58 protein-coding genes, 1 tRNA gene and 3 pseudogenes (2 of these 62 running past the window's edge) are annotated in these 55,494 nt (G+C 62.2%); 48 read left to right on the top strand and 14 right to left on the bottom strand.

The window, feature by feature from the left end:
- Window positions 1-134 carry the 5' portion of an Hpt domain-containing protein gene (locus BJ122_RS08885; protein ID WP_245407666.1) on the bottom strand. 193 nt of this gene lie to the left of the window's left edge, so 134 of the gene's 327 nt are visible here — the first part of the coding sequence; its start codon is at window positions 132-134; the stop codon falls past the left edge of the window.
- 566 nt (window positions 135-700) lie between these two features.
- Here BJ122_RS08885 and BJ122_RS08880 point away from each other — a divergent pair.
- Window positions 701-1,333: a response regulator transcription factor gene (locus BJ122_RS08880; RefSeq protein WP_110780706.1), complete on the top strand. Its 633-nt coding sequence runs from the start codon at window positions 701-703 to the stop codon at window positions 1,331-1,333.
- Window positions 1,334-1,502: 169 nt separating this feature from the next.
- Here the strand turns inward: BJ122_RS08880 and BJ122_RS08875 are convergent, their stop codons facing one another.
- Both BJ122_RS08875 and BJ122_RS08870 read right to left on the bottom strand, forming a co-directional pair.
- Window positions 1,503-2,285: an SDR family oxidoreductase gene (locus tag BJ122_RS08875; RefSeq protein WP_110780705.1), complete on the bottom strand. Its 783-nt coding sequence runs from the start codon at window positions 2,283-2,285 to the stop codon at window positions 1,503-1,505.
- Window positions 2,286-2,315: 30 nt separating this feature from the next.
- Complete coding sequence (locus BJ122_RS08870; protein WP_347337803.1) at window positions 2,316-2,993, bottom strand: CvpA family protein; 678 nt, start codon at window positions 2,991-2,993, stop codon at window positions 2,316-2,318.
- Window positions 2,994-3,005: 12 nt separating this feature from the next.
- On the opposite strand from BJ122_RS08870, the gene BJ122_RS08865 reads away from it, so the two are divergent.
- A complete protein-coding gene (locus tag BJ122_RS08865) occupies window positions 3,006-3,767 on the top strand; it encodes an SDR family oxidoreductase (protein ID WP_110780704.1) in 762 nt (253 codons plus the stop codon).
- 58 nt (window positions 3,768-3,825) lie between these two features.
- Here the strand turns inward: BJ122_RS08865 and BJ122_RS08860 are convergent, their stop codons facing one another.
- Both BJ122_RS08860 and BJ122_RS08855 read right to left on the bottom strand, forming a co-directional pair.
- On the bottom strand, window positions 3,826-5,433 hold the full coding sequence (locus tag BJ122_RS08860) for a GMC family oxidoreductase (RefSeq protein ID WP_110780703.1): 1,608 nt from the start codon (window positions 5,431-5,433) through the stop codon (window positions 3,826-3,828).
- Window positions 5,434-5,545: 112 nt separating this feature from the next.
- Complete coding sequence (locus BJ122_RS08855) at window positions 5,546-6,979, bottom strand: coniferyl aldehyde dehydrogenase (RefSeq protein ID WP_110780702.1); 1,434 nt, start codon at window positions 6,977-6,979, stop codon at window positions 5,546-5,548.
- A 303-nt stretch (window positions 6,980-7,282) separates the two neighbouring features.
- On the opposite strand from BJ122_RS08855, the gene BJ122_RS08850 reads away from it, so the two are divergent.
- Together BJ122_RS08850 and BJ122_RS19580 are read left to right on the top strand one after the other, a co-directional pair.
- A tRNA-Met gene (locus BJ122_RS08850) sits at window positions 7,283-7,359 on the top strand.
- Between the two features lie 16 nt (window positions 7,360-7,375).
- Window positions 7,376-7,708, top strand: a complete 333-nt coding sequence (locus tag BJ122_RS19580) for a hypothetical protein (RefSeq protein ID WP_245407665.1) — start codon at window positions 7,376-7,378, stop codon at window positions 7,706-7,708.
- A gap of 324 nt (window positions 7,709-8,032) precedes the next feature.
- Here BJ122_RS19580 and BJ122_RS19575 read toward each other — a convergent pair.
- Both BJ122_RS19575 and BJ122_RS08840 read right to left on the bottom strand, forming a co-directional pair.
- A pseudogene (locus BJ122_RS19575) lies at window positions 8,033-9,070 on the bottom strand (recombinase family protein); the annotation flags it as partial.
- A gap of 19 nt (window positions 9,071-9,089) precedes the next feature.
- Window positions 9,090-9,281 carry a hypothetical protein gene (locus tag BJ122_RS08840; RefSeq protein WP_110780725.1) on the bottom strand — a complete coding sequence of 64 codons (192 nt, stop codon included), beginning with the start codon at window positions 9,279-9,281 and terminating at the stop codon, window positions 9,090-9,092.
- Between the two features lie 302 nt (window positions 9,282-9,583).
- Between BJ122_RS08840 and BJ122_RS08835 the strand changes: the two genes are divergently transcribed.
- From BJ122_RS08835 to BJ122_RS19820, 3 genes and pseudogenes are all read left to right on the top strand, one after another.
- On the top strand, window positions 9,584-9,883 hold the full coding sequence (locus BJ122_RS08835) for a type II toxin-antitoxin system TacA family antitoxin (RefSeq protein WP_010335689.1): 300 nt from the start codon (window positions 9,584-9,586) through the stop codon (window positions 9,881-9,883).
- A 4-nt stretch (window positions 9,884-9,887) separates the two neighbouring features.
- Entirely contained in the window at window positions 9,888-10,397 is a 510-nt protein-coding gene (locus tag BJ122_RS08830) for a GNAT family N-acetyltransferase (protein WP_110780701.1), read from the top strand.
- 43 nt (window positions 10,398-10,440) lie between these two features.
- Window positions 10,441-10,654 (top strand): annotated as a pseudogene (locus BJ122_RS19820) (site-specific integrase); the annotation flags it as partial.
- An 18-nt stretch (window positions 10,655-10,672) separates the two neighbouring features.
- Here BJ122_RS19820 and BJ122_RS08825 read toward each other — a convergent pair.
- The 5 genes from BJ122_RS08825 to BJ122_RS08805 are packed head-to-tail and all read right to left on the bottom strand — an operon-like array spanning window position 10,673 to window position 16,528.
- A complete protein-coding gene (locus tag BJ122_RS08825) occupies window positions 10,673-11,566 on the bottom strand; it encodes a 3'-5' exonuclease (RefSeq protein ID WP_015740125.1) in 894 nt (297 codons plus the stop codon).
- The gene (locus BJ122_RS08820) at window positions 11,553-13,583 is read right to left on the bottom strand and encodes an ATP-binding protein (RefSeq protein WP_110780700.1); all 2,031 of its coding nucleotides are present in this window, start codon (window positions 13,581-13,583) and stop codon (window positions 11,553-11,555) included. Before BJ122_RS08820 ends, BJ122_RS08825 begins: the two co-directional genes overlap by 14 nt.
- The gene (locus BJ122_RS08815; RefSeq protein WP_075657496.1) at window positions 13,580-14,902 is read right to left on the bottom strand and encodes an SIR2 family protein; all 1,323 of its coding nucleotides are present in this window, start codon (window positions 14,900-14,902) and stop codon (window positions 13,580-13,582) included. Before BJ122_RS08815 ends, BJ122_RS08820 begins: the two co-directional genes overlap by 4 nt.
- 23 nt (window positions 14,903-14,925) lie before the next feature.
- Window positions 14,926-15,942, bottom strand: a complete 1,017-nt coding sequence (locus tag BJ122_RS08810) for a nucleotidyl transferase AbiEii/AbiGii toxin family protein (protein ID WP_110780699.1) — start codon at window positions 15,940-15,942, stop codon at window positions 14,926-14,928.
- Window positions 15,935-16,528 (bottom strand): DUF6088 family protein, encoded by a 594-nt coding sequence (locus BJ122_RS08805; protein ID WP_010335695.1) that lies wholly within the window; start codon window positions 16,526-16,528, stop codon window positions 15,935-15,937. The genes BJ122_RS08810 and BJ122_RS08805 overlap by 8 nt, the downstream gene beginning before the upstream one ends.
- A gap of 235 nt (window positions 16,529-16,763) precedes the next feature.
- On the opposite strand from BJ122_RS08805, the gene BJ122_RS08800 reads away from it, so the two are divergent.
- The 18 genes and pseudogenes from BJ122_RS08800 (at window position 16,764) to BJ122_RS08715 (ending at window position 35,443) form a co-directional block, all read left to right on the top strand.
- Complete coding sequence (locus BJ122_RS08800) at window positions 16,764-17,726, top strand: ArdC family protein (protein ID WP_110780698.1); 963 nt, start codon at window positions 16,764-16,766, stop codon at window positions 17,724-17,726.
- Window positions 17,723-18,119, top strand: a pseudogene (locus BJ122_RS08795) (DUF2958 domain-containing protein). Before BJ122_RS08800 ends, BJ122_RS08795 begins: the two are co-directional and overlap by 4 nt.
- A gap of 124 nt (window positions 18,120-18,243) precedes the next feature.
- Complete coding sequence (locus BJ122_RS08790; protein WP_110780697.1) at window positions 18,244-20,382, top strand: ParB/RepB/Spo0J family partition protein; 2,139 nt, start codon at window positions 18,244-18,246, stop codon at window positions 20,380-20,382.
- Between the two features lie 97 nt (window positions 20,383-20,479).
- Window positions 20,480-20,785: a hypothetical protein gene (locus tag BJ122_RS08785; protein ID WP_110780696.1), complete on the top strand. Its 306-nt coding sequence runs from the start codon at window positions 20,480-20,482 to the stop codon at window positions 20,783-20,785.
- A 423-nt stretch (window positions 20,786-21,208) separates the two neighbouring features.
- Window positions 21,209-21,373 (top strand): hypothetical protein, encoded by a 165-nt coding sequence (locus BJ122_RS08780; protein ID WP_015740132.1) that lies wholly within the window; start codon window positions 21,209-21,211, stop codon window positions 21,371-21,373.
- A 198-nt stretch (window positions 21,374-21,571) separates the two neighbouring features.
- Complete coding sequence (locus BJ122_RS08775; RefSeq protein WP_181418909.1) at window positions 21,572-22,120, top strand: hypothetical protein; 549 nt, start codon at window positions 21,572-21,574, stop codon at window positions 22,118-22,120.
- 65 nt (window positions 22,121-22,185) lie between these two features.
- Entirely contained in the window at window positions 22,186-22,602 is a 417-nt protein-coding gene (locus BJ122_RS08770; RefSeq protein ID WP_110780694.1) for a hypothetical protein, read from the top strand.
- Window positions 22,595-23,239, top strand: a complete 645-nt coding sequence (locus BJ122_RS08765) for an antitoxin of toxin-antitoxin stability system (RefSeq protein WP_110780693.1) — start codon at window positions 22,595-22,597, stop codon at window positions 23,237-23,239. The genes BJ122_RS08770 and BJ122_RS08765 overlap by 8 nt, the downstream gene beginning before the upstream one ends.
- Before the next feature lie 148 nt (window positions 23,240-23,387).
- Window positions 23,388-27,710, top strand: coding sequence for a strawberry notch-like NTP hydrolase domain-containing protein (locus BJ122_RS08760; protein ID WP_110780692.1), 4,323 nt, complete (start codon window positions 23,388-23,390; stop codon window positions 27,708-27,710).
- Complete coding sequence (locus tag BJ122_RS08755; RefSeq protein ID WP_110780691.1) at window positions 27,710-28,747, top strand: DUF7146 domain-containing protein; 1,038 nt, start codon at window positions 27,710-27,712, stop codon at window positions 28,745-28,747. Before BJ122_RS08760 ends, BJ122_RS08755 begins: the two co-directional genes overlap by 1 nt.
- A 307-nt stretch (window positions 28,748-29,054) precedes the next feature.
- A complete protein-coding gene (locus BJ122_RS08750) occupies window positions 29,055-29,981 on the top strand; it encodes a DUF2493 domain-containing protein (RefSeq protein ID WP_110780690.1) in 927 nt (308 codons plus the stop codon).
- A gap of 150 nt (window positions 29,982-30,131) precedes the next feature.
- Complete coding sequence (locus BJ122_RS08745) at window positions 30,132-30,572, top strand: hypothetical protein (protein WP_110780689.1); 441 nt, start codon at window positions 30,132-30,134, stop codon at window positions 30,570-30,572.
- A 566-nt stretch (window positions 30,573-31,138) separates the two neighbouring features.
- Window positions 31,139-31,465, top strand: a complete 327-nt coding sequence (locus BJ122_RS08740; RefSeq protein ID WP_009450558.1) for a DUF736 domain-containing protein — start codon at window positions 31,139-31,141, stop codon at window positions 31,463-31,465.
- Window positions 31,466-31,736: 271 nt separating this feature from the next.
- Window positions 31,737-32,063, top strand: coding sequence for an ArsR/SmtB family transcription factor (locus BJ122_RS08735; protein WP_110780688.1), 327 nt, complete (start codon window positions 31,737-31,739; stop codon window positions 32,061-32,063).
- A 19-nt stretch (window positions 32,064-32,082) separates the two neighbouring features.
- Window positions 32,083-32,511: an arsenate reductase (glutaredoxin) gene (arsC, locus tag BJ122_RS08730; protein WP_110780687.1), complete on the top strand. Its 429-nt coding sequence runs from the start codon at window positions 32,083-32,085 to the stop codon at window positions 32,509-32,511.
- 25 nt (window positions 32,512-32,536) lie between these two features.
- Window positions 32,537-33,607, top strand: a complete 1,071-nt coding sequence (gene arsB, locus BJ122_RS08725) for an ACR3 family arsenite efflux transporter (RefSeq protein ID WP_110780686.1) — start codon at window positions 32,537-32,539, stop codon at window positions 33,605-33,607.
- Between the two features lie 13 nt (window positions 33,608-33,620).
- On the top strand, window positions 33,621-34,379 hold the full coding sequence (gene arsH / locus BJ122_RS08720) for an arsenical resistance protein ArsH (RefSeq protein ID WP_110780724.1): 759 nt from the start codon (window positions 33,621-33,623) through the stop codon (window positions 34,377-34,379).
- Window positions 34,376-35,443, top strand: coding sequence for an ArsO family NAD(P)H-dependent flavin-containing monooxygenase (locus BJ122_RS08715; RefSeq protein ID WP_110780685.1), 1,068 nt, complete (start codon window positions 34,376-34,378; stop codon window positions 35,441-35,443). The genes arsH and BJ122_RS08715 overlap by 4 nt, the downstream gene beginning before the upstream one ends.
- Before the next feature lie 87 nt (window positions 35,444-35,530).
- On the opposite strand, the gene BJ122_RS08710 is transcribed toward BJ122_RS08715, so the two are convergent.
- Window positions 35,531-36,772, bottom strand: coding sequence for a type II toxin-antitoxin system HipA family toxin (locus BJ122_RS08710; protein WP_110780684.1), 1,242 nt, complete (start codon window positions 36,770-36,772; stop codon window positions 35,531-35,533).
- Window positions 36,750-37,070, bottom strand: a complete 321-nt coding sequence (locus BJ122_RS08705; protein ID WP_110780683.1) for a helix-turn-helix domain-containing protein — start codon at window positions 37,068-37,070, stop codon at window positions 36,750-36,752. The genes BJ122_RS08710 and BJ122_RS08705 overlap by 23 nt, the downstream gene beginning before the upstream one ends.
- Before the next feature lie 320 nt (window positions 37,071-37,390).
- Between BJ122_RS08705 and BJ122_RS08700 the strand changes: the two genes are divergently transcribed.
- From BJ122_RS08700 to trbF, 23 genes are all read left to right on the top strand, one after another.
- Complete coding sequence (locus BJ122_RS08700; RefSeq protein ID WP_110780682.1) at window positions 37,391-37,642, top strand: helix-turn-helix domain-containing protein; 252 nt, start codon at window positions 37,391-37,393, stop codon at window positions 37,640-37,642.
- Between the two features lie 78 nt (window positions 37,643-37,720).
- Window positions 37,721-37,993 carry a DNA -binding domain-containing protein gene (locus BJ122_RS08695; protein ID WP_110780723.1) on the top strand — a complete coding sequence of 91 codons (273 nt, stop codon included), beginning with the start codon at window positions 37,721-37,723 and terminating at the stop codon, window positions 37,991-37,993.
- Between the two features lie 43 nt (window positions 37,994-38,036).
- Window positions 38,037-38,453: a transcriptional regulator domain-containing protein gene (locus BJ122_RS19875; RefSeq protein ID WP_430694767.1), complete on the top strand. Its 417-nt coding sequence runs from the start codon at window positions 38,037-38,039 to the stop codon at window positions 38,451-38,453.
- Window positions 38,383-38,886, top strand: coding sequence for a DUF2285 domain-containing protein (locus BJ122_RS08685; protein WP_110780681.1), 504 nt, complete (start codon window positions 38,383-38,385; stop codon window positions 38,884-38,886). The genes BJ122_RS19875 and BJ122_RS08685 overlap by 71 nt, the downstream gene beginning before the upstream one ends.
- Before the next feature lie 135 nt (window positions 38,887-39,021).
- Window positions 39,022-39,303, top strand: coding sequence for a helix-turn-helix transcriptional regulator (locus BJ122_RS08680; protein WP_110780722.1), 282 nt, complete (start codon window positions 39,022-39,024; stop codon window positions 39,301-39,303).
- Window positions 39,304-39,322: 19 nt separating this feature from the next.
- A complete protein-coding gene (locus BJ122_RS08675) occupies window positions 39,323-40,468 on the top strand; it encodes a replication initiator protein A (RefSeq protein ID WP_110780680.1) in 1,146 nt (381 codons plus the stop codon).
- Entirely contained in the window at window positions 40,465-41,118 is a 654-nt protein-coding gene (gene parA, locus BJ122_RS08670) for a ParA family partition ATPase (protein WP_110780679.1), read from the top strand. Before BJ122_RS08675 ends, parA begins: the two co-directional genes overlap by 4 nt.
- On the top strand, window positions 41,115-41,369 hold the full coding sequence (locus BJ122_RS08665) for a hypothetical protein (RefSeq protein ID WP_110780678.1): 255 nt from the start codon (window positions 41,115-41,117) through the stop codon (window positions 41,367-41,369). The genes parA and BJ122_RS08665 overlap by 4 nt, the downstream gene beginning before the upstream one ends.
- Complete coding sequence (locus tag BJ122_RS08660) at window positions 41,366-41,884, top strand: DUF2840 domain-containing protein (RefSeq protein ID WP_110780677.1); 519 nt, start codon at window positions 41,366-41,368, stop codon at window positions 41,882-41,884. The genes BJ122_RS08665 and BJ122_RS08660 overlap by 4 nt, the downstream gene beginning before the upstream one ends.
- Window positions 41,881-42,426: a S26 family signal peptidase gene (locus tag BJ122_RS08655; RefSeq protein WP_181418908.1), complete on the top strand. Its 546-nt coding sequence runs from the start codon at window positions 41,881-41,883 to the stop codon at window positions 42,424-42,426. Before BJ122_RS08660 ends, BJ122_RS08655 begins: the two co-directional genes overlap by 4 nt.
- Before the next feature lie 35 nt (window positions 42,427-42,461).
- On the top strand, window positions 42,462-42,797 hold the full coding sequence (locus BJ122_RS08650) for a DUF736 domain-containing protein (protein WP_110780675.1): 336 nt from the start codon (window positions 42,462-42,464) through the stop codon (window positions 42,795-42,797).
- Window positions 42,798-42,801: 4 nt separating this feature from the next.
- Window positions 42,802-43,512 (top strand): lytic transglycosylase domain-containing protein, encoded by a 711-nt coding sequence (locus BJ122_RS08645; protein WP_110780674.1) that lies wholly within the window; start codon window positions 42,802-42,804, stop codon window positions 43,510-43,512.
- 313 nt (window positions 43,513-43,825) lie between these two features.
- On the top strand, window positions 43,826-45,895 hold the full coding sequence (locus BJ122_RS19815; RefSeq protein WP_110780673.1) for a relaxase/mobilization nuclease domain-containing protein: 2,070 nt from the start codon (window positions 43,826-43,828) through the stop codon (window positions 45,893-45,895).
- A 186-nt stretch (window positions 45,896-46,081) separates the two neighbouring features.
- Window positions 46,082-48,070, top strand: a complete 1,989-nt coding sequence (locus BJ122_RS08635; protein WP_110780672.1) for a conjugal transfer protein TraG — start codon at window positions 46,082-46,084, stop codon at window positions 48,068-48,070.
- Window positions 48,071-48,084: 14 nt separating this feature from the next.
- The gene (locus tag BJ122_RS08630; RefSeq protein ID WP_075657523.1) at window positions 48,085-48,546 is read left to right on the top strand and encodes a ribbon-helix-helix domain-containing protein; all 462 of its coding nucleotides are present in this window, start codon (window positions 48,085-48,087) and stop codon (window positions 48,544-48,546) included.
- Window positions 48,547-48,692: 146 nt separating this feature from the next.
- Window positions 48,693-49,685, top strand: a complete 993-nt coding sequence (gene trbB, locus BJ122_RS08625) for a P-type conjugative transfer ATPase TrbB (RefSeq protein WP_110780671.1) — start codon at window positions 48,693-48,695, stop codon at window positions 49,683-49,685.
- A complete protein-coding gene (locus tag BJ122_RS08620; protein WP_009450539.1) occupies window positions 49,682-50,014 on the top strand; it encodes a TrbC/VirB2 family type IV secretion system protein in 333 nt (110 codons plus the stop codon). The genes trbB and BJ122_RS08620 overlap by 4 nt, the downstream gene beginning before the upstream one ends.
- A complete protein-coding gene (locus tag BJ122_RS08615; RefSeq protein WP_110780670.1) occupies window positions 50,014-50,295 on the top strand; it encodes a VirB3 family type IV secretion system protein in 282 nt (93 codons plus the stop codon). Before BJ122_RS08620 ends, BJ122_RS08615 begins: the two co-directional genes overlap by 1 nt.
- 10 nt (window positions 50,296-50,305) lie before the next feature.
- The gene (trbE, locus tag BJ122_RS08610) at window positions 50,306-52,813 is read left to right on the top strand and encodes a conjugal transfer protein TrbE (RefSeq protein WP_110780669.1); all 2,508 of its coding nucleotides are present in this window, start codon (window positions 50,306-50,308) and stop codon (window positions 52,811-52,813) included.
- Entirely contained in the window at window positions 52,810-53,592 is a 783-nt protein-coding gene (gene trbJ / locus BJ122_RS08605; RefSeq protein WP_010336163.1) for a P-type conjugative transfer protein TrbJ, read from the top strand. The genes trbE and trbJ overlap by 4 nt, the downstream gene beginning before the upstream one ends.
- A 20-nt stretch (window positions 53,593-53,612) precedes the next feature.
- Window positions 53,613-53,900, top strand: a complete 288-nt coding sequence (gene trbK-alt / locus BJ122_RS08600; RefSeq protein WP_110780668.1) for a putative entry exclusion protein TrbK-alt — start codon at window positions 53,613-53,615, stop codon at window positions 53,898-53,900.
- A gap of 3 nt (window positions 53,901-53,903) precedes the next feature.
- Window positions 53,904-55,268 carry a P-type conjugative transfer protein TrbL gene (trbL, locus tag BJ122_RS08595; protein WP_110780667.1) on the top strand — a complete coding sequence of 455 codons (1,365 nt, stop codon included), beginning with the start codon at window positions 53,904-53,906 and terminating at the stop codon, window positions 55,266-55,268.
- A protein-coding gene (gene trbF / locus BJ122_RS08590; protein ID WP_020818572.1) for a conjugal transfer protein TrbF crosses the window boundary here: on the top strand, window positions 55,265-55,494 show its 5' portion. Its footprint extends 460 nt past the window's final position; the window shows 230 of its 690 coding nt (coding positions 1-230); the start codon lies at window positions 55,265-55,267; its stop codon lies beyond the right edge, outside the window. The genes trbL and trbF overlap by 4 nt, the downstream gene beginning before the upstream one ends.

The following is a 55,494-nucleotide window of genomic DNA, read 5'->3' as shown; positions in this document are numbered from 1 at the left end:
TGGGCCTCGCGCTGAATGGTGTCGCGCGCGCTGTCGAGCGCAGTGCTCTCGAACATTTTGAGCCTTGTTTCGGTGTCCCGGACAAAAACCTTGGCGATTTCCTCGACCGCTTCCGCGCCGATTTCGTCAGCCATTGCATCATAGGTAGCGCGCGGCACCGCGAGCGTCGTGCTCTGCGCGGCTGATACCGCGGGCGGCGGCGTGACGCTTGGCGCAGCGCTGACGGACGGGTCATCGTCAGCGGTGTTTTGCAGAAATCGCGTGAACAGCGATTTCAATGTGGAAGGTCGGGGAGACGATTCATTCATTCCGCTGTCTCGACGCTCGAGGTGTGGCAGCCGCGCCGACGCCGGCTGCTGCCGTTGCTGTGTGCTTCGCCCTTAGGGACGCAGGCTCGCCGCGCTCGATGTCCGAGTGCGTGCCGTTTGCTGAGCCTAGATTGGCGGTCTCCAAGCTCGATCAGAGGGTTGTCGAGCCGAGCAGATCAGATGCCGGATCATATCTAACACTTTCGATCAGTACTGCGTCTGTCATCCCCGGTTCATCTGTTCAAAACGGAACATACTGAGCGCTTTATTTTGAAGCGACAGTAAGTAGTTGTCCTGATTTCATGCTATCTTTAGGTTAAGACTATGACCCGTATGATTACGAGGCTTTTCTGGTTGCGCGACTCGGCTAATCTGATCACGGAGTAGAGATCATGGATGCAAATACACCAGCGCGCGAAATTTTCGTGGTCGATGACGACCCGGCGGTGCGGGAAACGCTGTCGATTGTGTTGTCGGCCGCAGGGTATCAATCGATCTGTTTTGCTGATGGTGATGCGTTGCTGGCAGTGGCGCGCACCCGCTGTCCGGCTTGCATTCTGCTTGATGTCCACATTCCCGGCCGCTCGGGTCTCGACATTCTCGAAGAGCTGCATGCCGAGCAATATCCGGCGCCGATCTTCATGATTTCGGGCAAGGGCGATATCGCGATGGCAGTCAATGCCATCAAGAATGGCGCGCTCGATTTCATCGAGAAGCCATTCCGTGGCTCAGAAATTGTGACGCGGGTCGAAGAAGCGATCGAAGCGTTTTCGCGGCGTCGTGCCGCGGGCTCGGCTCTCAAGGTGCCGACCTTGAATTTCCCTGGGCGTGAACCGCTGACCATGCGCGAACGCGAGGTGCTGGAGCTGTTTTCGGCGGGCAATACCAATAAGGAAGCCGGCCGGCAGCTCGGCATCAGCCCGCGCACCATCGAGTATCATCGCGCCAACATCATGAAGAAACTCGGTGCCAAGAACGCCACCGATCTGGTTCGGATCGTGATGTCGGCCATGCCCAAGACCTGATCTCCAACGACCTGATCTCCAACGACCTGATCTCCAACGACCTGAGCTCCAACGACCTGAGCTCCAACGACCTGAGCTCCAACGACCTGAGCGTCCCCATCCCGCTCGGGTTTAGGCGATCACGGCAAGCCGTGATCGCCTTTTTTTCTTGCCGACGCCAGCTTGGTGACTACAGCGTTCCTGGAAATGCCCCGCCATCCATCAGCAGGTTCTGGCCGGTGATGTAGCCGGCCTTGGCGCCGCACAGAAACGCGCAGGCCTGGCCGAACTCGGCTGGATCACCAAAGCGGCCGGCCGGGTTTTCTGCCATACGTGTGCGCAAGATCTGCTGCACCGGAACGCCCGCGGCCTTGGCCTGCGCCGCGGCGACGCTGCGCAGCCGGTCGGTGTCGAACGGGCCCGGTAGCAGCGCGTTGATGGTGACGTTGTGGCGCACGGTTTTGCGCGCCAGTCCGGCGACGAAGCCCGTCAGTCCGGTGCGCGCACCATTGGACAGGCCGAGCACGTCGATCGGCGCCTTCACCGCCGCCGAGGTGATGTTGACGATCCGGCCAAAGTGCCGTTCCACCATGCCATCGACCGTGGCTTTGATCAGCTCGATCGGCGTCAGCATGTTGGCATCGAGCGCCTTGATCCAATCGTCGCGGCCCCAATTGCGGAAATCGCCGGGCGGCGGCCCGCCGGCATTGTTGATCAGAATGTCCGGCGCGGGGCAGGCGGCGAGCGCCGCGGCGCGTCCTTCCGGCGTGGTGATGTCGCCGGCGACTTCGATGATCTCGACCTCGGGATAAAGCCGCCGCAGTTCCGCAGCGGCCTTGGCCAGCGCCTCGGCGCCGCGTGCTGTCATGGTGACGTGGACGCCTTCCGCAGCCAGTGCCGCGGCGCAGGCATGGCCCAACCCCTTGCTGGAAGCGCACACCAAAGCGCGCCGGCCTTTAATACCCAGATCCACGGTTTCCTCCTGACATTGACGGGCAAACTGTCAGGCTACATCAGGCCGCCGCGCTGTGCCTAGGCACGCGCGGCAAGCGGCGCGGGGGATGCGCTGCGTGCGCTTGAGCTGTTCGATATAGCTCGTGGCTTCCGGCGGCAGCTTTTTGAAGCCGAGCTGTCCGGCCTGGGACAACAGCGGACGCAGCTGCGAGCCCACCAGGAAAGACGGCGTCACCCGCGGCGGCAACAGCGTGTCGAACACCAGCACCATGGTGATCGCCACCAGCACGATCCGCACCGCGCCGAGCGCGGCGCCGCCGATCCGGTCGGCGACCCCGATCTGTTGGCCGGTGAGATCATCGATCGCCAGCCGCAGCAGGCCGCCGAACGCCATGCCGCACAGCACGAACACCACGATGAATAGCAGCGAGTTTTGCAGCGGCGGCAGGCCGGCGCCATGGTCGAGCCGCGGCGCGACAAAGGACGTGATCCACAGCGCCACCGGCATCGCGATCAGATAGCCGATAATGGTGGCGGCGCTGCGCAGCAGCCCCGATTTGAACCCGAACGCAATGCCGAGTGCCAGCGCCGCATAGACCACGGCATCAAAGCTGTTCATCGGCATGTTGCTCCCCTGGTCCGGTCGAAATTCGTCGGGCTTGATCTGCCCGGCTGTCGTGTCGTTTGCTTCGCCGATCAGGCGCGCTATCAGTGCGGCAATGATCATCGGGAGGCGCCCATGTCCGGGATATTCGACGTCCGTAAAGAAACCGTCCTGATCACCGGGGCGTCGCAGGGGCTCGGCAAGCAATTTGCCCACGTGTTGGCGTCGCACGGCGCGGCAGTGGTATTGGCGGCCCGTCAGATCGGTAAGCTGCAACAGCTTGAGGCTGAGATCATCGCCGCTGGCGGCCGCGCCGCCGCGGTTGCGATGGATGTCAGCGATCTGGCGTCGATCGCCCCGGCCATCGATGCCGCCGAGGCCAAGCTCGGCGCGATCACTGTGCTGATCAACAATGCCGGCATTGCGGCCGAGAAGCTGGCGCTCGAGCACAGCGCCGCCGATTGGGATGCGGTGCTGGGTGTCAATCTCAAGGGCGGCTATTTCGCCGCCACCGAAATGGCGCGGCGCATGGCGCAGCGCGGGCAGGGCGGCAATATCATCAACATCGCCTCGGTGCTCGGGCTCGGCGTAATGAAGGGGCTGTCGTCCTACGCGATTTCCAAGGCGGCAATGATCCAGGCCACCAAGGCGCTGGCCTTGGAATTTGCCGCGCACAACATCCGCGTCAACGCGCTGGCGCCAGGCTATATCGACACCGAGATCAACCATGATCTGTGGGCGACGCCGGCCGGCGAAAAACTGGCCAAGCGCATTCCGCAGCGCCGGGTCGGCCGCGAGGACGATCTCGATGGCGCGATCCTGCTGCTCGCTTCAAACGCCTCGCGCTACATGACCGGCAGCGTGATCACGGTCGACGGCGGCTTTACGCTGACATAGCGAAAGCTCGTCGCGCGCCGCTTGATCCGGCAACGCGCGTCCCACCTCTCCCGAGGCATCAATTCATGCGCAGCTCGTTGCGGATCATGTCGGCGGCTTTTTCGCCGATCATGATCGCCGGCGCATTGGTGTTGCCTCCGATCAGCGTCGGCATCACCGAGGCATCGACCACGCGCAGCCCGTTGATGCCATAGACTTTGAGCTTGGGATCGACCACCGCCATCTCGTCATTGACGCCCATCTTGCAGGTGCCGACCGGGTGATAGACGTGATCGACTCGGGCGCGCAGAATGGCGCGGATGTCGTCGTCGGTGTTCACATCGGCGGTGAACAGGTCCTTCTGTTGCAGCGCGCGTAGCGCCGGGGTTTCCATCAGCCGCCGCGTGGTCTTGAACGCCGCCACCATCGATTCCAGATCATCGGCTTCGCCGAGCAGATTGGGATCGATCAGCGGCGCGGCGGTGGGATCGGCGCTGCGCAGCGCAACGCTGCCCCGGCTCTTGGGTCGCAACAAACAGACATGGCAGGAGAAGCCCGTGGCGAGCCGCCGTTTGCGGCCGTGATCCTCGACCATCGCCGTGCCGAAATGCAGCTGGATGTCGGGAATGTCGAGATCGGGCCTTGTTTTGAGAAAACCGCCGCATTCGGCGAAATTGGTGGTGAGCTGGCCGCGGCCTTCGCGCCGATAGCTGCCGATCGACAGCAGCACGCGCATCAGCGCCGGCAGCGAGAAGCCGGTGAACCACGGCTTGTCGCTCTGATAGGCGAAGATGAAATCGGGATGGTCCTGCAGATTCTGGCCGACGCCGGGCAGATGGTGCAGCACCGGCAGGCCATGGGCGGCGAGCATGGTGGCTTCGCCGATGCCGGACAGCATCAAGAGTTGCGGGCTCTGAAATGCGCCGGCCGACAGGATTACTTCGCGCCGCGCGAATAACTTGCGCAGCTGATCGCCCTGGCGGAATTCCACGCCGATCGCGCGCTTGCCCTGAAACAGAATGCGGGTGGTGATGGCCTTGGTCTCGACCCGCAGATTGGCGCGCTTGCCCATCACCGGATGGATGTAGGCGCGCGCTGCGCTCCAGCGCTCGCCATTATGCTGGGTCACCTGATAGAGGCCGAGCCCCTCCTGCTCCTCGCCGTTAAAATCCTCGCGAATCCGGAACTGGGCTTCGCGCGCCGCCTGCAGATAGATGTCGTGCGACGGATTGTCGGTGCTGACATTGCTGACGTGCAGCGGCCCGCTCTGGCCGTGATACTCGCCATTGAACACCGCGTTGTTTTCGGAGCGTTTAAAGTAAGGCAGCACGTCGGCATAGGACCAGCCGGTGTTGCCGAGCGACGCCCAATGGTCATAGTCCCATTTGTGGCCGCGGATATAGATCATGGCATTGATCGCCGATGAACCGCCCAGCGTCTTGCCGCGCGGCTGATAGCTGATGCGGCCGTTGAGGCCGCGCTGCGGCACCGACTCGAAATGCCAATTGTTGAGCTTGCTCGGCACCATCAGCGACAGCGCATAGGGCGTTTTCACCAGCCAGCTATCGCCGCGGCCGCCGGCTTCCAGCAGCGCCACCGAGGTTGCAGGGTCTTCGGATAAACGGCCGGCCACCGCGCAGCCTGCCGAGCCGCCGCCGACCACGATGAAGTCGAACGTATCGCTCATGTTTCCTCCCCTGAGGACGCTCTTTTTTTGAATCGTTTTTTTGAATCGTTGTGGTGTTGTTGTTATTGGCCGCGGCGCGGCTGCGCCGTCGGCAGCATTGGCGCTGGCCCGATCAGGACAGCAAGCGCAGCAGCTTGGCGAGCCGCGCGATCTTAGCGCCATAGGGCGGATAGAGATCGGCAAGCCGGTTGTAGGGCGATCGGTAGAACACCGGCTTCAAGTGGCTGAACGTGTCAAAGCCCCATTGGCCGTGATAGGCGCCGATGCCCGACGCGCCGACCCCGCCCATCGGCTGGTTGATCTGCGCAAAATGCACCAGGCAATCATTGATGGTGACGCCGCCCGACACGGTGCGCGCCAGCACCTCGTCGCGCGCGGCGTCGTTGCTGCCGAACCAATACAGCGCCAGCGGCCGGTCGCGGCCATTGATGAAGGCGATTGGCTCGCTTGGGTCGTCATAGCCAAGCACCGGCAGCAGCGGCCCAAAAATCTCCTCCTGCATGATCTTCATGTCGGGGGTGACGCCAGTCAGCACCGTGGGCGGGAATTTGCGCACCGAGCGCCAGGCGGCATTGTCCGGCGTCGCCGATTGCAGCACGGAAGCGCCTTGCGCCTTGGCGTCGGCCAACAGCCCTTCGAGCCGCACATAATGCTTGTCGGCAATGATCGCGGTGTAATCCGGATTGCCCGGGTTCTCACCGAACATCGCGATCATGTGCCGCTGCACTCTGGCGGCAAAATCCTGGACCTTGTCGCGCGGCACCAGCGCATAATCGGGCGCGATGCAGGTCTGGCCGGCATTCATCAGCTTGGCATAGGCGATGCGCTGCGCCGCCACATCAAGGTCGGCAGAGCGATCGATGATGGTCGGCGATTTGCCGCCGAGCTCCAGCGTCACCGGGGTGAGATTGCGCCCGGCCGCTTCGGCGACAATGCGGCCGACCCGGGTCGAGCCGGTGAACACCAGATGATCGAATGGCAGCGCCGCGAAGGCGGGGGCAATATCGTCCTCGATCCCGGTCACCAAGAGTTCGGTCGGCTCGAATGTCGCCGCCACGGTCTCCTGCAGCAGCGCGGCAAAGCGCGGCGACAATTCGCTCGGCTTGATCATCACCAGATTGCCGGCGGCGATCGCGCCGATCGCCGGTGCCAGCGTCAGCTGCAGCGGATAATTCCAGGGCGCGATGATGCCGACCACGCCGAGCGGCTGCGGCAGCAGCCGGTTGCTTGCCGGCCAGAATTGCAGCTGGGTCGACACCGACTTGGGCGCCATCCAGTTTTTCAGATGCTTGCTGGTGTGCTTGAGCTCGCCGAGCAGAAACAGCGTTTCGGCGATCAGGGTCTCGATCGCGCAGCGATGGCCGAAATCGGCCGAGATCGCCGCGGCGAACCTTTGTTCATTGTCGCTGATCAGCGCGCGCAGCCGCGCCAGCCGGTCGAGCCGGGTGGCGAGCGGGGGCGGGGGCTGCTGCCGCGACGCCTCGACCATGCGATGGAACGAATCGTCGAGCGCCCTGCGCCCAAAACTGTGCACGGACTGGTCCATGGAGCCCTCGCGGCCTGCTTGTGTCTGCGTTTCCAGGGCCGATCGCATGCCGGCTTACGGACAATGTTCGCAGGAGTTGCAGCGCCGGGCAATGGAAACCGCGCCGGCCGCCGGGCCTTCGTCATATTTCTTGAAAAATTCCGCCCACGGGGCTTCCCAAACCCGCTCAGCATTGCTACACACCCCTCGCACCGCAGCCCCCGGGCGCGGATGTCCTCCCAGGAAGCCTCCAGATGGGAATGTCGCGCCAGTTTGGCGTGCCAAACTCGTTTTTGAGGTGTTGTGAGGATTGCACCGGTTTATCGCGGGATGGAGCAGCCCGGTAGCTCGTCAGGCTCATAACCTGAAGGTCGTAGGTTCAAATCCTACTCCCGCAACCATCTTTACCGGCGTCGATTGCAAGTTGTGATCGATGCCGGTCCCCGCAACCATCTTTACTTGCTCGGGCAACAAGTGAAGATTAGATCCAGCCCCCGCAACCATCTTTACTTGCAACCCCGTAGCGCCCGCTGCGGGGTTTTTGCTTTGCGTGGAAATCGTAAGGATTCCAGCAAGATCGCCTTGAACGTCGATCTCCACCTTGCCCTCAACAGGCGTCAGCACGATCTGATCCACCAACGAGCGAATTGTGTCGGCTGCCTCTACCCGCTTGCCCTCTTCTTCATCCTGAAGCGACTCGTAGAGCTGCTGGATGCGCTTGCGATATTGCAGCGCCATGCTCGGGTGTAGCAGGGGCGGCGGCTCCTCCGCTTCGGCGAGGAAGTGCTTCAGTTCCACCTTACGGGCTTCAAGCTGCTTCATGTCTTCCACGATCGCTTCAATCGGCCCGCCGGATTTAATTGCAGTCAGCAGCTTCGTCAGTTCCCGATCAATCTTCGCGATCTCGGCTTCGGCTGAGGCAATACCGGCGCGGCCTTCCATCCGCAGGCGGTTCATCTCTTGCGTGAATACCTCGCAGAAATGGGCAAACAGCTCAGGGTCAACGAGTCGGGTGCGCAGCGCATTCAGCACGCGCGATTCCAACTCGTCGCGGCGGATATTGACCCGGTTGTCGCAGGTGCCTTTGTTGCGAGCTGTCGAGCATCCGATCAGCGTTGCCGAGATCGCGGAGTACCCGCCACCACAGCATGAACATTTGGTTAGGCCCGAGAAGAGGTATTTGGGACGCCGCCGGTGATTGACGGTGCGGACATCTGTGTTGCCGTTATCGTCGCGGGTGAGCTTGTTCTTCTCCTGCCGTGCCTTCACAGCATTCCAGAGATCGTCGTCGAGGATCCGGAGCTCTGGCGTCTCCTGGATGACCCATTCCGATTCCGGGTTGGGGCGCGCCTGCCGCCTTCCGGTGTTCGGGTCCTTTACGAAGCGCTGGCGGTTCCAGACGATCTTGCCGACATACATCTCATTATTGAGGATGCCGTTGCCACGCTTCGGGTTGCCGTTGATCGTGCTGAAACCCCAGTCGCCGCCCGAAGGGGCCGGAATGCCGTCCTTGTTCAGTGCAAAAGCGATGGTCTTTGCCGACTTACCGGCGGCGTAGTCGCGGAAGATGCGGAGAACGACGGCGGCCTGGTCTTCGTTGATGGTGCGGTCGCCGCGAATGGGTTCGCCATTGACGTCCAGCTTCTTGACCACATCGTAGCCATAGGAATTGCCGCCACCCGATTTGCCAGCCTCGACACGGCCGCGCTGGCCGCGGCGGGTCTTGTCAGCAAGATCTTTAAGGAAGAGGGCATTCATCGTGCCCTTCAGACCGACATGCAGATGGCTGACCTCGCCTTCAGACAAGGTGAACATCTTCACATCCGCATAGGACATGCGTTTGAAGATGCCGGCGATGTCTTCCTGATCACGCGAGAGGCGATCCATCGCCTCAGAGAGGATCACGTCGAACCGGCCGCTCATGGCGTCGGTCATCAGGGCCTGGATGCCCGGACGGATCAGGGATGCTCCTGAAATCGCGTGGTCCGTATATTCTTCGATGACGTGCCAGCCCTGCTTTTCGGCATGGAGGCGGCACATGCGAAGCTGGTCGGCGATGGAAGCGTCGCGTTGATTGTCAGAAGAATAACGGGCGTAGATCGCGACTTTCAAAACATTGCTCCCATCCGCATCAGGAGGTGCGCTTCCCCCTTTGCCTGGACAACTTCACTTCCTCTGCAAAGCATTCCCGTGCCGCCTGCTTTGCCAGGATGCCGACCAGACGCAGAAGGCGAGGGTCGGGACTGCCGCACGGCGTAAACATCAACTCCGGCGCGTCCAGCAGCAAAGATTCGAGCAGCGCTTCGCGCTCGGCTACTGTCATCTTTGCTGTGTTTTGTGGGGCTCGCAAGGTCATAACTGACAGCATTCGTCCCATGCCCGGCATTAGCAACGAAATTTGCGGGCGAACATTTGGCGGCGTTCAGTGTGCCAATGCGCGTTATGGCGTGCGGCGGCGTAACATGGCGTGCCATGGCAGAGTAAAATGACCTGTCGGAATCGCTCGATGTCGCCGTCATCTTTTGCCTCGTTGCTGGTCCCTCGGAAGCTGTTGCTTGCAAATGAGACTTTATCGTATTGTAATTAGAGATACAAGGCGCTATCTTCCGACTAAGGAGACTCGCCATGGGCAACACTGCCGAACGCAAGGAATATCCGATCTCGATGCGTCTGCCCGAAGCGGATGTTGCCATGATCGATCGCGCCGCCAGCCTGCGCGGCCGCTCGCGCACCGATTTCGTGCGAGATGCCGCTGTGCGCGCGGCCGAGGAGGTCGTCATGGAGCAGGGCCTGATCCGGATGAGCCCGGAAGGCTTTGCTCAGTTCATGGATGTGCTGTCGCGCCCGGCCGCTCCTGTTCCGGAGATGGTTGAAGTGCTGAAGCGGCCTGCGCCGTGGGAGCCCGGCTACGCGGCGAAGCGGTAATCCCTTGCTGCTTTCAGGACCCGAGCTGCTTTCCGCCGCCCACGATGTTTCCCAGTTTTCCTGTGGCAAGCCGACGCTCGACCACTGGCTGAAAACCCGCGCGCTCTCCAATCAGCAGAAGGGCTTTACCGCCGTTCTCGTCGTGCATGAGGCAGGGCGTGTAGTGGGATATTACGGCCTTGCACCAACAGCCGTTGTGCCATCGGTGCTACCGCGCTCCATCCGGACGGGGCAGCCGCCTAGTCCAATTCCCTGCATGCTGCTTGGTCAGCTCGCGACCGATATCGGCTCGGCCGGGTTGGGCATCGGGACTGGCCTTGTGAAGCACGCCCTCCAACGGTGCGTTCAGGCCGCATCGCTGATCGGTGGGCGGGCATTGATGGTCAACGCCGTCGACGGGGAGGCTGCCGAATTCTGGCAGCGCCGAGGATTTGAGCCTACCAGAGATGATGAACTGGTCCTGTTTCGCTCGATCAGCGATATTGCTGCGTCGCTCCGTGAGGCTGGAAGGTGAATAGCCCCATGTTTGGTGGACGTCTTCCTTGCTAAATTGAGGCAAGGACCTGCGCCGGACATTCAAGACGGTGACCGGCAAGGCGAGGATCTCGAAGGAAATCCGCGACCGCCTCCAGAACCACGCGTTGCAGGATGCCAGCTGCGAGAAGCATGACTGCTAGGCACTACATGGTGGAAAAGCGCGCCGACATGACGAAAGGGGAAAAGTTCGTCTCAGCCACGCTTGCCAAGAAGTGCCGGAAGGGCATGCAATAGCCCGGCGTTCGACGGCACTCAGATCCTGTCTGAAAACCGATCATAAGCATCGATCCGCCGAACCGGGGGATCGACCTCATACCGATAGATTTCCGTTCTCAAGAACCGTAGTTCGGCCTCGCACTGAGCCTCGGGAACGTCAATATACCAGGCGCGCGGCTGCGGGCCGGGATCGCCGTTCCAGCGGTACCCCCGCGCTTTAAGGACATCCTTGAGGTCAAAGGGCGCGTTCTCCGCCCAGATTCGCCAAGAAACGGTACGAGCGCCGTCCAGGAGACGGCTGAGACCTGTAGCGCCAGATCGGGGCAGCCACATCGCCAACAACTCGACCGTAGCAAGACAGTCGTGCATCGCGCGGTGGCGGTCGTAGAAGAAGCCGGCGGCCTGAGCGAGATAGGCGAGTTTCGTGCCCTCGAACCCCTCTGCTGCCCAATCGATCTGGCTGAGCGAGCATGCCCACGGCTTCGTCGAGAACACGTCGTTGAATCGTTCGAGGAAGCGGCGGTCGAACGCCGCATTGTGCGCGATGACGAGCGAAGCCGGCGCTGCGAATGAGGCTACCGCTGCGGGATCAACAATCTGGCCGGCCACCATCTCGTTGGTGATGCCCGTGATCGCGGTGATTTCCGGGGCGATAGGCTTGCTCGGCTGACGCAGCCCTTGGAAGCTGTCGCCCACGCTGAAAATGGTGCCATCCAAGCCGTAGTTGAATGGTGTCATGGCGAGTTCGATGATCTCGTCGCGCTGAGGGTCGAGCCCCGTGGTCTCCACATCGACCACCAGGCCGAGGCGCAGCGGCGTGCCTGGCGGAGGAACGATGCGAGGGCGCGGTTTGAGACGCCGGATGACCCGGTAGTCTCCCGTGGCCTCCAGCGCCTGCGCCAGGGTCTCCAGATGGTCAGAAGATGTCATCGTCTGACGCTTCGTTTACTGCCATCGGCTCCCCTCCAGCGGTATCGGCCGGAGCGAGTCGAATGTCGGCGGCTCGACCTTCTTCGTGGAACCACAAATCGACCACGGCGGTATCGTCGCTGCGCGGCCGCGGTGATGCCTCCCGCACCTTGAATGTCGTCGGGAGATTGACCGATGTTCCGAACACCAGCGCGTGCTGCCGAGGCAATGACGGCAAACGCTTCAAGACGGAATCCGAGATGAACGGCGTCATCTGCCGAATCTGAGAAAGATCGTCGGGGTTCTGGATGCGGTGAACCAGGAAATTGGAGCACTGGCTGAGAACCGTCTTGGACAGCTCACTCGGGCGTTGTGATGCCAAGAGCACGAACATGCCGTATTTGCGTCCTTCCTTGGCGATGCGCTCGAATATCTTGGTTGCGTCGATGGAAAACCGGGAGGGCGTAGAGGCAATATACCTGTGAGCCTCTTCGAGGAGCAGGTGTATCGGGAAGCGGTTTCTTGGTTCCGCATGACGAAGAAACCGGAAAAGCATGCGTGCGATGACCGCACTGACCAGCTCAACGATTTCATCTTCGACGGAATTCAGATCAATGATAATGACTTGATTGCGTTTGGTGAACGCTTCACCAACAGCCCTTTCCAGACCGACGATGTTGGTCAAGAACTCCAGATCGCTTACAGCCGCACCAACGTCAGCTCCTTCGTGACGTAAAAAGGCATATTCAGTCCTCTCTTGGAGAGATCGGAGCCGCGTGACCATGGACGAGCAGTAATCTCGGATTTGGCGGTTGCCGTGGGCCTCCTCATAAAGGATCGCGAAATCCAGACATTCGTGCAGCTCATCGAAAGAGAACGGCGTCCGATTGTAGGCTGGTAAGGGAGCATCCTTCTGGAGCTTCTTCCTTACTTCATCCAGAAATGCCGATTGGTTGTTGCCAGAAAAATTTCCGTATTGAAAATTCGGACTGAAGCGGTTCAACAACGCCATATTCAGATCGTTCGTCGGATACTTCTGAAGAAGGGAAACGACGCGCTGAAACTTCGACACTGGGGAGTCGCCATCCGCACCTCGAAAGCACTCGATGATGCAAGTGGCGACAAAGTGTTCGCGCAGCGCCAGAGCGTCTGGCGTGTTGGCATGAAAGAGACTTGTCAGACCTAACGCCGTCCGAAGAACCGGCAGTTGCGTTCGCTCGCTCGCCTGCAAAAGCAGTTCCCATTCTGCCATTTCCAGGAACCAGTGTGGCATCCGAAAGCCAGCGGTCGTCCCATCAAGGGTTACGCGATGGACGCCGATGCCGCCGTCTTTTGCCAAAGGAGCAAGCGCCTCGTGATACTCGCCATTCACGTCGAAGACGATAAACGTCGCTCCGCGAGCGTGATGTTCGTCCGGCTTGTCGAAAAGAGACTGTAGTACCGAGGCGACCGTGCATGACTTGCCGCTGCCGGTGTTACCCAGGACGGCAACGTGGCCACCGAAGAACTCGTTCAGACGGACTTTGACGTCGTAGTCCTCGAACACCACGGACTTGCCGATTGGCAGAACCCGGTAGCGCGTGGCGCCTTCTGGTTGGCAGACGCCACCATCCGGGCCGATTGACGGCACGACGGCCGCCTCGGTCTCGAAGATGCGATCGAGTTCGCCGTCCAGGGCATAGAGTGCGTCCGCATAGAGGGACGGGAAAACCGACACACCGAAGCGGAACGCGCCGCCGCGCATCGGCAACATGCCGACGGGCACCACATCCAGATATTTTGAGGAACCAGCCCGGTCGAAGTCGCCCCGCTCGGACGACGTGCTCGCATCGCGTTCACGCAGGCCGACAACCTCGACCACGACATATTCCGACTGCGACGGAATCATCAGGAATGATCCCAGCCGCGCCACATAATGCACGTCGTCGAAGCCGACGACCGTGAAATTGTCGGTGCCGACGTGCATCTCGACGACAAAGCGGTCGGCCGCGACCGAGACCACCTTGCCGATCGCCCGCTTGCGATCGTCGTGGCTCATGCCTCGCCATCCTTTGTCTCGTCGCCCCTTTTCGGCGCCAGCTCCGACAACACCTTGCGGACGGCGTCATCAATCCTGTCGCTGGGGCGCTGGGGCATGAAATGCTCTACGATCATGTCGAAGTAGTGCGCCCTCGTCCCCGCGGTAGGACCATTGCCTCCAATGATCCAAATGCGCGGATCGCGCAGCGCCCGCAGCTTGGCGATCTCGCCGTCCGTATCCGGCGCCGCGAAGATCACCAGACGGAACGTCGGGATCGTTAGCGCCTGGTAGATGATGTTGTTCAGGTGCTCATCGCCGAAGGCGTAGCCGGCCGTGATGAGAACGCTCTGCTCGCGCACTATCCGGGACTGAAATTCCCGGAACAGGTCTGCGTAGGGCGAGCCGAGCGAAGAGTTCTGCTTCGCCGGCGTCGGATAGATCAGCATCTGGTTCGTGGATTCCGGTGGCCAGACTTCCTTGATCGGGAAGAGGCCATGATCGTCCTCGGTCCAAGTGACCGAACCATGCAATTTGCAGAGATAGACGAAGGCGTCCACGGCGGTCCACTTGCGGCTGGCGACGTCGAGCTGCTCGGCCAGAGCATAGCGGAAGATCGCCGGGTTGAAGCGGCGTTCCACGACGCCGGAAAAACCGTTGGCATAGGGAATGCCCAGGCGATCCATCGCCAATTCGCTGAAATGATCGTAGTTGGTCGTGAACACCCAGGGCCGGGGCAAGGACCGATCGCGTAGGACCAGTTTCTTGTAGAAACGCTCGTAGAGGTCGCGCACGGTCGTGTCGCCCTCCGTGGCGAAGGCCCCTTGGGTGACACGGGTCCATAGGAAGTCCTGGACCTTCTTGATGATGCCGTCGAGAACAGCGCGATAGGGGTGAAGATCGGGATTCTCGCTCTGGCGCAGCACGAACCGTTGCGCGAACAGCACCTCCATCAAGCGTTCCAGGTTACGGCTGTAGTCCTTCGCCAGGTTGACCCCGAGCGCATCGAGATAGTCGAGTTCGTCTTTGGTTAGCCGCCACGGCGCCGGTACAGCGCCGGCTGTTGGCGGATCGCTGTAGAATCCTGCCGCGCGTGCCTCGATGGTTTCGCCGCAAAACTCCTTGGCCAGCGGCGCCATGGTCGCAATGCCGAGTTCCTTTTTGTCCTTCATCAGGGAAGAACATCCGGCGCCGAGCAGAAATGCGATATTCTTGGCGTTCATGGCCTCGGAAATCGCCTTGCGGGCGCTCTCGATCCCCTTGTTCCAGTCCAGTTCAGATGGCTCGGCATCGCCGTCCCGCAGAAACTGGAATTTTCGCTCTTCTTCGACTTCGCTCATATACCCCCGGTCCTCCCAGTTTCTTACTCGGCTGCTCTGTTCGCGCGCGCGGCTATATCAGCGCACTGCGCCATGAGCGCTTCGAACGGCTCCTCGTCGTCGAAGAGCAGTCCATCCTCAACCATGCGGGCATAGTCATCCTCCAACGCCTTCGCGCCATCGCCGACCGGCACGAGTTGCAAGCCGCCGCTGACAGCCGCTGCATAGTCGATCGGCGTGCGGTCGGCGGCCTTCTCTGCGAAGAACATCGACTTGTGCCGGGCGACAGCGTTGACCAGGTCGCGATCGGCAAAAGCGGCTTCCGCGAAGCCGGCTTCGTCCAGTCGGACAACATCGTGCCAATGTCGCGCGAAGCGGTCGCCGCGCAGCCGCTCCTGGAGGCAGAAGACGTGGATGGCGGTCGCCTTCTCCCAGAACGTCCGCTCCGCGTGCATGACGCGCGGCCGCGCAGTCGGGAAGAGCAGCCCCTCGATCAGGCCGGCCGCGTCGCAGACGACGTCGCGCAAGCTCGCAGGTTCGCCCGTCGAGCGCGCGCCGAACTCCAGCATGACGCTTGGAGCCACATAGCCGGACCCGGCTGCGGTCGCGTCATAGTCGATGAAGAGCTTCTCATCCTCGACGCGGACGGCCGCCGCCAGCCCTTCAGCGGCCAGGGCCTTCGCGATTACCGGCTGCACCGTCTCTGCGACCAAGGCCGGCAAACGCCGGCGGACCTCGCTGGACCAGCGCTTTTCCTCGCTTCGTGTCTTCGGCAGACCCTCGCGATTGTCCCCGACCAGATCGGGCGCAATCGCCCGAATGTCGTAGGTCAGATCCACATCCTCCGAAAAACGGCGAATGACCTGATAGGCTTTTGACAGCGACGTCCCGCCCTTGAACACCAGATGTTCGCCGAGCGGTGTCGCGTAGAGGGTCGCCAGCGCCCACACCACCCACACATCCTTTTCGAGAAGATGGGTGGGACGACCCGAACGGTCGGCGACGACGCCCAACGCGTCACGCCGATCCTCGGCCGAAAGCTGGAGGAAAACGTCAGCCATAGGCCGCCTTTCCGACGCTCTGCGCGAGCCATGTCGGAAGCTGCGGCGCGGCGGCGACCAGTTCGCCGAACACACCAGGCGGCATCTTCCGCTTCAAGGTCGTGAGCGCGGCCTCCGCCCTTTCGGGGCCGAGCCAGGCCAGCGCCCGCACGGCCTCGCCTGCGGGGCGGTTGGCCAGGGCCAGTTGCCAGCGCGGCGCGTGCCGCAATTCGACGACCTGCTTGCCGAGGTGCATCTTTCGGCTGCGTCCGGAGGTCAGATAGACCGAGCGGACGGGCACCTGCGTCGTCAAGCCAAGCGCGTTCGCCGCGGCGGCTCCGTTCGAGACGATGATCTCCCCTTTTTGGGTCGCGAGGGCCTCGACAGCCTGCTCGACCGAAGGTGCGCGCGTGCCAAACCGACTGGCGATGGGGCGCAGATAGACGCCACGACCGGCGCGGATGAGCTGCCCGCGCTCGGACAGACGCGACAATGCCTGATCCACGGCCGCCCGGTTTCCGAGGTGGAGCAGGCCCTTGGCGGACACGGGCATCCCTTCGGGAAGTCCCGTCGCATGTGCCAGAATCTGTTCGGTCAGCCGTGTCATCGTCTTTCTCCTGTTGGAAATATACGCGAGTTTCTGACAGTTTTCAAGGAAGCGCAGGGGAACATACCGAATAGGGGGAAAGCCTTCCCCTGCGGCCGAGCCTTGGTCTCTGCCTACCCCTTCTGCGGGGAGATCCCCGCAACGCCCCCTTCAGAGTGAGAGTGCGGACGGATTTTCCGTGACGGGTTAAGAGCTGGAGGAGAGGCTTCCGGCACCCGTCGCGGAGATCATCCCGATGGCCAGACAGGGTCGTAACCTCGCGGAAGGTGGCGCGCGCAGCAACCTTTACGACGACATCACCAACAAGATCATCGCCGAGCTGGAGCAAGGGCGGTTGCCATGGGTCCAGCCTTGGGGTGCGTCGCCTGATACCGCCCCGCTGGGCCTGCCGAGAAATGCTTCAACCGGCCGGTCCTATTCCGGCATCAATATTCTCATCCTCTGGGGCGCGGTCATCCAGCATGGCTTCCCCGGTCAGGCGTGGCTGACTTTCCGCCAGGCCCTTTCGCTTGGCGGCAACGTCAGGAAGGGCGAACGCGGCACCACTGTCGTTTATGCCGACCGTTTCACCCCCGAGGACGAAAAACGCCGTGCCCGCGAGACGGGTGAGGATGCTCATGCCATACCGTTCCTGAAGCGGTTCACGGTCTTTAACGCCGCGCAATGCGATGGTCTGCCCGATGACATCACGGCAGTCGCGCCGCCACGCCCGCCCGGCCTGATCGAACCTCGGGTCGAGGCGCTGATCGAGGCCACCGGCATCGACTTCCGTATCGGTGGTAATCGCGCCTTCTATATGCCGTCGCTCGACTATGTGCAGGTGCCGCCTCCACAAGCCTATTTCGAGCCGATCAACTGGCACCGGACGGCACTGCACGAGCTTGGTCACGCCAGCGGCCATCACAGCCGTCTCGACCGCGATCTGACCGGCTCGTTCGGCTCGAAGAAATACGCCTTCGAGGAGATGATTGCCGAACAGACCTCGGCTTTCAGCTGCGCTGCGCTCGGGATCGTGCCGACCGTGCGCCATGCCGATTACATCGGGTCGTGGCTGGAGGTCATGCGCGAGGATTCTCGCGCCATTGTCCGCGCAGCCTCGCAGGCGAGCAAGGCGGCAGACTGGCTGCTGTCGTATCTGCCGGCCGAGGACACCGTGGAGCAGGATGCCAGCGTAACCGACCGGAGGGCTGCGGCATGATCCTCCTGACCGGCACACAGCGCGACCGTCTTCTGGCCAACGGTCGTCACCGCGATCAGGATCACATTCCGATCGTGAAGTTCTTCAATCCCCTTCGGTGAAGGCGTCTGGCTCGCCACCGAACTGGATGACGATGGCGACATCATGTTCGGCCTGGCCGATCTCGGCTACCCGGAGCTGGGCTCGTGGAGCCTTGAGGAGCTTTCCTCGGTACGGCTGCCCTTCGGCATGGGCATCGAGCGCGATCTACTGTTCACCGGGGATTTCCCGATCTCGGTATGGACCGAGGCCGCCCGCGAAACTGGCAGCATCCGCGCCGCTGAAAGTCTGCTCTACCGCGTCGGCGCGAGCTTTTCCCGTACATCCGCCGATACAGAAAACCGGAGTGCCTGATTTCCGGGTTTCAGGTTCTGCGGCTGGCGTCGCTCTCTTCAGAGGAAGAGGGCGGCGCTTCGCTTCGTGACGGGCTGATAGCCGGAGAGAGAGGCTCACCGGCGTCCGTCATGGAGTAACTGACATGGCCACTGCCGTTCAGAAGATCACCCTGTCGTCCTCGCGCGACATTCCCTTCAACAAGCTGGTGCTCAGCCAGTCCAACGTCCGGCGCGTCAAGGCCGGGATCTCGGTCGAGGAACTGGCCGAGTCCATCGCCCGTCGCGGCCTGATCCAGTCCCTGCATGTCCGCCCGGTGGTGGATGCCGAGGGCAAGGAAACCGGCATGTTCGAGGTGCCCGCCGGCGGTCGCCGTTTCCGGGCGCTGGAGTTGCTGGTCAAGCAAAAGCGCCTCGCCAAAATCGCGCCGGTCCCGTGCGTGGTGTCGGAGGCCAGCGCCGATGTGCTGATCGATGAGGTTTCACTCGCTGAAAACATCGAGCGCGCCCCGTTGCATCCGCTCGACCAGTTCCGCGCCTTCCAGGCCATGCGCGAAAAGGGCATGACCGAGGAAACCATCGCCGCCGCCTTCTTCGTGGATGCCAAGGTGGTCAAGCAGCGCCTGCGTCTGGTTTCCGTCTCACCGGTATTGCTCAACGTCTATGCCGAGGACGGCATGACGCTGGAGCAGCTGATGGCTTTCAGCGTCAGCTCTGACCATGCGCGGCAGGAGCAGGTCTGGGAAGCGATCAAGGACGGCTGGCAGAAAGAACCGTACCACATCCGCCGCTTGCTGACCGAAACCACGGTCCGCGCCGCCGACAAGCGGACGGTGTTCGTTGGCATCGATTCCTATGAGAAGGCTGGCGGCTGCGTGCTGCGCGATCTCTTCCAGCAGGACGATGGCGGCTGGCTGCAAGATCCGGTGCTGCTCGACCGGCTGGTCGGCGAAAAGCTGAAGGCGGAGGCCGAGGCCATCGCCGCCGAGGGCTGGAAGTGGATCGAGGTCGCCATCACCTTTCCCTATGGTCACGGCCATGGCCTGCGCCAGATTGTCGGCACGACGGTCGATCTGACCGAAGATGAACGCGCCACCCGCGAAGCATTGCGCGACGAATATGAGCGGCTTGAAGCGGAATATGGCGAGGCCGACGAACTGCCGGACGAGATCGACGCGCGCCTCGGTGAGATCGAACAGACGCTGGAAACCTTCGAGCGCCGTCCGATGACCTTCGAGCCGGACCAGATCAGCATGGCGGGTGTCTTCATCAGCATCGACGCCGATGGCGCATTGCTGATCGAGCGCGGCTATGTTCGCGCCGAGGATGAAACGCCTGCGGAACCGGAGGCCGAGATCGTCGACCCGGAAACCGGCGAGGTGATCCAGCGGGCAGAACCGGAGGCGAGCCGTGCGCGCGCGGTTATCGCGCTGGGCGGCCAGCCGGTCGAAACCGAGGAGGAAGACGAGGCCGACACCATCAGGCCGCTGCCCGATCGCCTGGTCAGCGAGCTGACCGCGCATCGCACGCTGGCGCTGCGGGATGCGGTGGCCGTGAACCCGCATGTCGCCATGACGGCACTGCTGCACCGGCTGGTCATGGATTGCTTCATGCCGCATTCCGGCAAGGGTTGCCTGGAAGCACAGGTCCGGGAAGTTCATCTGCCCGCACAGGCGGAGGATCTGCGCGACAGCGCCTCGGCCAAATCCATTGCAGATCGGCACGAACGCTGGGGCGATCATGTCCCGGCAGACGATGCCGCCCTCTGGGATTGGCTGACTGTTCTGGATGATGGGTCGCGCATGGACCTGCTCGCCCATTGCGTCAGCTACGGTGTCAACGCGCTCTATGAAAAGCCCAACCCTTACAGCGGCGCGGGCGTTAGTCAGCACGGGCTGGACATCCGCCTGTCGCAGGCTGACCGGCTCGCGCGTTCGACCGGCCTCGACATGGTGGCTGTCGGCTGGCGGCCGACGGTTGGCAATTATCTCGGTCGCGTGACCAAGCCGCGTATCCTTGAAGCCGTGCGCGAAGGAGCCGGAGACCGCGCCGCTGAACTGATCGGACACCTCAAGAAGGGCGACATGGCCAAGGAAGCTGAACGCCTGCTTGCGGATACCGGCTGGCTGCCCGAGCCGCTGCGCATGGTGGAAGATGGTATCGAAGTCGATCCGGCATCAGGCGCTGCGGCGGAAGCCGACGATCTGCCCGATTTCCTCTCCGGCGATGGCGAGGACGACCCGGCTGACGACGAGGAAGATCAGCATATGGTCGCTGCTGAATAGCACTCATGCGGGGCGGCTTCGGTCGCCTCGTTCCAACCGCCCCGTTTCCGTAACTCGCCCGGTCCTCGTGATCGGGCTTTTTCTTTGGAAAGCCGCCATGCCGATCAGCATCGACATCGATCAGATTTTTCTGGAAGACCGCGAACATCCCCCGTCGGATCGAACCTTACCGTGGACCGAAATCCGCGATGGCATCACTGTTGTCGTGGAGCCAAAGCCCCATTGTGCCGAACACATGCGGGTTTTTCGGCTTAGTGCGCGTGAATATTGCCGCTACGCCGACTGGACGGCTCATGGTGCTCGTGCCCGTTTCTTCGGTCATATCGATACCTCGGGCGACGACCTTATAATGAAGGCGCGCGCGATGATCGCCCGAGAAATTGCCGATGGGCTTTGGAGCTGAAGACCCGATCGCAGGGTGTCGGGCCGTGAGGATGGGAGGTCTGCACCGGACGGGGTCAATCCGGCTTCACCATGCAATCCGCCATCCCCATCAGGACAAGCGGCGTGGGTGCCGTCTCCGGCCTGAGGGAACACGATCCTGATGCCAGCATGGCGGCAAGGCTGGCGCGGCAGAGCATCTGCGACGGGTATCCGGAATCCTGTCAGACGCGAAGAACCACCCCCGCTTCCATTAGCAAACCTTGGTCCGATCCGTCTCTTTGACATTCAACCCGTGAAGGGTCGGCTTGACGCTTCGCTTGCCGCCCTCGGGGATTCGGAAAAAGTCCGAACGCCCGAGGGTGATTGCAGATCCGGTCAGACACTTCGGGCGCCTGTCGCGCGGGGGATGGTCCCCCGCCTCCAAAGACAGGAGCCGGAACCCATGTCCTATGCAGATGCCACCGCCTTCGCCGCCAGCCTCGCCGCCACGCTGATGGTCGAGATCGTCGTGTTCCAGGCCGGGGACGGCACCCACGCCGCTTGTCCCGCCGCCGAGTTCGACGGCGACGACGACATGGTGAAGCTGGAGCTGGATCCTTGGGGGTAAGGCGCGACCGCGCCTCATCCCCGACGGCCTGGCCGCGACAAGCCCGCGACCGGGCCTTCAGCGCGTCGCGATGGTTGCCCATCGCCGACGGCGGAACCGGGCTGCCCCGGTCAGAGAGGAAGAGTGCGGGCCGTTCGGCCGTGACGGGTTCAGGGTCGGAGAGAGAGGCTCACCGGCGCCCGTCATGGAGTGATCCCGATGACCTTTGCCCGTTCTGAAACCTTCCGCTCCATCGGTCAGATTCTGGCAGCCGATGTTCTGCCCGCGCTTTATCGGGCGCAGAAGCTGCCGCTGCGCATCTCGTGCCTCGGTGTGGCCAGCTATGACGCCAGTGACGCGGCGAACAGCTTTGACCGCGTGATCCCGCTTGGGGAAAGCACGTCACCGGAAGAGGCCATCCAGGCCGCGGCCTTGCGCGTGGCGCGCGGTGATATTTGCACGGGGCCGGACAGCCTCCCGTATTTTCAGCCGCGCATCATGCTCATTCAGGACCGAGATCAGCGCCTGGTCCTCGCCGGTGAAATCCGCGCCGGCATTATCCTTTGGCAACAGCCAGTCGCATCCGATGCCGAGGCAGGCAGGATCGTGACCGAGGCCAGCCGCCTGCGCGGTATGGCATTCCGGGCCTCGGACCCCGGTGATGCGAGACGGCTGCGTTACCGCGCCGCTGCGCTGGAGGCCCGGTTGGTCGATCCATACTGGCGCGAAACCTCGGCCGATCTGCTCCGCTTGCCGCAGGCCGCCTGAGCTTCACCCTTTCCATCCCATTCGGCTCGGCCATACGCCGGGCCATGTCATGTCCGGAGACCGTCATGGCCGACTATTACACGCACTTTTCCTGCCTCCTCGATGTGGGCACCCCCGAAAACGCCGCCCGCGCGCTTGAGCTCTACAATGCTCTAGCGGTTGCCAATTCCGCCGAAGACCCGCCTTCGGACGGCTTCCTGCTCTCCATCCAGCCAGAACATGGCGGCACGCAACTCTGGATGCGTGATGATGTCACCGGCGATCCCGAGCACGTCATCCAGTTCGTCAAACGCTGCGCCACCGAGTTCCGCCTGACGGGCCTATGGGGCCTTCAATACGCAAACAGCTGCTCAAAACCGCGAATCGACGGATTTGGTGGCGGCGCGCATGTTCTCGATCTCTCCACCGGCGAAACGGTGGACTGGATATACACCGATGGTTGGCTTTCCTCGGTTCTGGAAGGGAGAGACCCCTATGCCTGAGGTCATCGAAACCACCGTCTATCGCCTCAACGAATTGTCTGATGCGGCAAAGAACAAGGCCCGTGCCTGGTATCGTGAGGGTGGCTTCGACTATGACTGGCACGATGCCGTCTATGAGGATTTCCAGCGCATTGCGGAAATCCTCGGGTTGAACCTCAAGACCCGCACCGTCCGATTGATGGGCGGCGGCACACGGCAGGAACCCTGCATCTGGTTCCGCGGCTTCTGTTCACAAGGTGACGGTGCCTGCTTTGAATCCTGGTACTCCTACCAGAAACATGGGCCGCGCCGGATCAGAGAATACGCCCCGCAGGACACCGAATTGCATCGTATCGCCGATGCCCTTCAGGCGGTCCAGCGCCGCAACTTCTATCAGCTTTGCGCCGATGCCAGCCATCGCGGCCATTATTACCACGAATATTGCATGGCGATCTCGGTCGAGCGCGATAGTCCGACATACCAAGACATGACCGGCGATGCCGAGGAGACGATCATCGAGGCGCTGCGCGATCTGGCCCGCTGGCTCTACCGCCAGCTTGAGCGCGAATATGATTATCTGTCCTCGGACGAGGCGGTCGATGAAACCATCGCCGCCAACGAATACACTTTCACCGAAGCCGGTCGCCGCTTCGGCTGATGACGACAAGCGCCCCGCCATCCGGTCGGGGCGCTTTTTGCATGCTGCGCTTTGAGAGTCAGAGGCGGGCCGGAACGGGTTGAGTCCGGGCGGTCTAGAGAGCGCGCTGTCCGGGCTCTTCCATTTCTGCTCTCCTGAGGTTTCCGACATGAACATGGTGTTTCCCGTGGCCGATCCGGTCACGCCGCTGGCGGTTGCGCCCGCGATCCTGGCTGCGGCCAGTCTTCTGCTCCCCCATCTCGAACGCGGCCAGCGCATCGATGCCGTGACATTGCGCGGTGCTATGGAAACGGCCTTCGGCGCGTCCGATGCCACAGGCGCCTGGGACTGGAAGCTGGCCTATGAGGCCTGCGAAGTCGCTACCGTTCTCTTCCTGCGCAAATACGGAAAGGCGCTTTTCCGTAAAGCCGCGTCTCCGGCTACACGGGTTTCCGTGTTGGCAAAGATCGCGGGACTATTGCCCACGCAGACCCGGCGTTCCGAGGAAAGCCAGAACTTCCAGCAATTTTCGACGCCGATCCCCCTCGGCCTTGCCGCTCTGACAGCCGCCGCGATCACACCTGATGACAGGGTGCTGGAACCGTCCGCTGGCACCGGCCTTCTGGCGATCTTGGTGCAGACCATCGGCGGCTCGCTGATCCTCAACGAACTGGCCGATACCCGCGCTGAACTGCTTGCCGAGCTCTTTCCGGCCTTTGCCGTCAACCGGTTCGACGCCGCCCAGATCGACGATCATCTGGCCCCGGATGCCGTCCCGTCCGTGGTGCTGATGAACCCGCCATTCTCGGTCATGGCCAATGTCAGTGGGCGTGTCGCCGATGCCGCCTACCGCCATGTTGCCTCGGCGCTGGCCCGTCTTGCACCGGGCGGTCGGCTGGTGACGATCACCGGCGCAGGCTTTGGCCCCGAAGCTCCGGCATGGCGGGACGCCTTCATCCGCTTGCAGGCGCGTGGCCGTGTGGTGTTCAGCGCTGCCGTCGACGGCGCGGTCTATGCAAAGCACGGCACCACGATCGACACGCGGCTGACCGTTATCGACAAACTGCCCGCCGACGATCCGGGCATTTTTCCGGTATCGCTAGGGATCGCGCCCGATGTCGCCACGCTGATCGGCTGGATCGAAGCGCAGGTTCCGCCGCGCCTGCCAGTGTCATTGCCGAAGATCGTGGTTTCCGCTTCGGCCACCGCGCCGAAAACCGTGCGAGGCTATCTGGCCCGCTCGCCAGCTGCGCGGCCTGCCGCTGCTCCGGCCAACGATCCCGAGGGCGTCGAACTCGCCTATGACACCGTGGACTGGGCACCGCCGGAAGGCGCTCGCCTGTCCGACGCCATCTATGAGGAATATGCGCTGCAATCGCTGCGCATTGCTGGCGCACAGCCGCATCCGACCAAGCTGGTGCAATCCGCCGCCATGGCCTCGGTCGCACCGCCCAAGCCTTCCTACCGGCCCTTGCTGCCCGCTGACATCTGTGCGCGTCTGTCGGACGCCCAGCTTGAAACGGTGATCTATGCCGGTGAAGCCCATGCCGATCATCTCGACGGCGCCTGGACCGTGGACGAGCATTTCGACAACGTGAACGCCGCACCCGAGGATGGTGCCGGATCGATCCGCTTTCGCCGGGGCTTCATGCTCGGTGACGGAACCGGCGCTGGCAAGGGCCGCCAATCGGCCGCCATCATTCTCGACAACTGGCTGCGCGGTCGGCGCAAGGCGATCTGGATCTCCAAATCCGACAAGCTGATCGAGGACGCGCAGCGCGACTGGTCGGCGCTTGGCATGGAACGGTTGCTGGTCACGCCTCTGTCACGCTTCCCGCAGGGCAAGCCGATCACGCTGTCGGAAGGCATCCTTTTTACCACCTATGCCACGCTGCGCTCCGACGACCGGGGGGAGAAGGTTTCGCGCGTCAAACAGATCGTCGAATGGTTGGGGGCCGATTTCGATGGAGCCATTATCTTCGACGAGAGCCATTCCATGCAGAATGCCGGTGGCGGAAAAGGAGAACGCGGCGATGTCGCCGCTTCGCAGCAGGGACGTGCGGGCCTGCGGCTCCAACACGCGCTGCCCGATTCCCGTGTGGTCTATGTCTCGGCGACCGGCGCCACCACAGTCCACAATCTCGCCTATGCGCAGCGCCTCGGCCTCTGGGGTGGTGAGGATTTTCCGTTCCAGACGCGTGCCGAGTTCGTCGAGGCGATCGAAGCTGGCGGCGTTGCGGCTATGGAAGTGCTGGCCCGCGACCTGCGATCTCTCGGCCTCTATACCGCCCGCTCGCTCTCCTATGATGGCGTCGAATATGAACTGATCGAGCATCTGCTCACGGACGAACAGCGCCGCATCTATGATGCCTATGCCGGGGCTTTTGCCGTCATTCACAACAATCTCGATGCTGCGATGGAAGCGGCAAACATCACCGGCAGCGAGGGCACGCTGAACCGGCAGGCGAAGTCGGCGGCGCGTTCGGCGTTTGAGAGCACCAAGCAGCGCTTCTTCGGCCATCTGCTGACCTCCATGAAAACACCGACCCTGATCCGCTCCATTGAGGCCGATCTGGAAGCGGGCCATGCCGCTGTCATCCAGATTGTCTCGACCGGCGAAGCGCTGATGGAGCGGCGGCTTTCCGAGATCCCGACCGAGGAATGGAACGATATTTCCGTCGATGTCACTCCGAGGGAATATGTCGGCTCGTATTTGCAGCATTCCTTTCCGGTGCAGCTCTATGAACCCTTCACCGATGGCGAGGGCAACCTGTCGTCACGCCCCGTCTTCCGCGACGGTCAGCCGGTTGAGTGCCGCGAAGCTGTAGCGCGACGCGACGAGATGCTGGAGCAGATGGGTTCGCTTCCACCTGTCCCGGGTGCGCTCGACCAGATCGTGCAGCGCTTCGGCACGGATATGGTGGCGGAGGTTACGGGGCGTTCGCGCCGGATCGTGCGCAAGGGCGACGGTGCATCGGCACGCCTTGCGGTCGAGAACCGTGCACCCTCTGCCAACCTTGCCGAGACTTCGGCCTTCATGGATGACCAGAAGCGGATTCTGGTCTTCTCTGATGCCGGTGGCACGGGACGCAGCTATCACGCCGAACTCTCGGCGCAGAACCAACGGCTGCGCGTGCATTACCTGCTGGAGCCGGGCTGGAAGGCCGATGCCGCCATTCAGGGGCTGGGCCGCACCAACCGGACCAATCAGGCGCAGCCGCCACTCTTCCGACCCATCGCCACGGATGTCAAAGCCGAGAAGCGGTTCCTCAGCACCATCGCCCGTCGCCTCGATACGCTGGGCGCCATCACACGCGGCCAGCGCCAGACCGGCGGTCAGGGGCTGTTCCGTCCCGAAGACAATCTGGAATCCGCCTATGCCCGCGATGCGTTGCGCCAGCTCTACCTGTTGATCGTGCGCGGCAAGGTCGAGGGATGCTCGCTCGAACGGTTTGAATCCGCCACCGGCCTGAAGCTGATGGACAGCAACGGTGTGAAGGACGACCTGCCGCCGATCACCACCTTCCTCAACCGCCTGCTGGCGCTGACCATCGAGTTGCAGGGCATCCTGTTCTCCGCCTTCGAGCAGCTTCTGCAGGCCCGGATCGACGGGGCGATGGCATCCGGCACCTATGACATGGGGCTGGAAACGCTGAAGGCCGAAAGCTTCATCGTCACAGACCGACAGGTGATCCACACCCATCCGGGCACAGGGGCGGAAACGCGGCTCCTGACGCTCACCGAGCGCAAACGCAATCAGCCGGTCACGCTCGATGCCGCCCTGGCGGAACTGGATGATCCCCGCGCTAGATTGCTCATCAACGAGCGATCTGGTCGTGCCGCCGTGCAGATCCCGACCACCAGCGTCATGCTGGATGATGGCGAGATCGAACGGCGCGTGCGGCTGATCCGGCCTATGGAGGCGATGAACATTCCGGTGCGGGCGATGGGCGAGACCCATTGGATCGAGGCCGACCATGCCGCCTTCACCGTGGCCTGGAAGGCGGAACTGGCCGAGGTGCCGGAGTTCACCGACAGCATCCTGCATATGGTGACGGGGTTGCTTTTGCCGATCTGGAAACGCCTGCCGCAGGACTCCTCCCGCGTCTATCGCCTCCAGACCGACGAGGGCGAACGCATCATCGGTCGCCGGGTATCGCCGGCATGGGCTGCCAATGCCTCGACCAGTGGCGTCACCAGCAACCTGACACCGGATGCCGCATATGCAGCGCTGATCGAAGGTCGCACGATCCTTGATCTCGCTGAAGGGCTGCAACTGCGCCGCGTCCGGGTCATGGGCGCCAACCGGATCGAACTGACCGGCTTTACTGACGCGATGCGTGACCGGCTGCGGGCCTATGGACTCTTCAGCGAGATCATCTCGTGGAAGTTGCGCTTCTTCGTGCCGGTCGGCGCGATGGGACCGGAGATCACAGGCAAACTGCTTGACCGCTTCGCGGTTGAACGCATCGGTGAGCGGGAGGCCGCATAATGGCGCGTCTCAACGCTTCCGAACTGGCGCAGCGTCTCGGCCGACAGGCCGAGGCGGTGTGCCGTCACTATCTGTCGAATGGGCGCAAACAGGGTAACTACTGGCAGGTTGGCGATGTCCGAAACACCGCTGGCCGCTCGATGTTCGTCCGGCTGCACGACAGCGTGAAAGGCATTGCCGGTAAATGGCAGGACTCGGCCACGGGGGAATATGGCGATCTGCTCGACGTGATCCGGGACTCGCTCGGTCTGATCGACTTCGCAGACGTTGCCGAAGAAGCCCGGCGTTTCCTCAGCCTGCCGCATCCTGAACCGCAGCCGCCATCCCGTCAGTCTCGAACGCCGGCACCATCGGGATCATCCGAGGCGGCACGCCGCCTCTGGCGCATGACGCAGCCGCTGATCGGCAGTACCGCAGAAGCGTATTTACGCGGACGCGGCATTACGGATTTACGCCAGACCGCAAATCTGCGCCTTCACCCCAACTGCTACTGGCGGCCTGAGGACGATGGCCCGACCGAAACATGGCCCGCCATGATCGCCGCCGTCACCGACCTCGATGGCAGGATCACCGGCGCACACCGCACATGGCTGGCCCCTGACGGTTCTGGCAAGGCACCTCTCGATCCGCCGAGGAAGGCAATGGGCGACCTGCTCGGACATGCGGTTCGTTTCGGGTGCGTGAGGGATGTCATGGCAGCGGGGGAAGGTATCGAAACCATCCTGTCGCTGCGTCAGGCTCTGCCAACCATGCCGATGGTTTCCGCGCTCTCGGCCGGACACCTCGCTGCCATCCTGTTCCCGCCGCAACTGCGCAGGCTCTATATCGTCCGCGACAACGATCCGGCAGGTGACAGCGCCTGCGATAGCCTGGTGGACCGGGCGCACGAAGTCGGGATCGAGGCCATCACGCTCTCGCCCATGATGGGGGACTTCAACGAAGATCTCGCAACTTACGGGCTGGATGCCGTTCGGGCAGAAATCCGGGTGCAAATCGCTCCCGAGGACGTCTGCCGCTTCATGGCTTCAAGTGCATAGCCGGTACGGGGCCGTGATCGGGCCGTTCCGATCCTGTCATGCGCGCAGGCTGCATCCTGTCACCAGCAGAGGACCGCGCCTTGGCCTTCCGAGAGGGCGATCGGCCCACAAACGCTCTGGTCAGGCAATGGCGGCGCCCGACTGATTTCCGTCGGCGGGCAAGCCCGCCTTTACAGCGCGAAACAAATCAGCCGGGCTTTGCCATCAAGGCCCTCGCCAGAGGCTCGCGCTGCCAGACCGGAGCGCCCATGAGCTTTCGTCGCCATGAAGGCCGCGACGGTCGCGGTCCAACTGACGGAAGCATCCCATGTACGCGCACGACGATTTCGAACCCGATCACAGCACGTCCCCGACCGGCCATGCCATCGAAGAACTTGAACTCTACGGCTACCGCCCCTCGGAAGACGAGGCCGATCCCCGCACTACACCCGAAGATCACGTCATCCAGGGCGCAGTCTCGGACATCTTCGACGCCCTGATTTCCACCATGGCCGACACCAGCCTCGATTTCGACCTCGACGAGATCCTCTGGTCCACCGTCAACACCTTCCACCGCGCTGTCGAGCGGATCGAGACCAAACTCGACGATAACGAGCAGGCACAGAAGCGCCTTCAGCGTGAACAGGATGGCAGCGAGGTCAAATCCGTCCAGCTCGAAACCCTGATCGGCGCGGGACAAAGCCTGATCGAGCGCCGCGACAGCATGGAAACCTTTCGCGATACCGCCGCCGACATCTATCTGCGCACCACCGGAACGCCCTGGTCGCAACGCTCCGGCTCATGGGTCAACCATCGCCAGATGACCTCGGCCATGATCGACAGCCGCGACTTCATCGCCGCAAAACGCCGGGCCGACAACGAGGTGCTGCTGCCCGCCGGACCGAAGATCGCCTTCTCGGGCGGTGACACGACCGATCACCGGACGATCTGGGCCAAGCTCGATCAGGTCCACGCCAAGCACCCGGACATGGTGCTGATGCACGGTGGATCGCCCAAGGGCGCGGAACGTATCGCGGCAACCTGGGCCAATAACCGCAAGGTCGCACAGGTCGCGTTCAAACCCGACTGGGCGAAACATGCCAAGGCAGCACCGTTCAAGCGCAACGACCAGATGCTCGGCATCATGCCGATCGGGGTCATCATCTTCCCCGGCACGGGCATTCAGGACAATCTGGCCGACAAGGCCCGCAAGATGGGCATCCCGGTCTATCGCTTCGGAACGGGCAGCGCGTGAGCGCTGCCTTTCCCATCGCCACGAGCCGGATGATCGGAACCACCGATTATTCCGGCTCGCGCAGGCAGGCGTGTTCATGCTATATTCCGCTTTGCGCCATGGTGGTGGTGGAAGGCGCGACCGTTCAATCCCTTGCACGGAGACACCACCATGATCATTCTCGGAATCCTCGTTTCCATCGCAGCCATCGGCACCATGTGCTGGCTGCTGTTCAATCTCGCCGTTTTTGCCCTGCCGTTCCTCATCGGCCTGAACGCAGGTATCTGGGCCTATGGCACAGGGGCTGGCTGGCTCGGCGGCATCGTTGTCGGTCTTCTCGTCGCCGGCCTGACACTGGCAGTCGGTCAGGGTCTGCTGATGCTGGTCCGCCCGATCTGGGCGCGTTTGCTGATCGCTCTGGCCTTCGTCGCTCCGGCGGGGATGGCCGGGTTCTACGCCACGCTCGGTATCGTCAAGCACATGATGCCGTCTGAGACATGGCAGCTCATCTTCTCGGTGATCGGGGCGATTGCGGTGGGCGTGACAGCGTTCCTGCGCGTTGCGGGCATGGCGGCAACCGACCAGCCGGACGACAGCTTCGCACGCACCTGAACCGCAATGATCCGTTGATGGCGACCAGACGCGGGTGCGGATCATCTTCCACCTCCGTCAGGAATATAGTCGCAGACAGCGGGCAAGTATCGGATCAGCTTGAGGCACGGGCGCGGCCCATAGGAGCGTAAGACGGTCGGTATTGACCTTCGTGGGCTGACCAGAATCCGGTTGGGGCGTTGCCGGAGGAACAGGCCGGGAAGAGCGATGCGCATAGCCTGAAACACAGGGTATCCGATAAGCCTGTGCGGCCGGTCAGGTCATCCTGATGGGGCCTCAAGGTTGCCACCGTCTCCGTTCCCCCCCGTGTCTCAACCGCTCCAAACGGCCTCTTCAATGGCCTGATCTGGCCGAAGAACAGCGCGATGCGCTTCGACCGCTTTAGCGCAACAGCGTCGTCACAACTTTCTTCCCCTGCCGGCAAAGCCGACATTCCGCGCGGAACAAGAAAGTTCCTCCTATGCTGTCCAGCCCCTTTGGGGTGCGCCAGCGTTCGTCTCCGGCCGGTCGATCGCCATAGAGGCCGCAATGGTGCGGGCTCGGAAACGAAAAAACGGAGACTTAAAATGGCAACCATCGGCACCTTCAAGAAGACCGGCTCGAACGAATTCACCGGCGAAATCGTCACCCTCAGCGTCCAGGCCAAGGGCGTGCGCATCATCCCCGACCTGCGCGCCACCGGCGAGAACGCCCCCAGCCACCGGGTTCTGGTCGGTCGCGCCGAAATCGGTGCCGCCTGGTCCAAGCGCTCCAACGAGGGCCGCGACTATCTGGGCCTCAAGCTGGACGATCCAAGCTTCAACGCTCCGATCTACGCCAACCTCTTCGACGAAGAAGACGGCGAAACCTTCTCCCTCATCTGGTCCCGCCCCAACGGTCGCCGCGGCGACTGAGGCGCGGAACAAAGGCTCCGACCGCAAGGTCGGAGCCTTTGTTCCGCCCGCGAGAAAGTCGGTGGTATCGCATTTCAGACACTGTCCCTCAGTGGGTGCTGGCAAATGCTCTCGTGTCATCACCGTATCGCAAAGGCTAATCTGGGCCTCGGCTTCGCCGTTTTCGCGACCTTGGTATGACGACGTGCTGCATCCTCGTGGCAGCCATCTGCTTCCGAACATGAAACTCGGGGGCTTGTATCGCGCCCAATAGTTCGATAGTAGTCGAATCATGGAATCATTGATTGCAACCGAAGCCCTCGGCGCACTGGCCCAGATTACACGTCTGGAGGTGTTTCGCCTCCTTGTTCGGCATGAGCCTAATGGCCTCGCCGCCGGTGAGATTGCGCGACAACTAGATGTTCCCGCCAACACCATGTCGACACATCTCGCCACCCTATCGCGGGCGGGACTGCTAACTTCAGAGCGGCACAGTCGCTCAATCGTCTATCACGCAAACGTCGCCACCCTGCGGGAGCTGATGCTGTTTCTCGCTCGTGATTGCTGCGGCGGCAATGAGGAACTCTGTGCACCGCTGGTCGCGCAGCTCTCCTGCTAAAAGCTCTGTGGAAACAAAAATGCCTACCGATATCATCATTTACCACAATCCCGCGTGCGGCACGTCGCGCAACGCGCTGGCGATGATCCGAAATGCCGGGATCGAACCACATGTGGTCGAGTATCTCAAGACGCCACCATCGCGTGTACTGCTTGTGCAGTTGATCGCACGTGCCGGCATAACCCCACGTGATCTGCTACGCGAAAAGGGGACTCCCTATTCCGAACTCGGTCTCGACAGCCCGGCGCTGACGGATGACGAATTACTCGATGCGATGGTCGAGTATCCCATCCTCATCAACCGGCCACTGGTGGTCTCACCGCTGGGCGTGAAGTTGTGCCGGCCTTCCGAAGCTGTGCTCGATCTGATCCCAACCGCGCAGCAAGGTGCCTTTGCCAAGGAAGATGGCGAACAGGTGATTGATGCCAGTGGTGACCGTATCCGCTGAACCGTAGCCCGAAAAAGGAAAGACAATGTCGCAGGAACTTACCGCGGCGTCCACGTCGACTTCTCCGCTCGGCCTGTTCGAACGCTATCTGTCGCTGTGGGTCGCGCTGGCGATTTTGGCTGGTATCACTCTCGGGATCGTAATTCCTGAAACAATCGGATTGCTGGCGAGACTTGAACTTGCCTCGGTCAATCTGGTTGTTGCTGTGCTGATCTGGGCAATGATCTACCCGATGATGGTCAGCGTCGATTTTGCCAGCGTACGCGATATCGGCAGGAAGCCCAAGGGCCTCATCCTGACGCTTGCGGTCAACTGGCTGATCAAGCCCTTCACCATGGCCGCCATCGCGGTGCTGTTCTTCAGCTACGTCTATGCCGGATTGGTCCCGCACGACGAAGGCCAACAATATATCGCCGGGCTAATCCTGCTGGGAGCGGCACCCTGTACTGCCATGGTTTTCGTCTGGTCGCAGATGGTTAAAGGCGATGCCACCTACACCCTCGTGCAGGTGGCTGCGAATGATCTGGTGATGATCGCCGCCTATGTGCCGATCGTGGCGTTTCTGCTGGGCGTCACCGATATAGTCATTCCGTGGAAAACGCTGATGCTATCGGTGGTGCTTTATGTGGTCATTCCGTTGCTTGCGGGGGCGGCTACTCGGCAGCGAGTAATTGTGCGCCACGGCGGAGACGAGGCGGCGGTGAGTGCTTTCACCACCATGCTGAAGCCATGGTCGATCATCGGCTTGCTAGCGACGGTGGTCTTGCTCTTCGCATTTCAGGCCGAAACGATCATCTCTAATCCCCTGCTGATCGTGCTGATCGCTATTCCTATCCTCATCCAGTCCTACGGCATTTTTGCGCTGACCTATGTGGCGGCGAAAGCATGGAAAGTGCCGCATAATATCGCCGCGCCTTGCGCAATGATCGGCACTTCCAATTTCTTCGAACTCGCGGTCGCGGTTGCCATAGGTCTGTTCGGACTGTCGAGCGGCGCGGCACTGGCGACAGTGGTTGGCGTACTGGTGGAAGTACCGGTCATGCTGACACTGGTGGCTATCGCAAATCGCACGCGCGACCGTTTCCCTCAAAGCTGAAGGTTAGATGTTCATGACCCGTCTCCGCACCTTGTCGGATCCAGACTTTTTGCCGGCCTTGCATCCAGAATATGCTGATCGCCATCCGGCGCACGGTCTTGGCGAACTCGCTCCGCCGCCGCGCGTCCTACTACTCTATGGTTCGCTGCGGGAACGCTCCTATTCGCGCCTGGTCGTCGAAGAGGCCGCGCGCCTGCTGCAATTCTTCGGCTGCGAAACCCGCATTTTCGATCCGTCCGACCTGCCGTTGCCCGAACAGGTCAGGGACGACGATCACCCCGCGGTGCATGAGTTGCGTAAACACTCGCTTTGGTCGGAGGCGCAGGTCTGGTGTAGCCCGGAACGGCACGGCCAGATCACGGGCATTATGAAGACCCAGATCGATCACCTGCCGCTCGCCTACAAGGGCCTGCGCCCTACCCAGGGCCGAACGCTGGCGGTGATGCAGGTCAGCGCTGGCTCGCAATCGTTCAACAGCGTCAACACGCTGCGCATTCTCGGGCGCTGGATGCGCATGTTCACCATCCCCAACCAGTCCAGCGTCGCCATGGCCTACAAAGAGTTCGACGAAGCGGGTCGCATGCTGCCTTCCAGCTATTACGACCGCATCGTCGATGTAATGGAGGAACTGGTGCGCTTCACGGTCATGATGCGTCCGCATGCAGAGCAATTGGTGGATCGCTATTCGGAGCGGAAGGCAGCGAATAAACCCACAACCGGAGCAGATCATCTGGCGTCAATCATGGGCGCGCAACAGAAGAGCCCGGCATGAGCAACCCCGATCATGATGTGGTGGTTATCGGTGGCGGTCAGGCAGGCCTGGCAATCGCATGGTATCTCAAGCGTGCCGGCATCGACTTTATCGTGCTTGATGCGGAGGATCGCCCCGGTGGCGCATGGTTGCACACATGGGGTTCACTGAGCCTGTTTTCGCCGGCGGCCTGGAGTTCGCTGCCAGGCTGGCCAATGCCTTCGAGCCAGTCAGAGCATTTTCCGATGCGCGACGAGGTGATCGACTATCTAACCCACTATGAAGAGCGCTATGACTTTCCCATCGAGCGGCCCTGTCATGTAACCGACGTGGAACGCGACATGGACTGGCTTCGTGTCCGATTAAAGGGTGGACACAATCTGACGGCACGCGCCGTTGTCAGCGCTACTGGCACCTGGGGCGCACCCTATGTTCCAGATTACGCGGGACAAGAAATTTTTCGTGGCGTACAAATCCATTCGGCGCACTATCGGAATTCGCGCTTATTCGCCGGGAAACAGGTGATGGTCATCGGCGGCGGCAACTCGGGCGCGCAGATTCTTGCGGAGGTCAGCAAGGTTGCCTCCACCATCTGGGTCACGCGCGAAGAGCCTATATTCTTGCCGGACGATGTTGATGGCCGCATCCTCTTTCAGCGGGCCAGCGCCCGGGTGCGGGGAGACTTCGACGAAGATGCAACAACCACGCTCGGCGATATTGTTATGGTCCCTCCTGTCCAGGAAGCGCGAGACCGGGGCGTTCTCGGGTCCGTACGCCCATTCGTGCGATTCACCGAAACTGGTGTGGTCTGGGAAAATGGTTCGGAGACGCAGGTCGACGCAGTCTTATGGTGCACTGGCTTCCGCCCCGCAACAGAACATCTGAAATCCCTTGGCGTCGTTGAGCCCGATGGGCGCGTCAGGGTCATCGGCCAGCAGTCGGAGGCGGAACCACGCCTGTGGCTCGCCGGATATGGCAACTGGACGGGTGCCGCATCCGCCACGCTTATCGGCGCGGGGCGAACGGCACGCGATCTGGTGCCTCGGATTCACAAAGCGCTCAGGGACGCAACACAGGATTCCTGACGGCGCCTAGCCGAATGCGGCACTACCGCCAGTTTCCCTTTAAAGGCCAATCGAAAACGACCCTTCCTACGCGAGATAAAAACCATCTCAGTCGGTCAGGATCGGGATCATGGTTTTCACATGGGCGTCGATGCGCTCCAGCACGAGCGGGGGGACCACCTCCCGTTCCGGCAGTGACCACCATTTCACATCGATGTGCTTCACCGTCTCGGCAACGGCCTTGAGCACGGCTGGCTCCGGAAGCCTTGCACGATTGGCAAACGTCTTCCATCGGGCCGGGGCTAGACCCTTGAAGGTCCGCTCGCCCCCCAGAGACAGCGCAAGCTTATCGGCCGGGATATAGGGAACCGTCGAAAGCATGTCATAGATCGGGGCAAGCGCCGGGGTGTCGCCAGTTCCCGGATAGATCAGCGACCAGTTCTTGAGATGCATATCGCCATTGCCCATGACTACCGAGAATGTCAGCCGCCGGACAAAATCCAGCGCGGCGAACGGTGAGATCGCCACGTTCAGGGCAGATGCGATGTCGTGGGAAGCAGCGCCATCATATTTACGGGCCGGATAGAGGCCAAAAACTTGTGCGAAATCTTCGATATGGATGCGTTGCCCATCTGCTCCACGGTCGAAGCGTCGAACAAGCAGGACCAGACCTTCTGCAAGCGTCTCAAATTCTTCGGGAATGCCCTCGAACTGGTCTCTGTTGACGAGTTCGCGTGCGGGCACATCCATGCCGATCGCTTCGGCAAGCGCGAGATTTGCGAACTCGTTCTCCGACACGCCCGGAAAGGCGGTCGAAGGAAACTTCGCAATATACTGCCCCTGGTCATCGCCGAGCGGCAGGGTCAGTCCACCGCCCTTGCCGGTGTTCTTCATCACCGAGAGCTTCATCTGCACGCCTGCCAGTGAGAAGCGGGCCTTGGGCTGACCTTGCATGGGTGCCGCTCCGATACCGGGTTGCCCGTCACTGGGCAGCACGCGCACAGCCCCCGGCAAGTCCGCGCCAAGGGTGGCGAGGAGGTCGAAATCGTTGCCCGGTCGTACATTGCCCGCATGATGCTTTTCCATCGCCTCACGTAACCTGTCTTCGGGCAGCAGATTGGCAAAGAAAGGTGGCAGGCTGCCTGCGACAGGCCGCGGATCCTTGCGCAAGCCTCCGGATGCTGCGCGCAGCGACAGACTGAGAACTGGAATGCCGCCGATTGCGCGATAGGCCGGATCAAGGCTGAAAGCATTGAAATCACCCGGCGTCCTGACGATTGTGCCGACCTTCGTATTGTTCAGGAACACATCAAGCGAAGTGATGGTCTCAGCGGTACGGGCGGCTGTCATCGTCACTCTCCGGTTGTGGGCTGAAGGCGGGCTGATCGTCCTCGGACTCGGGTCGCAGAAGCGCCTCGATGGCAGGCACCATCACCTGCGGGACCAGCATCATTTCCAGACCAAGCGCCCGGGCGATGTTGATCAATGTCGTGGTGCGTGCGGCCGCAGCCCCCGTCTCGATATCCCGGTAGCGTGGCCGTGAAATGCCGGCGAGATCGGCCACTTGTCCCTGGGTCATACCCATGGACAGCCTTGCACGGCGAAAATGGTCGCCGACCAACCCCAGCGTTTCTTCCTCTGACTTCATGTGGAACCCTTACGGATCATTCGTAATGATATTGATCTGAATAGGTATCACGCCTCCCAGAATTTGCAATGGAGTTGATCTGCAAACATATCATTTTGCGTTCAATGGATATGTTTATGGATCATTTTTGCCAGATCGCGACCGAGCCCTCTGCAGGTGCTGCGCCTGCACAGAGAAACCGAATCAGGCCTGTGATGTGCTGCTTTGTAGAAGCATCGCCATCGCCAGATTCGAAGAAATCATGTGGCGCGCTACGCAAGAGCGACTAAAATAGCCGTAGTTCTGGAATGCGCGCCGGTCGCGATGGGAGGTGATCATGCATGATCACCGCTCGACAGTCGCGGGCCGCACGCGCGTTACTGGGCTGGACGCAGGAGACGCTCGCTGACAAGGCCCGAATATCGCTGACTGCCCTGAAGCGCCTCGAGTCCGAGAGCCGGCTCGAGGTGTATGAGACAACGCGTGATCAGGTGCGGCGGGCGCTTGAAGCAGCAGGGATCGTTCTCCTGTCCACGGATCGCGGGCAAGGAGTGTTGTTGGTTCATGACCAGGACGAGAAAAGATACCCGTAAAGCCATGATGCCTGATTGGCTCGGGTTGAACTGTCTACGCGCCGATGACACCGCCTGTGTGATATGGCGACACCCGACATGACATCTGCGCTCATGCCCTTCGATGACATCGCACCTGTCGGCGACAAGCTGACCGAATATGACCGGGCGCATGTAAAGCTCTACATGCGCTTGCTTGACGCTGCCACTGATGGTGCGGAGTGGACCGAAGCCGTCAATGTTCTGTTCGGTATCGACCCTATTCTGGAACCAGAGCGTGCCCGAAATGTTCACGACAGCCACCTGTCCCGCGCGCGGTGGATGACAAAGAGCGGCTATCGCCAGCTGCTGCGTCATCCAGATCGAAACTGAGCTTACCGCCGTTACGCCAGCGATGCCCTGAAAGCATCGCCTCATGTTTTCGTCTCGGCTTCCATCGCGGGAGAAGCGCCGCAATCTTCTCAAGCTCCACCTGTGCGGTTTCAACCAGGAGCGGAGCATGAAGCCGGATACATCCCGCTGGCGAGATCAGGACCAGTATGAATTCTACGATGACCTTCCCGTTGAGGGCGTCGCCTGGGAATGTCTGCGCCGTAATGCTGCTTATCAAGCCAGCTTCGATAATATCGTAACGCAAGGCGACAGAGACCTTCCCCTTTCGGATGATGTCCAAGACTGCTGGGGGTTGCGATTTCCCGGCAGACCCCGGACTTTCTGCTCTCGATCAACCCGTGATCTGGTCGCCCGTCGCCAATCCGGACATGCTGATACTCGGAACGGCCCCAGATTTTCTCCGGCCATCGCCCTCCGCGTTATCCGTCGATATTGCTGACGGCATCCACGGACCAGAAGGTGCATATGGCATTTGCGGAGCCAGAGACGGCGTTCAATATCTGATCCTCGCCGAAACCAGTGCTGATGCGCAGCCAGCGCTCATCCTGCCTCTGGATGGCGATCTGCCGGATAGGCTCGAAGCCATTCTCAGGCTATGGCAAATGCTGGCCGCGAAGCCCGTGCGCCGCGATTCCAGAATGACGCCATATCAGCGCCGACGCTTCCGCCTGATGATGCAGGCTGCCGACGGAAACGCCAATCACGCGACCTATCGTGAAATTGCCATCGCTATCTACGGAGAGGCGCGTGTTCGTGCCGAGCCGTGGAAGACATCTGCGTTGCGCGCCTCTGTTATCGCCCTTGTCCGTTCCGCCGCCGCGCTGATCGATGGCGGCTACCGAGATCTTTTGCGCCATCGTCGCAAACCCTGACGCGCCGCCTGATCGGGGGTGAGGATTTGCCGCCTGCAATCTTCCTCATCCCCCATACCGCCGCGTCTTCGCCACCGTGCGCATGTCATGCCGCTGATCGTCAGCGGCATCCTGCACAACCACGGAGGCCACCCCATGCGACCTGATATCGCCGCCTTGCCGCCACGCTACCTGCGCACCAAGGAAGCCGCCGACTTCCTCAGCCTTTCCGCACGAACTTTGGAAAAGCACCGGACCTATGGAACGGGGCCGGCCTATCACAAGCTCGGCGGTCGCGTGGTCTATTCGGTCGAGGATCTCGCAGCCTGGGTTGCGCGCGGAGCGGTGACGTCAACGTCTGATCCACGTGGACAGGTTCTCCCAGCGAAACCTCTACCGCCGACCGCATTCACGTCAACCAAGCGCATCACGCGCTGAACGTGGCTGTCAGCCCCTGATGGCAGTTCAGCATCCATCCGCCTCGGAACGCGGGCAACTCGATCTGTTTCGGGCGCTTCCCGGTGAATTCGCTCCACGAGACGCGCAGGATCTCATGGCTTATCCTTTCTTCTCTCTTTCCAAGTCACACCGCACACGCCCGATTGATTTCGAGCTTGGCAGTGTCTCGATCCGCGTCGAAGCTGTTCCTGATCACGGTATGGCGACGATCTGGGACGCCGATATTCTGATTTGGGCGGCCAGTCAGATTGTTCAAGCGCGGGATGCCGGTCTGCGCACGTCGCGCCTGATGGCCGCAACGCCCTATGAAATCCTGACATTCACCGGGAGGGGAACCTCGCTGCGTGACTATCAGCGTTTGAAAGCGGCGCTGGACCGCCTGCAATCGACCACCGTTGCGACCTCGATCCGCCAGCGCTCCAATGGGCGACGCCATCGCTTTTCGTGGATCAACGAGTGGCATGAACGAACCGATGCCAACGGCCGCCCGGACGGGATCGAGATGATCGTTCCCGACTGGTTTTACAGTGCGGTTCTGGATGACGCCCTGATCCTCACCATCGACCGGGCCTATTTCGATCTAACCGGAGGATTGGACCGCTGGCTCTATCGTCTGGTGCGCAAGCATGGTGGACGGCAAAAAAATGGTTGGCGGTTCGATTTCCGGCACCTGTACCAAAAATCGGGAAGCCTCTCGCCGTTCAAGCGCTTCGCTTTCGAACTGCGCGACATTATCCGTCGCCAGCCATTGCCGGGCTACACCCTGTTCACCGAGATCGAAACCGGCGGCAGGATACTGCTCGCTTTCGAGCCAGTTCCGTCCTGTGGAAAACCTGTGGATGGCCTCGTGCTATCGGGAACCCGGACTATCGTGCCATCAGGAACCGGAGGCTCGTGCTATCGGGAACCCAAACAGCTTCTATCATCAAGTAATAAAAGCGAAAACCGCGCCCTTAACTTAGAGTCTAACACAGAATCTAACTTTGAAGAGCGGCGGCGCGATGTGGAAAAGCTCATCGCTAAGGCCGGCGCGGCACTGAAATCGGGTGTCCTCAAAGGCAAGCTGACAAACGCAAACCCAGGAACGATCGCGCCAGCGAACACGCCTGAACTTCCTCGTGGCAAGCCTGGGGGGCGGCGATGATCGTCGCGCTCCTCAACCAGAAAGGCGGCGTGGGCAAGACCACGCTGGCGCTGCATCTCGCCGGAGCCTGGGCTGCGCAAGGCAAGCGCGTCATCCTGATCGATGCAGACCCGCAAGGCTCCGCACTCGACTGGTCGGTGCGGCGCAGCCATGAAGGACTGCCAAGGCTGTTCACCGTCATCGGCCTTGCCCGCGATACTCTGCACAGGGAAGCACCGGAACTGGCGCGTGACGCCGATCATGTCGTCATTGATGGTCCGCCCCGTGTCACTGGTCTGATGCGCTCTGCGCTGCTTGCAGCCGATCTGGTGCTGATCCCGGTGCAGCCATCCCCCTTTGACGGCTGGGCATCAGCCGAAATGCTGGCGCTTCTGAATGAAGCACGCATCTATCGCCCGGAGCTGTCCGCCCGTTTTCTGCTGAACCGATGTGGGGCGCGCACCGTGATCGCTCGCGAAACGGCCGAGACACTGGCTGACCATGATCCGCCCTTGCTGGCCACGACGGTCGGCCAGCGTGTCGCCTTCGCCGAAACCGCACAGACCGGACGGCTGGTATCGGAGACCGATGGCGGCGAACGGGCCGCACGGGAAGTCACAGCGCTGGTGGCCGAGATCGATGGCCTGGGTATCGGGAGGATCGTGCCATGACTCGTCCGCCCGTCAAATCCGGCTTCGCATCGCGTCCGGGCAATCCCGATAGCTGGGTCAGAGCTGCCGATGCGCCGACAACCGGCAAGTCGGCGACGGAGGCGTTCACCGCCCGCCTGACCATCGACATTACGCCCGAACTGCGCGGGCGCATCAAGGTTGCCGCTTTCCGGCGCGGTGTCACCGTCGCCGTGATGCTGCGCGAGCTGCTGGTCCGCGAGTTTCCATCCATTGAAAGAGATCAGCCATGACCGGCAAAACTGTGCGCGCTGCGCATGAACATCCGCAGGCGGACGGGCCTGCACCGTTCACCACATTGGTCGAACTGACCTTCCAGAAGAAGAAGGTCGAGCGCTGGATACGCTTCGGCCGCAAGAGCTTTGAACAGATCATCGACCGCCGCCGCAGTCTGATCGGTTTTGCGCCCGAAAGCATCTTCGCCTTCGTCCGCTGGGCCTCCAACGATTACGGCACCATCGTTTCGCGGCTCGACATCCTGCGCGCTGTCGGGCGTGGCGAACCGTACCAGACCGTGCCCTTCGTTCGTCCTGGCGGCGAGATCCTGCTGCGTATCGACGGCTGGCGACAAGTCCAGCGGGTGCTGGCCCTGATTGATGCCGTGGACGCACTTGGCGTCGATCCGGCGGATGTTGCGCCGGATCATTGGCGGCACGTCCACAACCGTTTGAGTGCCGGCCAGGAACCCAACCCCTACACCCCGGAGCGCCATGCCGCATGGGTCAGCCGCCGGAGGATTGCACCATGAGCCGCCGTCTTATCCTCGCCGTGTCCATGTTGGCCGTCGGTACGCTTGTCGCCACGGCTGTTGCCGATCCGCCAACCAGGCTGATCTGGAATGCGACCGCCAGCGCACCCATCGGCTTCTACACAGTTGTTCCTGCCGATGTGGTCGAAGTTCCTGAACTCGTCGTCATCGCGCCGCCCGAACCGCTGGAGCGGTTCATGGTCGAGCGCGGCTATATCGGGCGGGACGTGCCGCTGCTGAAACGCGTCCTCGGCTTGCCGGGACAGCGCGTCTGCCGCAGCGGTGCGACGATCACCGTCGATAACGTCGAGATGGGCGATGCACTGGAGCGCGACCGCATGGGACGCGATCTGCCGGTCTGGCAGGGCTGCCGCATCATCCGCGACGGCGAACTCTTCCTCATGAATTGGGAAATCCGGGACAGCCTCGACGGCCGTTACTTCGGACCTGTTCCCGCCAGTTCCGTCATCGGCCGGGCGCTTCCGCTCTGGACCGATGAGGAAGGCGATGGCCGCTACGAATGGCGGGCGGTCACGCATTGAACCCACGCCAAACCCACCAACACAGGAGACATACCATGCCACAGATCGGTCAATTTGCGCGTGACGCATCCGGCTTCGCCGGTCAGCTCGTCACGCTCACCATGAAGCGCGATCTCGTCATCGTGCCCACTGAGCATTCCGATGCGGAGAATGCGCCGGACTATCGCGTCCATTTCATTGAACATGACGGGCCGGAGGTCGGTGCTGCATGGAAACGCACCGGCGAAAAGGCTGGCGAATATCTCTCGGTGCTGCTCGACGATCCGGCCTTACCGCACCCGATCCGCGCCAACCTGTTCCGCGACGACGATGCAGGCTCGTCATGGTCGCTGCACTGGAGCCGCCCGCGGCCCCGCGAAGACCGGGACTGAGATCATGCGATCCCGCGCCCTTCTTCTCTTCACGGCCCTTCTGTCGGCTGGCAGCGGATTGACGCCAGCCATTGCGCAGGTCACGCCGCAACCCGTGCCTGTTACCGCGCATCCCCATGCTGCTTTCACTGCCGAGGCATCGCAGCGCTTCGGCATTCCAGAGCACTGGATTCGGGCCGTGCTGCGTGTGGAAAGCGCGGGCGATGTACGCGCCATCTCATCGGCGGGTGCAATGGGACTGATGCAGGTCATGCCCGATACCTGGGCGGGCCTGCGCCGCCGCCATGGTCTCGGGCGCGACCCTTACGATCCGCGCGATAACATCCTCGCAGGCACGGCGTATCTGCGCGAGATGTGGAACCGCTACGGCAATGTTGCGGCCATGCTTGCCGCCTACAATGCCGGTCCCGGTCGCTATGACGAGCATCTGGCGACGGGCCGCGTTTTGCCCGCAGAAACGCGCGCCTATGTCGCCACGCTCGCGCCGCTTCTGGGGCATGCGACTGCGCCCGATGTGCCGACAATCGTGCCGCCACCACCACCGGATTGGCGCGAAGCCCCGCTCTTCGTTGCGCAATCCGGCGGCATTTCAGCGGCGGCAAATCAGCCGTCGGGCGACATCCACGCAACCGTTTCTCTGCGCGATCCCGCCGTTCAGGAACCGCAGGACAGCGGCATATTCGTGGCCCTTGCGGGCGATGGCGACAAGCCATGAGCATGGCGTTTTCGCGCTCGTTCGGTCCATTTCCGGTGTGCAGTCAGGCTTGGGGGCGCCTGGCAGCATTCCCGGCAGGAAGGGCAAAAAGGGAAGGAAAGGCGGAGGGCAAGATAAAGGAAACCGGCACCCTGTCGGGCCGGTTTCTGGGCAAGCCCTTGTCTGCACACTGTTTTGGGGCGCGGCGCACGGCACCCTGCTTTTGGGTCTCGCGTGCCGCGATATGGCGCAAAGCCTTGGCTTTTCTGGGTTTTGACCGGCACTCTAACCGAATATATGTCGTTTGCGTGCCTACACGGCATGGGATGCGCTCATGAGCGCCGACGACGAGAACCGCTTTCGCCCGAAGCCTGGCCGCATCAGGTCGGACGTGCCGAAGGCGGGCAAGGCGAAGAGCTTTCTGACGCAGGCGAAGAAGCTGGCGCGTCAGCATAGCAACAGCCCCGGCAGATCATCATTCGCATCACGGACTTCTTCGTCGCCTTCATCTGGTTCGGCCGGAAAGAGCGGGAAGGCGTCGCAGGCTGGCAAAGGTCCGGGCGTCAAGCGTGGTCGTGGTGCGGCCTTTGTCCGCGCCCGAACCCTGTCGAGCGGCTGGCGTCACAGTACGGCTGGCGCGCGTCGCGTCGTCGTCAAAACCCGATACGTTCAGAGCGCGGGGAAGAATGGCAAAGGTGCTGCCCATCTGCGCTACATCCAGCGCGACGGAACATCGCGTGATGGCGAGCGTGGTCAGCTTTATTCCGCCACCGACGATCGTGCCGATGGAGATGCCTTCCTTGATCGCGGCAAGGATGATCGTCACCAGTTCCGCTTTATCGTTTCCCCCGAAGATGCCGCCGATCTTTCCGACCTCACCGAACACACCCGCGACCTGATGAACCGCATCGAGGCCGACCTTGGCACGAAACTCGATTGGGTGGCGGTCAATCACCACAATACCGGCCATCCCCATGTCCATGTCATCGTTCGGGGCAAGGACGATCTGGGCGAGAACCTGGTCATCAATGGCGATTATCTCGCCAATGGAATTCGTGAGCGGGCGAGCGAACTGACCACGCTGGAACTCGGTCCCGTGACCGAGATCGAGCAGAGCCGTAAGCTGTCTGCCGAAATCGATCAGGACCGTTTCACCCGCATCGACCGCGCCATGACCGAGGAGGCCGACGAACGGTTCCTCGATCTGCGCCATGAACCGGCCGATGCACGCCGCCAGTTCAACCGCACGCTTCGTCTGCGCCGTCTCGCCAAACTGGAAAAGATGGGGCTGGCCACCGAACACGCACCCGGCGTCTGGGAGCTTGGCGCGAAGATGGAACCGGCGCTGCGTGAACTGGGTGAGCGCGGTGACATCATCCGTAACATGCAAGAGGCGCTGAAGGCCGATGGGCAGGAACGTGATCCGATGACCTTCCAGCTTCACGATGCCGCACCCGCGGCACCCATCACCGGCCGCGTCGTCGACAAATATCTGACCGATGAGATGGGTGAAAAGCTGACCCTCGTGGTCGACGGGATCGACGGGCGCACGCACCATCTTCCCGGCATTGATCCGGCCCGCGTCGAAGATGCCCGGATCGGCAGCATCGTGGAAGTCGGTCCCGCCGATACAGCACAACGTCCCTCTGATCGCACCATCGCTGCGATCTCGGAAAATGGTATCTACCGACCGAGCCGCCACCTCGAACAGGCGAAGTTCGAGGGACGTGTGCCGGGTGGCGACTATGAGGGCTATGTCGATGCCCATGTCCGGCGATTGGAGTCGCTACGCCGGGCCGGGATTGCCGAGCGGATCGACACCGACCAGTGGCGCATCCCGGAAGACTTCGAGAGCCGCGCCACCGCCTATGATGCCGGTCGCAACCGGCAAGCCAGCATCCGTGTCGTCTCGACCTTCGATCTGGAAAAGCAGATCGGCGCCGATGGCGCGACCTGGTTGGACCGGCGATTGGTCACACCGGACGCCTCTGACCTTACCCCGGCAGGGTTCGGCCAGCAGGTGCGCGAGGCTATGGACCAGCGGCGTGAACACCATATCGCACAGGGCGATGCCACGCGGCAGCAGAATGGACGCATCCTCTATCGGCGCAACCTGCTCGCCAATCTGCGAGAAAGGGAAGTGGCCCGCGTCGGTGCGGAAATGGCCAGCAGCAAAGGCTTGCCGTTCCGGGCGGTTGCCGACGGCGAAAATATCAGCGGCAAGTTCACCGGGACCGCACATCTATCGAGCGGCAAGTTCGCCATTGTCGAAAAGAGCCACGAGTTCACTCTTGTCCCATGGCGGCCAGTGATCGACCGCCAGCTCGGCCGTGAGGTGATGGGCGTCGTGCAGGGTGGATCGGTATCCTGGCAGTTAGGACGGACACGAGGGCTGGGGATCTGAGCCTTCGCTGCTCTGGTGCCGCGTGAATTGTTCTGGAAATGTCGACATCTGGACGACTCTTGCGCGAACCTGTCCGATGTGCCGCCGATGATATCCGGCAGCGCTGCGGCTCGGCCTTTCCTGTTGCGACTTTCGAAAACGCCTATTCTCTGATCGGCTCCGACTCTTTTGTCGATTGGAGCTTATATGCGTGGAGGCCGAATACTCTGGGGCCAGATCATTGTCGTGTTCACCATTGTCCTGGTGATGGTCTGGACTTCGACACAATGGGTGGCCTTTCGCCTTGGCTTTCAGCCCCAGCTCGGGACTCCATGGTTCGATGTCGCGGGATGGCCGATCTATTATCCTCCGGCCTTCTTCTGGTGGTGGTTTTCCTTCGACGCCTATGCGCCTGGTATTTTCACCGAGGGCGCGTTCATCGCCACGTCCGGGGCGTTGTTCGCTATCGCCGCCGCCTTCTTCATGTCCATCATCCGGGCGCGCGAGGCGCGCAACGTCGCCACCTATGGTTCGGCCCGATGGGCCGAGGACAAGGAAATCCATGCTGCCGGATTGCTCGGCCCCGATGGCGTGGTCCTGGGAAGACACAGCAAGGACTATCTACGACATGACGGACCTGAGCATGTCCTTTGCTTCGCGCCCACCCGATCGGGCAAGGGGGTCGGTCTCGTGGTGCCGACGCTGCTGACCTGGCCGGGAAGCTGCATCGTCCATGACATCAAGGGGGAGAACTGGAATCTGACGGCAGGCTTCCGGTCCTGCCATGGCCGCGTCCTGCTGTTCGATCCGACCAATGTGCATTCCGCAGCTTACAACCCGCTGCTGGAAGTCCGTCAGGGGGAATGGGAAGTCCGCGATGTGCAGAACATCGCGGATATTCTGGTCGATCCCGAAGGCAGCCTCGACAAGCGTAACCATTGGGAAAAGACCAGCCATTCGCTACTGGTCGGCGCCATCCTGCATGTCCTTTACGCCGAGAAGGACAAGACGCTGGCCGGCGTCGCGAGTTTTCTGTCCGATCCCCGCCGACCGGTCGAGGCAACCTTGCGCGCCATGATGGACACGCCGCATCTGGGTGAAGCCGGTGTGCATCCCGTCATCGCCTCGTCGGCACGCGAGCTGCTGAACAAGTCCGAGAACGAACGCTCCGGCGTGCTGTCCACGGCGATGTCCTTTCTCGGCCTCTACCGGGATCCGGTCGTGGCCCGCGTGACGGCCCGCTGCGACTGGCGCATTGCTGACCTGGTCGGAGCAAAAGAACCTGTCAGCCTCTACCTCGTCGTACCGCCCTCGGACATCAATCGCACAAAACCGCTGATCCGCCTTATCCTCAATCAGGTCGGGCGGCGGCTGACCGAGGAACTGGAAACCTCCGGCAAGCGCCATCGCCTGCTGTTGATGCTGGACGAGTTTCCCGCGCTCGGACGGCTGGATTTCTTTGAATCGGCACTGGCCTTCATGGCCGGCTACGGCCTGAAAGCATTCCTGATTGCGCAGTCGCTCAACCAGATCGAACGGGCCTACGGGCAGAACAACGCCATTCTCGACAACTGCCATGTGCGTGTCGCCTTTGCTGCCAATGATGAACGCACCGCCAAGCGGATCAGCGACGCGCTCGGCACGGCGACAGAAATGCGCGATTCCACCAACTATGCCGGTCATCGCCTCGCGCCCTGGCTCGGGCATCTCATGGTTTCACGGCAGGAAACGGCGCGGCCGCTCCTGACACCGGGCGAGATCATGCAGCTTCCGCCAACCGACGAGATCGTCATGGTAGCGGGTGTGCCGCCCATCCGCGCCGCCAAGGCGCGCTACTATGCCGATGCCCGGTTTCAGGAACGGGTGTTGCCGCCGCCCGATCTAAAAAAGCAGTCGGTGAAAATGGCAACATCTGCACCAGACGACTGGGCGAGCCGTGTTGTTACGCCCGCGGCTGGCCACGAACCCGCGTCGAACACGTCCGACGACGATCCTGCCAATGCCGGTATCCGGCGTGAGCCGGAGCTTCCCGAGCATGAGGAAATCATCCCGCCACCACCGCCGCCATCGCAGGAGTTCGACTTTCTCGATGATGAGCCCGACGTCGATGCCGCCAAGGCCCGCGCCATGCGCGAGCGGATGCGCATGGTCGCGCGGCAGGCATCACTTGACCCCAATGACGGTATCGACATTTGAGAAGGAAGACAGGCATGACGAGCCGCACCCGCATGAATGTCTACTTCTCCCCGGATCTGCTGAAGCAGGTCGAAGGCCTGGCGCTGCGTCGCAATGTTTCAAAATCCGCAGTGATCGAGGCTGCGGTAGCATCCTTCCTGTCCGGTGACACGACCGAACGGCTGGAAGCCGCAATGTCGCGACGCCTGGATAAGCTTGGCCGCCAGTTCGATATGCTGGACGAAGATGTCGCCATCCTCGGCGAGACGCTTTCGCTGTTCGTACAATTCTGGCTCACCATGACGCCGCCGCTGTCAGATAGCGCGAAACAATCGGCGCGCATCAAGGGCAACGAGCGCTTCGAAGGCTTCATGCAGACGCTGGGCAAGCGCCTGGCTTCCGGCGACAGATTCCTGAAAGAGTTGTCGCGGGATATGGATTCGCTTCACGATCTTTCGTCACAAGGCCAGTCCGAAGCGGGTGGAAACCAGCTCTGAACTTTCGATCCATCCTATTTGCCGCCCCGCGCCGCCGATGCCCGCACACGCGTAAACATCTGTTGAAACGGCCCTAAATCAGGTTCTTTTAATCGACCCCAATCCGGGGTCCGTCTTTTGCGCGTCCCGCCATGAATGGGGCCGCCATGACCGCATCACATCAGAAGCCCGAGACGATTGCGCGTGGTGCGCGGATGTTGCGCACCGCACTCGGGGCATCGATTGCTCGCTTTCTGGAAGATCCAGCTGTGGTCGAGGTGATGCTGAATCCCGATGGCCGCATCTGGGTGGATCGGCTCTCCGAAGGTCTGGCCGATACGGGGGAGAGGCTGTCGGCGGCCGATGGCGAGCGGATCGTCAGGCTGGTCGCCCATCATGTCGGCGCCGAGGTTCATGCCCGCAATCCGCGGGTCTCGGCCGAACTGCCTGAGACCGGAGAGCGTTTCGAGGGCCTGCTGCCGCCGGTGGTCGCAGCACCCGCTTTCGCCATACGCAAGCCCGCCGTCGCGGTGTTTACGCTCGACGACTATGTAAGCGCCGGAATTATGACCAGCGCTCAGGCCGAGGTGTTGCGCCTGAACGTCGCCACGCGCGCCAATATCCTTGTCGCGGGCGGCACCTCGACCGGAAAAACCACGCTGACCAACGCGCTGCTGGCAGAAGTCGCCAAGACTTCGGATCGCGTCGTGATCATTGAAGACACGCGCGAACTGCAATGCGCCGCGCCCAATCTCGTCGCCATGCGCACCAAGGATGGCGTGGCGACGCTCTCCGATCTGGTGCGCTCCTCGCTGCGCCTGCGTCCTGATCGCATCCCGGTCGGGGAGGTGCGCGGGTCCGAAGCCCTCGATCTGCTCAAAGCCTGGGGGACGGGACATCCCGGCGGGATCGGCACCATCCATGCCGGTTCCGGTATTGGTGCGCTGCGCCGCCTCGAACAGCTCATCCAGGAAGCCGTCATCACCGTCCCGCGGGCCCTGATCGCCGAGACCATCGACCTTGTCGCCGTTCTTGCCGGACGTGGATCGTCCCGCCGCCTGGTCGAACTCGCCCGCGTCGATGGGCTGGGACCGGACGGCGACTACGCCATCACGCATCCCATCACTTTGGCCACCACCTCGAAAGGGAACCCTTCATGATCCGCACGATTTCACGCGGCTGCCGCATCATGGCAACCGCCGCTGCCACTGTTTCCATCAGTTTGATGCTGGCGCCTGCCGCACACGCCTCCGGCTCCTCCATGCCCTGGGAGGCCCCGCTTCAGTCGATCCTCCAGTCGATCGAAGGTCCTGTCGCCAAGATCATCGCCGTCATCGTCATCATCGCCACCGGCCTGGCGCTGGCCTTCGGCGATACCTCCGGCGGCTTCCGCCGCCTGATCCAGATCGTCTTCGGTCTGTCGATCGCCTTCGCCGCGTCGAGCTTCTTCCTGTCGTTCTTCTCGTTCGGCGGCGGGGCGCTCATCTGATGGCGGGCGGGTTTGAACAGCTCGATACGGTGCCGGGCTTCTCCATCCCGGTTCACCGGGCGCTGACCGAGCATATCCTGCTCGGCGGCGCACCGCGTTCGATTGCCATTGTCAACGGCACACTGGCCGGCGCCGTCGGCCTCGGCCTCCGTCTCTGGCTGGTTGGCATCGCCATCTGGGCAGTCGGTCATTTCCTCGCGGTATGGGCTGCCAAACGCGATCCGCTCTTCGTCGAGGTCGGGCGTAGGCATCTGCGCATCCCCGGTCATCTGTCGGTGTGAGGGCGCGGCCATGATGAACCTCACAGAATATCGCCGTACCGCCACCCGCCTCGCGGATTTCTTGCCCTGGGCCGCGCTGGTTGGCTCGGGCGTCGTACTGAACAAGGACGGCAGTTTCCAGAGGACTGCGAAGTTTCGCGGGCCGGATCTGGATTCCGCTGTTGCCGCCGAACTGGTCGCGGTCGCCGGGCGTATCAACAACGCTGTGCGCCGCCTCGGTTCCGGCTGGTCGATCTTTGTTGAGGCACAACGAAGCGAAGCCGCGACCTATCCCGGCAACCAATTTCCTGATCCGGCCTCCGCTCTGGTCGATGCCGAGCGCAAAGCTGCCTTCGAGGAAGCGGGCACGCATTTCGTGTCGGGCTATTTCCTGACCTTCCTCTGGCTTCCGCCCGCCGAAGATGCCGCACGCGCCGAGACTTGGCTTTATGAAGGCCGTGAGCAATCCGGCGTCAATCCGCATGAGCTGCTGCGCGGCTTCATCGACCGCACCGACCGCGTGCTGGCGTTGCTGGACGGCTTCATGCCGGAATGCCGCTGGCTCGATGACGCGGGCACGCTGACCTATCTGCATTCCACAATCTCGACCAACCGCCATCGCGTGCGCGTGCCCGAAGTGCCCATGCACCTCGACGCGATGCTCGCCGACCAGCCCCTGACCGGCGGACTTGAGCCGCGCCTGGGCGATCAGCATCTGCGGATCCTGACCATCATAGGCTTTCCGACTGCGACCACGCCCGGCCTGCTCGACGAGATGAACCGGCTCGCGTTCCCGTATCGCTGGTCCACCCGCGCCATCCTGATGGACAAGACGGACGCGACGAAGCTCCTCACCAAAATCCGCCGCCAGTGGTTCGCCAAGCGCAAGAGCATCGCCGCGATCCTGAAAGAGGTGATGACCAACGAGCAATCGGCGCTGGTGGACACCGATGCGTCCAACAAGGCGCTCGATGCCGACATGGCCTTGCAGGAACTGGGCGCTGACGTCGCCGGCATGGCCTATGTCACAGCAACCGTCACCGTCTGGGACGCCGATCCCCGTATCGCCGACGAGAAGCTGCGTCTGGTCGAGAAGATCATTCAGGGCCGTGACTTCACGGTTATGCCGGAAACCGTCAATGCCGTCGATGCCTGGCTAGGCTCGATCCCCGGACATGCCTACGCCAATGTCCGGCAGCCGCCGATCTCGACGCTCAACCTCGCCCACATGATCCCTCTATCGGCCGTGTGGGCGGGGCCGGAACGGAACGAGCATCTCGGAGCGCCCCCCTTGCTATACGGCAAGACCGAAGGTTCGACTCCGTTCCGGCTTTCCCTTCATGTCGGCGACGTGGGCCATACCCTCGTCGTCGGCCCGACCGGCGCGGGCAAGTCCGTGCTGCTGGCGCTGATGGCGTTGCAATTTCGCCGCTATGATCGCAGCCAGATTTTCGCTTTCGATTTCGGAGGATCGATCCGGGCATCCGCGCTCGCCATGGGTGGCGACTGGCATGATCTCGGCGGTGGATTGACCGAGGGATCGGAGGTTTCCGTTTCCCTGCAACCGCTGGCGCGGATCGATGATGCCTATGAACGGTCATGGGCCGCTGACTGGATCGCCGCGATCCTGATGCGTGAAGGCATGAGCATCACGCCGGAGGTGAAGGAGCACATCTGGACGGCGCTGACATCGCTGGCATCCGCCCCGGCGGGGGAACGGACCATCACCGGCCTTGCCGTGCTGCTGCAATCCAACGATCTGAAACAGGCGTTGCGCCCTTACTGCATTGGCGGCGCCTATGGCCGGTTGCTCGACGCCGAGGCCGAACATCTCGGATCAGCCGATGTACAGGCCTTCGAGATCGAGGGGCTGGTCGGCACTGGGGCTGCGCCTGCCGTCCTGTCCTATCTGTTTCATCGGATCGGCGACCGGCTCGACGGTCGGCCAACCCTGCTCATCATCGACGAAGGCTGGCTGGCGCTCGATGATGAGGGGTTCGCCAACCAGCTCCGCGAATGGCTGAAGACACTCAGGAAGAAGAACGCTTCCGTCATCTTCGCCACGCAGTCGCTCTCGGACATTGACGGCAGCAATATCGCGCCCTCCATCATCGAAAGCTGCCCGACGCGGCTGCTTCTCCCGAATGAACGCGCCATCGAGCCGCAGATCACGGCAATCTACCGCCGCTTCGGCCTCAATGACCGGCAAATCGAGATCCTCGCGCGGGCCACGCCCAAGCGGGACTATTACTGCCAATCGCGGCGCGGCAATCGCCTGTTCGAGCTTGGCCTCAGCGAAGTCGGTCTCGCGCTCTGCGCCGCATCATCCAAATCCGATCAGACCCGTATCGCCGAACTCGTCTCCGAGCATGGGCAGGACGGTTTTCTCGCGGCCTGGCTGCGCGATCGCGGCGTCGAATGGGCCGTCGATCTGATCCCGAACCTTACCAATCTTGTCGAACGGACAGAGCCTGCTCGGCCGGTCGCGCCAGATCAAATCCATCCAGATGACAGCCAAGAAAAGGAGCCCCTGCCATGATCCGTATCCCCGTCTCCCGATATGTCAGTGCATCCGTGCTGGCGCTGACGCTCGCCATGCCTGTTGCACTGTCGCCCATGCTGACAAGCCCCGCTCACGCTTTTGGCTTCGGCCGCATCGTCTATGATCCGACCAACTATGCGCAGAACCTTCTGACCGCCGCCCGTACGCTGGAGCAGATCAACCACCAGATCACCTCGCTTCAGAATGAAGCGCAGATGCTCATCAATCAGGCGAAGAATCTCGCCAGTCTGCCATATTCCTCGCTCCAGACTTTGCAGCAGAACGTCCAGCGCACGCAGCAGCTTCTGGCCCAGGCGCAGAACATTGCCTTCGACGTGCAGAACGTCGATCAAATGTTCCAACAGAAATACGGCAAGGTTTCGCTATCCGCGACCGACGCCCAGCTCGTCGCCGATGCACGGTCCCGTTGGCAGAATACGGTTGGCGGCTTGCAGGACGCCATGCGCGTGCAGGCCGGTGTCGTCGGAAATATTGACACCAATCGCGCTGAAATGTCCGCCCTTGTCGGGCAGAGCCAGAACGCCACCGGCGCGTTGCAGGCCACACAGGCGGGCAATCAGCTTCTCGCGCTCCAGTCGCAGCAGCTTTCAGATCTGATCGCCCTGATGTCGGCCAATGGCCGCTCGGAGGCGCTGATCGAAGCCGAGCGCGCCACCGCCGCCGAACAGGGCCGCATCCAGCGCGAGCGTTTCCTGACGCCGGGATCGGGCTATCAGCCCGGCAATGCCCGGATGTTCGGCAACGGCAACAACTGACCGGACAGGAGCGGCGCGACATGGACGGCAAGATGCTGGCCCGGCTGGGCGCGATCATATTCGTGGCCATCGCCATCACCGCGACGGTGATCGAAATGACACGCGAGGACGAACCAGCACAGCCCCGTGCGACGCCGGCGCTTCAGACACCTGCCGATCCGCTGCGCCAGAGCCTGCGCCACTGCCAGCAGTTAGGCGAGGCCGCCGTGAACGATCCCGGCTGCCTCGCCACCTGGGCCGAGAACCGCGACCGGTTCCTCGGCCGGACGCCGGTGCCCGCCGCTCCGCATCAGAACGGGGGACAGTGAACCATGGGCGGCACCGGCGTCATCGACAATTTCCTGGGCGTCTTCACCAGCTATATCGACAGCGGCTTCGGCCTGCTCGGTGGCGAGGTCGCCTTCATCGCCACCACGCTAATCGTCATCGACGTGACGCTGGCCGCACTCTTCTGGTCCTGGGGCGCCGATGACGACATCATCGCACGCCTCGTCAAGAAGACGCTCTTCGTCGGCGTCTTCGCATACCTGATCGGCAACTGGAACAATCTCGCCCAGATCATCTTCGACAGCTTCGCCGGTCTTGGTCTGAAAGGTTCGGGCACCAGCTTTTCCGCCGCCGATCTGCTGCGGCCCGGCAAGGTAGCGCAGACCGGCCTCGATGCCGGTCGCCCGCTGCTCGAATCCATCTCGGACATGATGGGCTATTGGTCGTTCTTCGAGAACTTCATCCAGATCGCCTGCCTGATGTTCGCCTGGGCGCTGGTACTGCTCGCCTTCTTCATTCTCGCCGTACAGCTCTTCGTCACGCTGATCGAGTTCAAGCTGACTACGCTGGCGGGCTTTGTCCTCATTCCCTTCGGCCTCTTCGGCAAGACCGCCTTCATGGCCGAGCGCGTTCTTGGCAATGTCGTCTCCTCCGGCATCAAGGTGCTGGTGCTCGCCGTCATCATCGGCATCGGCTCGACATTGTTCTCGCAGTTTACGGCCGGTTTCGGCGGCGTGACGCCGACCATCGACGACGCCATGGCGATCGTGCTGGCCGCACTTTCCCTTCTCGGCCTCGGCATCTTCGGTCCCGGCATCGCTTCCGGTCTGGTTTCTGGCGGCCCGCAGCTTGGCGCAGGTGCAGCAGTTGGAACCGGCCTTGCCGCTGGCGGCATGATGCTTGCCGGTGGCGCTGCCGCAGGCATGGCCGCGAAGGGAGGGGCAGCGGCGCTGTCGGGTGGAGCTGCTGCCGTCCGTGGCGGTGCTGCTGCCGCAGGTGCGGCGAGCGCCGCCTATAGTGTCGGATCGCTCGGCCAGTCAGGCGCTGCCGGTGTTGCCTCCGGCCTCGGCGGTGTTGCCCGCGCGGCAGGCTCCGCCGCCGCATCGCCCCTGAAACGGGTGACCTCGAAAGCAGCGGAAAGCGTCAAGTCCAGCTTCTCCGATGGCGCGCGCGCCGGGCTCGGCGTCACTGGTGGGTCGTCCTCGCAGGGAACCATTGGCGGTGCGAGGGTGGCCGGCGCTGCCGCACCCGCCTCCGCACCGACGGGCAGCCCGCCTGCATGGGCGCAGCAGATGCACCGCCGCCAGGCGCTCAATCACGGCACGACCATGGCCGCCCATGCCGTCCGCTCCGGTGACAGCCACGGCGGCGGCTCTTCCGTCAACATCTCCGAAAGTGACCGCTCATGAACATCTTCAGACGTCCAGCGACCCATTACGGCAAATCGCCTGAACCCGAGACGCCTTACCAGAAAGCCGCGCAAGTCTGGGACGAGCGCATCGGTTCGGCTCGCGTGCAGGCCAAGAACTGGCGCTATATGGCCTTCGGCTCGCTGATCCTCTCGGCAGGCTTCGCTGCCGCACTTGTCCTGCAATCGGCGCGAGGGACCGTGGTGCCCTGGGTGGTGCAGGTCGA

The organism is Rhodopseudomonas faecalis, from assembly GCF_003217325.1.
Taxonomy (GTDB): Bacteria; Pseudomonadota; Alphaproteobacteria; order Rhizobiales; family Xanthobacteraceae; genus Rhodopseudomonas; species Rhodopseudomonas faecalis.
The sequence above is the reverse complement of the archived record's forward strand: the minus strand, read 5'-3'. Positions and strand labels throughout refer to the sequence as shown.

Coding starts and splice junctions, on each gene's coding strand:
- BJ122_RS08880 (WP_110780706.1), top strand. CDS start 701: ATGGATGCAAATACACCAGCGCGCGAAATTTTCGTGGTCGATGACGAC.
- BJ122_RS08870 (WP_347337803.1), bottom strand. CDS start 2,993: ATGATCATTGCCGCACTGATAGCGCGCCTGATCGGCGAAGCAAACGAC.
- BJ122_RS08865 (WP_110780704.1), top strand. CDS start 3,006: ATGTCCGGGATATTCGACGTCCGTAAAGAAACCGTCCTGATCACCGGG.
- BJ122_RS08860 (WP_110780703.1), bottom strand. CDS start 5,433: ATGAGCGATACGTTCGACTTCATCGTGGTCGGCGGCGGCTCGGCAGGC.
- BJ122_RS08855 (WP_110780702.1), bottom strand. CDS start 6,979: ATGGACCAGTCCGTGCACAGTTTTGGGCGCAGGGCGCTCGACGATTCG.
- BJ122_RS08840 (WP_110780725.1), bottom strand. CDS start 9,281: ATGACAGTAGCCGAGCGCGAAGCGCTGCTCGAATCTTTGCTGCTGGAC.
- BJ122_RS08835 (WP_010335689.1), top strand. CDS start 9,584: ATGGGCAACACTGCCGAACGCAAGGAATATCCGATCTCGATGCGTCTG.
- BJ122_RS08825 (WP_015740125.1), bottom strand. CDS start 11,566: ATGACATCTTCTGACCATCTGGAGACCCTGGCGCAGGCGCTGGAGGCC.
- BJ122_RS08820 (WP_110780700.1), bottom strand. CDS start 13,583: ATGAGCCACGACGATCGCAAGCGGGCGATCGGCAAGGTGGTCTCGGTC.
- BJ122_RS08815 (WP_075657496.1), bottom strand. CDS start 14,902: ATGAGCGAAGTCGAAGAAGAGCGAAAATTCCAGTTTCTGCGGGACGGC.
- BJ122_RS08810 (WP_110780699.1), bottom strand. CDS start 15,942: ATGGCTGACGTTTTCCTCCAGCTTTCGGCCGAGGATCGGCGTGACGCG.
- BJ122_RS08805 (WP_010335695.1), bottom strand. CDS start 16,528: ATGACACGGCTGACCGAACAGATTCTGGCACATGCGACGGGACTTCCC.
- BJ122_RS08800 (WP_110780698.1), top strand. CDS start 16,764: ATGGCCAGACAGGGTCGTAACCTCGCGGAAGGTGGCGCGCGCAGCAAC.
- BJ122_RS08790 (WP_110780697.1), top strand. CDS start 18,244: ATGGCCACTGCCGTTCAGAAGATCACCCTGTCGTCCTCGCGCGACATT.
- BJ122_RS08785 (WP_110780696.1), top strand. CDS start 20,480: ATGCCGATCAGCATCGACATCGATCAGATTTTTCTGGAAGACCGCGAA.
- BJ122_RS08780 (WP_015740132.1), top strand. CDS start 21,209: ATGTCCTATGCAGATGCCACCGCCTTCGCCGCCAGCCTCGCCGCCACG.
- BJ122_RS08775 (WP_181418909.1), top strand. CDS start 21,572: ATGACCTTTGCCCGTTCTGAAACCTTCCGCTCCATCGGTCAGATTCTG.
- BJ122_RS08770 (WP_110780694.1), top strand. CDS start 22,186: ATGGCCGACTATTACACGCACTTTTCCTGCCTCCTCGATGTGGGCACC.
- BJ122_RS08765 (WP_110780693.1), top strand. CDS start 22,595: ATGCCTGAGGTCATCGAAACCACCGTCTATCGCCTCAACGAATTGTCT.
- BJ122_RS08760 (WP_110780692.1), top strand. CDS start 23,388: ATGAACATGGTGTTTCCCGTGGCCGATCCGGTCACGCCGCTGGCGGTT.
- BJ122_RS08755 (WP_110780691.1), top strand. CDS start 27,710: ATGGCGCGTCTCAACGCTTCCGAACTGGCGCAGCGTCTCGGCCGACAG.
- BJ122_RS08750 (WP_110780690.1), top strand. CDS start 29,055: ATGTACGCGCACGACGATTTCGAACCCGATCACAGCACGTCCCCGACC.
- BJ122_RS08745 (WP_110780689.1), top strand. CDS start 30,132: ATGATCATTCTCGGAATCCTCGTTTCCATCGCAGCCATCGGCACCATG.
- BJ122_RS08740 (WP_009450558.1), top strand. CDS start 31,139: ATGGCAACCATCGGCACCTTCAAGAAGACCGGCTCGAACGAATTCACC.
- BJ122_RS08735 (WP_110780688.1), top strand. CDS start 31,737: ATGGAATCATTGATTGCAACCGAAGCCCTCGGCGCACTGGCCCAGATT.
- arsC (WP_110780687.1), top strand. CDS start 32,083: ATGCCTACCGATATCATCATTTACCACAATCCCGCGTGCGGCACGTCG.
- arsB (WP_110780686.1), top strand. CDS start 32,537: ATGTCGCAGGAACTTACCGCGGCGTCCACGTCGACTTCTCCGCTCGGC.
- arsH (WP_110780724.1), top strand. CDS start 33,621: ATGACCCGTCTCCGCACCTTGTCGGATCCAGACTTTTTGCCGGCCTTG.
- BJ122_RS08715 (WP_110780685.1), top strand. CDS start 34,376: ATGAGCAACCCCGATCATGATGTGGTGGTTATCGGTGGCGGTCAGGCA.
- BJ122_RS08710 (WP_110780684.1), bottom strand. CDS start 36,772: ATGACAGCCGCCCGTACCGCTGAGACCATCACTTCGCTTGATGTGTTC.
- BJ122_RS08705 (WP_110780683.1), bottom strand. CDS start 37,070: ATGAAGTCAGAGGAAGAAACGCTGGGGTTGGTCGGCGACCATTTTCGC.
- BJ122_RS08700 (WP_110780682.1), top strand. CDS start 37,391: ATGATCACCGCTCGACAGTCGCGGGCCGCACGCGCGTTACTGGGCTGG.
- BJ122_RS08695 (WP_110780723.1), top strand. CDS start 37,721: ATGACATCTGCGCTCATGCCCTTCGATGACATCGCACCTGTCGGCGAC.
- BJ122_RS19875 (WP_430694767.1), top strand. CDS start 38,037: ATGTTTTCGTCTCGGCTTCCATCGCGGGAGAAGCGCCGCAATCTTCTC.
- BJ122_RS08685 (WP_110780681.1), top strand. CDS start 38,383: ATGCTGATACTCGGAACGGCCCCAGATTTTCTCCGGCCATCGCCCTCC.
- BJ122_RS08680 (WP_110780722.1), top strand. CDS start 39,022: ATGCGACCTGATATCGCCGCCTTGCCGCCACGCTACCTGCGCACCAAG.
- BJ122_RS08675 (WP_110780680.1), top strand. CDS start 39,323: ATGGCAGTTCAGCATCCATCCGCCTCGGAACGCGGGCAACTCGATCTG.
- parA (WP_110780679.1), top strand. CDS start 40,465: ATGATCGTCGCGCTCCTCAACCAGAAAGGCGGCGTGGGCAAGACCACG.
- BJ122_RS08665 (WP_110780678.1), top strand. CDS start 41,115: ATGACTCGTCCGCCCGTCAAATCCGGCTTCGCATCGCGTCCGGGCAAT.
- BJ122_RS08660 (WP_110780677.1), top strand. CDS start 41,366: ATGACCGGCAAAACTGTGCGCGCTGCGCATGAACATCCGCAGGCGGAC.
- BJ122_RS08655 (WP_181418908.1), top strand. CDS start 41,881: ATGAGCCGCCGTCTTATCCTCGCCGTGTCCATGTTGGCCGTCGGTACG.
- BJ122_RS08650 (WP_110780675.1), top strand. CDS start 42,462: ATGCCACAGATCGGTCAATTTGCGCGTGACGCATCCGGCTTCGCCGGT.
- BJ122_RS08645 (WP_110780674.1), top strand. CDS start 42,802: ATGCGATCCCGCGCCCTTCTTCTCTTCACGGCCCTTCTGTCGGCTGGC.
- BJ122_RS19815 (WP_110780673.1), top strand. CDS start 43,826: ATGAGCGCCGACGACGAGAACCGCTTTCGCCCGAAGCCTGGCCGCATC.
- BJ122_RS08635 (WP_110780672.1), top strand. CDS start 46,082: ATGCGTGGAGGCCGAATACTCTGGGGCCAGATCATTGTCGTGTTCACC.
- BJ122_RS08630 (WP_075657523.1), top strand. CDS start 48,085: ATGACGAGCCGCACCCGCATGAATGTCTACTTCTCCCCGGATCTGCTG.
- trbB (WP_110780671.1), top strand. CDS start 48,693: ATGACCGCATCACATCAGAAGCCCGAGACGATTGCGCGTGGTGCGCGG.
- BJ122_RS08620 (WP_009450539.1), top strand. CDS start 49,682: ATGATCCGCACGATTTCACGCGGCTGCCGCATCATGGCAACCGCCGCT.
- BJ122_RS08615 (WP_110780670.1), top strand. CDS start 50,014: ATGGCGGGCGGGTTTGAACAGCTCGATACGGTGCCGGGCTTCTCCATC.
- trbE (WP_110780669.1), top strand. CDS start 50,306: ATGATGAACCTCACAGAATATCGCCGTACCGCCACCCGCCTCGCGGAT.
- trbJ (WP_010336163.1), top strand. CDS start 52,810: ATGATCCGTATCCCCGTCTCCCGATATGTCAGTGCATCCGTGCTGGCG.
- trbK-alt (WP_110780668.1), top strand. CDS start 53,613: ATGGACGGCAAGATGCTGGCCCGGCTGGGCGCGATCATATTCGTGGCC.
- trbL (WP_110780667.1), top strand. CDS start 53,904: ATGGGCGGCACCGGCGTCATCGACAATTTCCTGGGCGTCTTCACCAGC.